This is a genomic window from Streptococcus sp. 1032 (assembly GCF_013277015.1).
Classification (GTDB): domain Bacteria; phylum Bacillota; class Bacilli; order Lactobacillales; family Streptococcaceae; genus Streptococcus.
The window spans coordinates 1-57,671 of record NZ_VMMD01000004.1; the positions used below are offsets into that span (position 1 = coordinate 1).

Genomic DNA, 57,671 nt, shown 5'->3' on the forward strand with positions numbered 1-57,671 from the left:
TTACTTTGAGAAGTTACACCTCTTATTTTTTTGTCATTTTAGAGTGTGATTTCTTGAATTTTTAGGAAAAAAATGGTAAAATAGAACCAAAAAGTACCAAAGGTGGTCGATATTTTGTGGTCGATATTTTATGGATAAGAAAAAATTTCTAACTGCTAGCTTGGCTAGTGTTGCTGTTTTAGGATCAGCATTTGTTGTATCTCAACCGTCGGTTGTAAAAGCGGAAGGTCAACCTGTAGCTAGTAGTCAACCAGCTGAAAATAAAGAATCAGCACAAAAAGAATTTTTAGCTAATTTTGATAAAGCTGTAGAAGCTACAGTTAAAGAATTAAAAGAATATTTAGACAATGCAAAAGAAGATCCAGAATTACAAAAACAAATTCAAGGGTTTATTGATGAATTTGAAAAACGAACTAAAGACCAGAAGGCTGACTATGAAAAACGCTTCAAAGCAGGTTTAACTGTAGAAGAAGCTGAAAAAGAAATAGAGAAAAAAGCTAAAGAAGAGGAAGCTGCAGAGGAAAAAGAAGCTAAGGAAGAAGCAGACGCACAAGCAGCATTTTTAGCTAATTTTGACAAGGCATTAAAGGATACGATTGCAAAATTAGAAGAATCTGCAAAAAATAATCCTGAAATAAAAGAACAAATTCAAGATACGATTGCAAAATTAAAAGCAGAAGCAGAGAAAACAAGAGCTAAAATCGAAGAAGGTTTCAAACAAGGCTTAACTGCAGAAGAAGCTGAAAAAGCAATCGATGATGAAAATAAAAAGTTAGCAGAAGAAGCAAAAGCAAAAGCTGAAGAAAAAGCAGCACAAGATGAATTCTTAGAGAATTATGATAAAGCGTTAGAAAAAGCAGTTGCAGAATTAGAAAAAGCTAAAACTAATAGTCCAGAAGAAGCAAAAGCAAAAGCTGATACAATTACAGCATTAAAAGCAGCATCAGATGAAACAAGAAAACAAATTGTAGAAGGCTTCAAAAAAGGCTTAACTGCAAAACAAGCTGAAAAATTTATCGATGAATTAAATAAGAAAGCAGCAGAAGAAGATAAAGAGGCTGCAGAAAAAGAGAAAGCAGCTCAGGAAGAATTTTTAGCGAACTATGATGCAGCATTGAAAGCAGCAATCGCAGAATTAGAAAAAGCTGAAACTAATAGTCCAGAAGAAGCAAAAGCAAAAGCTGATACAATTGCAGCATTAAAAGCAGCATCAGATGAAACAAGAAAACAAATTGTAGAAGGCTTCAAAAAAGGCTTAACTGCAAAACAAGCTGAAAAATTTATCGATGAATTAAATAAGAAAGCTGCAGAAGAAGATAAAGCTAAAGAAAAACCGGCAGAAAAACCGGCAGAGAAACCAGCTGAAGAGCCATCTCAACCAGCGCCGGCTCCAGCTCCAAAACCAGAGCAACCAGCACAACCTTCTGTTCCTGCAAGACCAGCTAATCCTACATATGTCCCTTCATATGTTCCATCATACAGCTCATATTCTGTAGTAGAACCAGCTAAACCAGCTTCTCCAAAAACAGGCTGGAAACAAGAAAACGGTATGTGGTACTTCTACAATACTGATGGTTCAACGGCGACAGGATGGCTACAAGACAACGGTTCATGGTACTACCTAAACGCTAATGGTGCTATGGTAACAGGTTGGCTACAAAACAATGGCTCATGGTACTACCTCAACAGCAATGGCGCTATGGCGACAGGATGGCTCCAATACAATGGTTCATGGTACTACCTAAACGCTAACGGCGCTATGGCAACAGGTTGGGCTAAAGTCAATGGTTCATGGTACTACCTAAATGCTAACGGTTCAATGGCAACAGGTTGGCTTAAAGATGGAGGTACTTGGTACTATCTTGAAGCATCAGGTGCTATGAAAGCAAGCCAATGGTTCAAAGTATCAGACAAATGGTACTATGTCAATGGCTCAGGTGCCCTTGCAGTAAATACTACTGTAAATGGTTACACTGTAAACGGAAACGGTGAATGGGTTTAATTTTAGATAGTTGAATCATGACAGGAGAGAAATCTCCTGTTTTTTTGTGGTATATAATCGCGTGAGGACTTTGTTGGATAGTATAGTGGATTGAACTTAGAATAGTACGCTACGGATTCTAAAACATTTCTAGAAATTAATTTGACTTTCCTAATCACTTTATTCATATCTTATTTCAATCTACTATAGAAAATAAAAAGTAAATAGGACCATATTTCATTCCCATTTACTTTTATGTTATTAGTGATTGTATAATCTTATAACAGTGCCTCAAACTCAGAGACTGTCATGCCCAACTGCTGGCTGGCAACCTCGGAAGTTAAGACATGTTGGCGAACCATGTCTAAGAAGGCAAGCAGTTTTCCATGCTCTAAACCTAGTTGGATATTATTACGGTCTGAAAGGGTAAGGTGTTTATGTTTTGTCATAGTAGACCTCATTTCTAACTCAAACGTCTCATACTTAATTCCACCATAAAAATCCGTTTTAGACTAATTTCCACTTCGGCAAGTCAAGTGGAAGTTACTTTGAGAAGTTACCGTTACCTATCATATCCCAACTTCAACAATGAACGAACTTGACTTTACCTGTCAAATAGATTACAATAAAGGTACGAAGTTTAGTGTAGTTTGATAGTCAATCCTCTGGTTGTCAGACGCATTTTTTTATTCAATTTTCAATGATCTCAGACAAGGTCTTGAAAAAGGTTATTATTTCCAAAACAATACAACCATTGATTGTGCTTGTCAAGAGATTATTTGAAACAATTTAAATTATTTTTGAGGAAAAAAGGAATGGGATTCTTGGAATGTTTAAAGGAATCACGTAAACAAGCTAGATTAATATAAATTGATGTCGCTGAAAAACTAGGAATTTTGCAACAAGTCTATGATTCTTGGGAATGTAGCATTAAAAAAACCAACTCAGGAAAATCTTGTCAAAATCGCTTAGATTTTAAATGTAACAGTTGATTATTTAGTTGGTAATTCTGATGAAGAAATTCTGAATAATAAGTTAGAGGATATTGAAATTCTTTTCCGTAAAAATTCAGAAGGCTTAACTGATGCAGAAAAGTCTGTTTTTAGACAGGAGTTAATCGCATTTATAGAGGAACGGAAAAAACAGTTTGGGAAGTTGTAGATATATGGATACTAGTACTAATTTTGTAATATGTTTTGATACAAATATATATGATAATACAAAATATAATTTTGATGGTCAGTTTTATAAGACATTTAAGGAGTTAAAAAAGGAAAAATTTCCAAATTTAGAAATTTATATCAACTCAATTATTTACAGAGAGGTTATGGCTCATCTGGAAGAGAAGGGGCAAGAAAATAACGAGGTGATTGAAAGGTTTAAAAAAGATGTTTGGAATTTAGAGATTTTTGATGAATTACAAAGAGTATTAAATGATATAGACTTTTTAAGGGAAGCTAGTATTAAAGAAGCTAAAGATAAATTCAATAATTTTCTTTCTCTCTTTTCTGTGGATATTAATAGTCTGAAAGGTAAACTGATTCATGCTGATAATCAAAATTTTGATTTAGGTGAGGTTCTAGATGATTATTTTAATCATAGACCTCCGTTTGAAAATAAAAATAATAAAAAGAACGAATTTCCGGATGCGTTAATTATCCAAAATATCAGTCAACGATTTAAAAATCATGATAATTTTATTGTGGTTAGCTCTGATAACGGATTTCGTAAAGCTGTGGAGCAAAAAATTCCTAAAGCAACTATGTTTGCAAATTATAGTGAGTGTGCTAACTATCTTAACAAGCATCATGAAAACTATGACAAGGTCTGTATGACTATTGAAAAATTGGAATCAGTTATTGAAAAGGAAATTAATCAATTTCTTTCTGATTTAACCTATGATTTCGTCCCAACTTATCATGCTGAGAATTTTGGGATAAAAGTTGATGTTACTAACTATGATCGAAAGGGTCATAGTGAGTTATCCGAATTGGATGAAATGATGATTCAAAAATTCGAACTGAATGATTCTCCTTTAGTTCGTATTTTGAATATAGAGGATAACGGTAATACTACTGCTGAAATAGCTTATGAAGCAATATTTTCAATTTTAGGAAGTGAAGATTCTTCTTATGATTTGATTAATGAGACTCACAAGGTAAAGTATATTGTGGATATTATTGTTAACATTGATACGGATGAGATTTTAGATGTTAGTCCTCAAGAGATCTTTTTAAACAAAGACAGTTTAATAGGTAGAATTATAACAAGGGATTATTTTGAACTTGAGTACGACTAATATAGTCCTATTCTTTATCCCAAGAGTGAAAGTTATGAAGTGATTCATGTTCCTGTGAGAACGTGTTTCCTTTTCCAAAAATGTATGATTTTTCAAGTTGTACCTTGGAAAAAGGTTTAGATGGGATACATATTATGAGCTAGAAAAGTATGAAGTCTGTGATATATGTGTTTGAAATTTCCATATAGATATAAAAATTAACGTACACATGGATTCTACAATTGAGGAGGCAAATATTTATTGTTCTGGAGGTAAAATGGATTTAATATTTGACTTTGTCTGAAAGAATACCATTGCCAAATAAAATTATTGGAAGAGTATCAATATGATGGGAGAAAGATAGGCTGGATAATGTTTGTTTTAAGTATGTTGTGAAAATAGCAGAGATTTCGGTATTAAGATGGAATCTCTAATTAGTGAGAAGTAGGATATATATTAAAATGAACCAAAAATAGTACATAATGTAGTATAGTCTTCTTATGGCATATTCAATAGATTTTCGTAAAAAAGTTCTCTCTTATTGTGAGCGAACAGGTAGTATAACAGAAGCATCACACGTTTTCCAAATCTCACGTAATACCATTTATGGCTGGTTAAAGCTAAAAGAGAAAACAGGAGAGCTAAACCATTAAGTAAAAGGAACAAAACCAAGAAAAGTTGATAGAGATAGACTCAAAAACTATCTTATTGACAATCCAGACGCTTATTTGACTGAAATAGCTTCTGAATTTGGCTGTCATCCAACTACTATCCACTATGCTCTCAAAGCTATGGGCTACACTCGAAAAAAAAGAACCACACCTACTATGAACAAGATCCAGAAAAAGTAGCTTTATTTCTTAAGAATTTTAATAGTTTAAAGCACCTAGCACCTGTTTATATTGATGAAACAGGATTCGATACTTATTTTTATCGAGAGTATGGTCGCTCATTAAAAGGTCAGTTAATAAGAGATAAAGTATCTGGAAGAAGATATCAGAGGATTTCTTTGGTTGCAGGGCTAACAAATGGTGAGTTAATCGCTCCAATGACTTACCAAGAAACAATGACGAGCGACTTTTTTGAAGCTTGGTTTCAGAAGTTTCTCTTACCAACATTAAATACACCATCAGTTATTATTATGGATAATGCAAGATTCCATAGAATGGGGAAGCTAGAGATTTTATGTGAAGAGTTTGGGCATAAACTTTTACCTCTTCCTCCCTACTCACCTGAGTACAATACTATTGAGAAAACATGGGCTCATATCAAAAAGCACCTCAAAAAGGTATTACCAACTTGCAGTACTTTTTACGAGGTGCTTTTGTCTTGTTTTTACTTCAATTGACTATATAGTAGTAATAGAGGATGTTATGAATAAAGTGAAAAAATTGTTAAAATTTGTTACAAAAGGGCAAAATTTTTCTGGGGCAAGTGTGGCTATTATCTTGTATACATTGATAGTTGCTATGTTTTTTAAGGGAAACATAATACTTATATTATTTGCGTTACTTTTATGGCTGGTTTTGGCTGCTTGGATTATCGTATTTATTATATATAGCATATGCTCATTGTATAAGAAAGAACGATTTGTACTATATCTTCAAATGTTACTCACATTTTTGATTGTCTCCCCTTTGTTGTTAATCGTTTTTTTAAGGGAGACCCCATCAATAGATTCAGTGAAAACATTTTATGCTATAGGTGTTAGCATTGGAGCTAACTATGTAATTGATAGTGCTTTTAAGCGGGCAGAAATAGGACTTACATCTCTTCAGAAAGACTCACTAACAAAAAAAGCTACTCTTACTAAAATATTGTTTAATACTGTATACATTTCAGAGTATTCATCATTTATTTTAGTAAATTTCTTTGAAGATAAAAAGAACGACATTAAACCAGAATTACTAAATACTATTTTAAAGCCCTTTTCTGAGTGGGATAGTTGGGTGAAGGTACTTATTTTAACAATAATAATATTCATTATACTTATATCAGTAACATTTGACATAGAAAGAGCAGTTAAAGAAGAAGTTTTACAAGAAACTCCTAATGAATTGACTAAAGTCAAACAGAAATTATCAGAGGAAATAGAACAAATAAATCAATTACAAGGTTCACTGAAAAAGGATGGCCTCACAGAAAGAGTAAAGGAAATTCAAGATAGTTTGGAGAATGAAAAAAGGGAAGTAGATAGACTATTTGATCTATTGAATAAGGATAATATTCTAGCAGAGTTGGAAAAAATTAAGTATCAAAAGCAAGATGAACGTAAAAAATTGGACAAAGATGTAGAGTAAGAATAAATTTCCAGTCTTGGTCTGATAAAAATCCTAAAAACCAGTGGAATTCCGTGTCAGGGTAAGTTCCACTGGTTTTACTAATGCTTGATTTCAGCGCTTTTGTAGCCAAAATGAATCGAAAAAAAGAGCGCACAAAATTCCCTCATCTTAATAATTTTATATCACATTTATTTTGACTTAATCATAACACTATGTTACAATTAATTATATAGAGGAAGTTCTTCTATTTAAAAAGTGTTACCTAGAGTATACTTAGGCATTTACGTAAAAAAATACCCGAAAATTTTTTTACTAGTCTTATTATAGGGTTTTTGGTGAAGACCTCGCCGGGGAAAACCATAAATACGTAAGAGGAGAAATTTTCTCCTCTTTTTTGAAAGGATTAAATATATTTATGCCTCAGAAACTATTAGATGCCATAAATGAATATAAAAAATTAAGATTTACAGGTTATTTTTTTGCTTTAATCTACTCCAAAAAAGGAAAAATAATTTATGATACAAATTTTTTAATACGATTTGAAAAGGAAAATTTTCGGCATCTTATTTTAGGGACTAAACATCTTCAAAATGATCACCTTATTGAAGCAAACTCAAAAAAATTATTTGATGATTTTTCTAAATTAACAAAAAGCAATTATACAAAAAATAAAAATTTCAACTTAATAGTCAACGACCCAAATTATAACTCTATTATAGATAGATTAGAAAACATAAAAAATCTTGATTTATTACTCAAAAATAAGGATATACAAGTTTTTCAAAAATCACAAAGTCCTAATGTTTTACCAACAAGTATCACATTTGATTTTCTTTTGAAATTAAATCGATATAATGATACCATAGATACTCCTTTTCTGTTTATAGAAAGAACAAGCGATAACAGTGTTATCTGTAATCCTGTTAGTACCTTTAGATCAGACAAACGATATGAACAAAATCATAAATTGAAACAAGTACTAACTTTAGATACTACAAAACAAATATATAAAAACTAAGTCATCTAGTAAAAATATGACTTAGTTTTTATATGTTTTTTAAAAGCTTCCAGTTAATTGAATTTATGACTATATAGGTCACAAATATAGAATTTCATTAGACTTCCTGCGAAACAAAACCGGATTGCTAAAAATCTTCTTAGCAACCAAATCATTGGTCGGGCTAATGCCCGGATGACGTAAGGTCATATTTCTTCTCCTTTCATTATAGCACATTTTTTAATCTAGGTTTGCTAGATTCTATGCTTCTATCTATTTATTCGGAAAAAGTATGAAAAATATTGGGTATGGCTCTTTCCAATGGTATTTTTTGGTGCTTTCCTTTATAATGGGTGTATGGATAAGAAAAAATTATTATTGATTGATGGGTCTTCTGTTGCTTTTCGGGCGTTTTTTGCGCTCTATCAGCAGTTGGACCGTTTTAAGAATGCGGCTGGCTTGCATACCAATGCGATTTATGGCTTTCAGTTGATGTTGAGCCATTTATTGGAGCGGGTTGAGCCTAGTCATATTTTGGTGGCTTTTGATGCGGGGAAGACGACCTTCCGGACAGAGATGTATGCGGACTATAAGGGTGGTCGGGCTAAGACTCCGGATGAGTTTCGTGAGCAATTTCCCTTTATTCGTGAGTTGCTGGATCATATGGGGATTCGTCACTATGAGTTGGCTCAGTATGAGGCGGATGACATCATTGGGACACTGGATAAACTAGCAGAGCAGGATGGTTTTGATATTACCATTGTCAGTGGGGACAAGGACTTGATTCAGCTGACGGATGAGCATACGGTGGTTGAGATTTCCAAGAAAGGTGTGGCTGAGTTTGAGGCCTTTACGCCAGATTATCTCATGGAAAAGATGGGCATTACACCGACGCAGTTTATCGATCTCAAGGCGCTTATGGGAGATAAGTCGGATAATATCCCTGGGGTGACCAAAATCGGTGAAAAGACGGGTATCAAGCTCTTGCTGGAGCATGGTTCGCTTGAGGGAATTTATGAAAATATTGATGGGATGAAGGCTTCTAAGATGAAGGACAATCTCATCAATGATAAGGAACAGGCTTTTTTGTCTAAAACACTAGCGACCATTGATACCAAGGCACCGATTGAGATTGATTTGGAGGATTTGGTCTATAGTGGTCCAGATGTGGAAAATCTTGGGAAATTCTACGATGAAATGGGTTTCAAACAGCTCAAGCAGGCTTTAAATGTGTCGTCAGCTAATGTGGCTGAGAGTTTGGACTTTACTATCGTTGACCAAGTCAGTCAAGATATGCTGAGTGAAGAGTCTATCTTCCATTTTGAACTCTTTGGTGAGAATTACCATACGGATGATTTGGTTGGTTTTGCCTGGTCTTGTGGGGATAAGCTCTATGCCACAGACAAACTTGAACTTTTGCAAGAGCCGATTTTCAAGAACTTTTTAGAAAAAACACCTCTGAGAGTTTATGACTTTAAGAAGGCTAAAGTTCTTTTGCATCGTTTGGGTGTGGATTTGCAGGCACCTGCTTTTGACAGTCGCTTGGCTAAATACCTCCTTTCGACTGTGGAGGACAATGAAATTGCGACTATTGCTAGTCTTTATGGTCAGACTTATTTGGTTGATGATGAGACTTTCTATGGTAAGGGAGCCAAGAAGGCCATTCCTGAACGTGAGAAATTCTTGGAACACTTGGCACGTAAACTTGCCGTTTTGGTCGAAACAGAGCCTGTTTTACTTGAAAAACTCAGCGAAAATGGGCAATTAGAGCTTCTTTATGATATAGAGCAGCCTCTGGCTTTTGTCCTTGCTAAGATGGAAATTGCTGGGATTACGGTCAAGAAAGAGACCTTACTTGAGATGCAGGCTGAAAATGAGCTTGTCATTGAAAAACTGACTCAGGAGATTTATGAACTGGCTGGTGAGGAGTTTAATATCAACTCGCCTAAGCAATTGGGTGTACTTCTCTTTGAAAAATTGGGACTTCCTCTAGAGTACACTAAGAAAACTAAGACTGGATACTCGACAGCGGTGGATGTCTTGGAGCGCCTGGCTCCTATTGCTCCGATTGTTAAGAAAATCCTAGACTACCGTCAGATTGCCAAGATTCAGTCTACTTATGTAATTGGCTTGCAGGACTGGATTTTGGCTGATGGCAAGATTCATACTCGTTATGTGCAGGATTTGACCCAGACTGGGCGTCTGTCTAGTGTGGATCCAAACTTGCAAAATATCCCTGTGCGTTTGGAGCAGGGCCGTCTCATTCGCAAGGCTTTTGTGCCAGAGTGGGATGATAGTGTTCTTCTGAGTTCTGATTATTCACAGATTGAATTGCGTGTTTTGGCGCATATTTCTAAGGATGAGCACTTGATTAAGGCCTTCCAAGAAGGAGCGGACATCCATACTTCGACAGCCATGAGGGTCTTTGGCATTGAACGTCCTGAGGATGTGACTGCAAACGATCGTCGCAATGCCAAGGCTGTCAACTTTGGAGTGGTTTATGGAATTTCAGACTTTGGTTTGTCTAATAATCTGGGCATCAGCCGTAAGGAAGCCAAAGCCTACATTGATACCTACTTTGAACGCTTCCCAGGCATCAAAAACTACATGGATGAAGTGGTGCGTGAGGCGCGTGATAAGGGCTATGTGGAGACCCTCTTCAAGCGTCGTCGTGAGTTGCCAGATATCAATTCGCGTAACTTTAACATTCGTGGTTTCGCAGAGAGGACGGCTATCAACTCACCTATCCAGGGTTCGGCAGCAGATATTCTCAAGATTGCTATGATTCAGCTGGATAAAGCCTTGGTTGCAGGTGGTTATCAAACTAAAATGCTTCTGCAAGTGCACGATGAAATCGTCCTTGAAGTGCCTAAATCTGAATTGGCAGAGATGAAAAAATTGGTCAAACAAACCATGGAAGAAGCCATTCAACTCAGTGTTCCCCTTATCGCAGATGAAAATGAGGGGGCAACCTGGTACGAGGCTAAATAAAAAGGGGGCTAGTCCTCCTTTTTTGTAGCAGAATTCTGCAAGCCTTTTCAAAATGTGCTATACTGATGAAAAAGGAGGATTTTTATGAGTCAAGAATTTATCAATCCAAGTGATGGTGTGATTCGTCAGTATCTAGCAACGAGTAAAACCCTTGCTGTGGTGGGCTTGTCAGACCGTGAGGAAACAACTAGCAATCGAGTGACCAAGGAAATGCAGGCTCGGGGTTATAAAATCATCCCAGTCAATCCCAAGGCGGCAGGTGGCGAAATCTTGGGTGAGAAGGCTTATGCCAGCCTAGCTGAGATTCCTTTTCCTGTAGATATTGTCAATGTTTACCGTCGCAGTGAGTTTTTGCCAGATGTGGCGCGTGATTTTCTCAAGGCTGATGGTAAGATTTTTTGGGCACAGCTGGGACTTGAAAATCTAGAAGCGGAAGAAATCTTGCGTGCTGGTGGATGCGATGACATTGTGATGAATCGCTGCATTAAGAGAGAACATACTCGCTTGATTGAGGAAGCATAAAAAAAGGTAGCTGGTAGGCTACCTTTTGTGTTATACTCAATGAAAATCAAAGAGCAAACTAGGAAACTAGCCGCAGGCTGCTCAAAACACAGTCTTGAGGTTGTGGATAGAACTGACGAAGTCAGCTCAAAACACAGTTTTGAGGTTGTAGATAAGACTGACGAAGTCAGTAACCATACCTACAGCAAGGCGACGTTGACGTGGTTTGAAGAGCTTTTCGAAGAGTATTAGAAAATACCGATAAGGGTCTGCATACCAAGACTGGTGAGGATGATGGCGATCCAGCAGATGGCTCCGAGAACAATGGATTTTCCACTGGATTTGACCATAGCTACCAGATTGGTTTTGAGACCGATAGCACTCATGGCCATGACAATAAGGAATTTAGAGAGTTCTTTGAGAGGGGTAAAGAAACTACTGGATACACCTAGAGAGGTGAGTAGTGTAGTGAGGAGAGAGGCAAGGATAAAGTAAAGGATAAAAAGTGGGAAGACTTTTTTCAGTTGTAGGCTTTGCTTGTTTTCTTGTTGGCGACTTTGCCAGTAGGATAGAAAGAGCGTGATGGGGATGATAGCTAGGGTGCGCGTGAGTTTAACAATGGTTGCAGACTCGAGGGTATTGCTTTGGTAAAGGCTGTCCCAAGCGCTGGCGGCAGCCGTTACAGAGGAAGTGTCGTTGACCGCAGTCCCTGCAAAGAGGGCGAAGCCTTCATTGGATAGATGAAGCCAGGTGCCGAGGGTTGGAAAGATGAGCGCAGCCAAGACATTGAAGAAAAAGATAACGGAAATGGATTGGGCTACTTCCTTTTCCTTGGCATGGATAACGGGCGCTGTCGCAGCAATGGCAGAGCCCCCACAGATAGAAGAACCTACTCCAATCAAGGTGGCCAGTTTTGTGTCCAGTGCAAAGAAGCGCTGGAAGAGATAGGCAACAATCAAGGCTATTGAGATGGTGGACAGAATGACAGGGAGTGAAGATTGCCCAACTGCGAAGACTTGCGAGATATTGAGACCAAAACCAAGCAAGATAACAGCATACTGGAGCAATTTCTTGGAACTAAAGGTCAATCCAGCATCCAGTTGTTTATATGACGAGAGAAAGGGATGTAGGAGCATGCCCATAAAAATCGCAAAAACGGGTGCACCAATAACAGGAAAGAATCCTCCTAAGTACCAAGATACGATTGAAATGAGAAGGCAGGCCAAGATGCCTGCTCCATTTTTTGATAGAAATGACATAAAAACCTCCAAATAAAATCTTTTACCATTGTAGACATAAAAACAGGAAAAGTCAAATAGAAAGTGGAGCTAACAATTATTTGACAAGTAGTGCTAATTATGTAATAATAATCCTACAAGAACTGTAACGAAGTCTTGGCAAAAACAAAAATACCAGAGCTCCACCTCTGGTATTTCTTTTTGTCCAGTTACATTAAAACTAAACTCAGGTTATATTTTTTTGTCGCGCTTATCTAACCACTTTCTGACTATCCACTCAGAAATGACATTACCGGTAATAGTAATCAGTAATGGTGCTAGAATAACTGTAACGAAGATTAGCAAAAACTCAATACTCGTCGAAAATCTCATGATACGTTGTCATCTTCGGCTTACCTAACTTTAGTTATGCTTTCACCTTGATTCCTAGTCTCATGAGATTTTCATTGAGTATTCTAAAAACATAGTGTTGTGATGAATTTAAATTAACATACTTCAATTTGTTATGCTAGCGTTATTCTATAATGTATTTTTGCGGTCAGGGGGCTTTTGTAGTATAATAGAGATACGTTTTGACAGTAGGAGGTATCTATGGACTTAACTAAGCGCTTTAATAAACAGTTAGATAAGATTCAAGTTTCGTTGATTCGTCAGTTTGACCAGGCTATTTCGGAGATTCCTGGGGTCTTGCGTTTGACCTTGGGAGAACCTGATTTTACAACGCCAGATCATGTCAAGGAGGCGGCCAAGCGAGCGATTGACCAGAACCAATCCTACTATACAGGGATGAGTGGCTTGCTGACTCTACGTCAGGCGGCCAGTGATTTTGTTAAGGAAAAGTATCAACTGGACTATGCTCCTGAGAATGAAATCTTGGTTACAATTGGGGCGACAGAGGCTTTATCTGCTACTTTGACGGCTATTTTGGAAGAGGGAGACAAGGTGCTCTTGCCAGCTCCCGCTTATCCAGGCTATGAACCGATTGTCAATCTAGTTGGGGCAGAGGTTGTCGAGATTGATACGACTGAAAATAATTTTGTCTTGACTCCTGAAATGTTGGAGAAGGCCATTTTGGAGCAGGGTGATAAGCTCAAAGCGGTTATTCTCAACTATCCAGCCAACCCGACAGGAATTACCTATAGTCGGGAGCAGTTGGAGGCCTTGGCAGATGTTTTACGCAAGTATGAGATTTTCGTTGTCTGTGATGAGGTCTATTCAGAATTGACCTATACGGGCGAAGCTCATGTGTCTCTAGGAACCATGCTGAGAGATCAAGCTATTATTATCAATGGTTTGTCTAAATCGCATGCTATGACAGGTTGGCGTTTGGGTCTGATTTTCGCTCCTGCGGCCTTCACAGCCCAGTTAATCAAGAGTCACCAGTACTTGGTCACTGCTGCAAATACCATGGCTCAACATGCTGCGGTAGAAGCCTTGACGGCTGGTAAAAACGATGCGGAACCTATGAAGAAGGAATACATCCAGCGTCGGGACTATATTATCGAGAAAATGACTGCTCTTGGTTTTGAGATTATCAAACCAGACGGTGCCTTCTATATCTTTGCTAAGATTCCAGAGGGTTACAATCAAGACTCCTTTGCTTTTCTGAAGGATTTTGCTCAGAAGAAGGCTGTTGCCTTTATCCCTGGTGCAGCCTTTGGGCGTTACGGGGAAGGTTATGTGCGCCTGTCTTATGCGGCTAGCATGGAGACTATCAAAGAAGCCATGAAACGACTTGAGGAGTACATGAGAGAAGAATGATTCAGTCTATCACGAGTCAAGGCTTGGTGCTCTACAATCGCAACTTTCGTGAGGATGATAAGCTAGTCAAAATCTTTACAGAGCAGGCTGGCAAACGCATGTTTTTTGTCAAACACGCTGGTCAGTCCAAACTGGCTCCTGTTATTCAGCCCTTAGTGCTGGCACGATTTCTCTTACGAATCAATGATGATGGGCTTAGCTACATTGAGGACTATCATGAGGTGATGACTTTTCCCAAGATTAATAGCGATCTCTTTGTCATGGCTTATGCGACCTACGTAGCAGCTCTTGCAGATGCGAGTTTGCAGGACAATCAGCAGGATGCTCCCTTGTTTGCTTTTTTGCAAAAGACTTTGGAGTTGATGGAAGCTGGCTTAGATTATCAGGTTTTGACCAATATTTTTGAAATCCAAATCTTGACTCGATTTGGGATTAGCCTCAATTTTAATGAGTGTGTCTTCTGCCATCGGGTTGGTCAGGCTTTTGACTTTTCTTTCAAATATGGAGCCTGCCTCTGCCCAGAGCATTATCATGAGGATGAGAGACGTTGCCATCTCAATCCCAATATCCCTTATCTGCTCAATCAATTTCAAGCCATTGATTTTGAGACTTTGGAGACCATTTCGCTCAAGCCTGAAATCAAGCAAGAGCTACGCCAATTTATGGATCAACTCTATGAAGAGTACGTTGGGATTCACCTAAAATCAAAGAAATTTATTGATTCCCTAGCAGACTGGGGACAATTACTAAAAGAGGAAAAGAAATGAAAAAAATCGCAGTAGATGCCATGGGGGGCGATTACGCACCTCAAGCCATCGTTGAGGGTGTCAATCAAGCTCTAGCTGACTTTTCAGATATCGAGGTTCAACTCTATGGAGATGAAGCTAAAATCAAGCAATATCTGACAGCGACAGAGCGCGTCAGCATAATCCATACGGATGAAAAGATTGATTCAGACGATGAACCTACGAGAGCTATTCGGAAGAAGAAAAATGCCAGTATGGTATTGGCGGCCAAGGCTGTCAAAGAAGGTGAAGCAGACGCTGTTCTCTCGGCTGGGAATACAGGTGCTTTACTAGCAGCAGGATTTTTCATCGTGGGTCGTATCAAGAATATCGATCGTCCTGGACTTATGTCGACCTTGCCGACTGTAGATGGGAAGGGTTTTGACATGCTGGACCTCGGTGCTAATGCAGAAAATACAGCCCAGCACCTCCATCAATATGCAGTTCTAGGTTCTTTCTATGCTAAAAATGTTCGTGGCATTGCGCAACCACGTGTTGGCTTGCTCAATAACGGAACAGAGAGTAGTAAGGGCGACCCGCTTCGTAAGGAAACTTATGAATTACTGGCGGCTGATGAAAGTTTGAACTTTATCGGAAACGTGGAAGCGCGTGATTTGATGAATGGCGTTGCAGATGTTGTTGTGGCAGATGGTTTCACGGGAAACGCTGTGCTCAAATCCATCGAAGGGACAGCTATGGGAATCATGGGCTTGCTCAAGACCGCTATTACAGGTGGTGGTCTTCGAGCGAAACTAGGTGCCCTCCTTCTCAAGGACAGCCTCAGAGGTTTGAAAAAACAGCTCAACTACTCAGATGTTGGTGGAGCGGTCTTGTTTGGTGTCAAGGCACCTGTTGTCAAGACTCATGGCTCAAGCGATGCCAAGGCTGTTTATAGTACAATTCGCCAGATTCGTACCATGCTAGAGACAGACGTAGTTGCCCAGACTGCGCGTGAATTTTCAGGAGAATAAAAGAGATGACAGAAAAAGAAATTTTTGACCGTATTGTGACTATTATCCAAGAGCGACAGGGAGAGGACTTTGTCGTGACAGAATCCTTGAGTCTGAAAGACGATTTGGATGCTGACTCAGTTGACTTGATGGAGTTTATCTTGACACTGGAAGATGAATTTAATATCGAAATCAGTGACGAGGAAATTGATCAACTGCAGAGCGTAGGAGATGTGGTTAAGATTATTCAAGGAAAATAAAGATAAGAAGTTCCAAGGCATTTGCTTTGGAATTTTTCTTTGGTTCAAGTGACCGTTTAGGAACAGATTTAGTCTTTCTAGGGACAGTAGAAATCTGAGGACAAATAAGGGATATAATGAAATCAGAAAAATCAATCTCCAAAAAGGAGAAAAAGAAAGGATTTTCACGATGAAAAAATATCTTTATTCTAGTTTGTTGGTTCTTGCAGGAGGCGTTCTCCTAGCAAATACTACGGTAGCCTATGCTGATTCTCCATCAGCAAGTGAGAAAGAAGCGATTGCTCAATTAGTTAATCAAGGCAAGATAAAAGCTGAAGAAGCTGATCAAGTAAAATTGATTGGTTTTGAAGATAAAGAAACTCAAGCAGAGGGCAATCAAGAGAAGAAAGCTTTCAATCAATATCGTGATCCGAAAGGAACATGGATGCAAACCAATGGTAAATGGTGGTTTAAATACGGTTCAGGTGGGTATGCTAAAAATTGGGAACAATTAGATGGCAAGTGGTACTATTTTGATGACCAAGGATGGATGAAAGAAAATACTTGGATTCAACCTGATGGTAATTATTACTACTTATCTGCTAGTGGTGCTATGGTCACTGGTTATCAACGTGTGAATGGTACACCATATTTCTTTAGAGAAAGTGGTGTATGGGTAGAAAATCGTGGGCAAGCTCTTGGTGAATACGCAAAGACATTTGTAGGAAAAATCCCATATGTTTGGGGTGGGGCAGATTTGAATAGTGGCGTAGATTGCTCAGGATTTACGATGGCTATTCATGCTAAGTTTGATATTAGTATTCCTAGAGTAACCTATGGTCAAGCGACAGGAGGAAGCTATGTAAGTAATGGCTCATAACTTCCTGGAGATTTAATATTGTACAATGGCGACCAAGGTTCAAATCAACATGTGGGTATTTATGTTGGTGGTGGCAAGGTAGTTCATGCTCCAGATAGAGGTCAAGATGTTTCTTATATGAATCAATACGGTATTACTCAAAATACAATTCGTAGATATTGGTAATATTGTCTAATTTTTCACAATATTATTGACTTTGACAATGAAAAGTATTAGAATATAGCTAAATAAAGAGGGGAAGCCCTCTTATAGCTGTTCGATAAAGGAGGAAATAGCTATGAAAAAATCTAAATTACTTACTCTTGGTTTGCTTGCAGGTGCTGGTCTGCTTTTGTCTATTAACCAAGCACAGGCTGCAGATACTTGGGTTAAAAATGGGTCTGACTGGAATCTTTCTCAAGATGGTAGCCTCGCTAAGGATAAATGGGTGCAAAATGCTGGTTATTGGTATCACTTCGACAGCACTGGTAACATGCAGACAGGCTGGCTAAAAGACGGCAATACTTGGTATTCACTAGCAGATAGTGGTGCTATGCGCACTGGCTGGTACAAGGAAGGCAACACATGGTACTCACTAGCTAATAGTGGTGCCATGCGTACAGGTTGGTACAAAGAAGGGTCTACATGGTACTATCTTCATTTTAGTGGTTCTATGATGACAGGTTGGGTGTTCATAGATGGTAAATGGTCTTACTTTGAAAAATCAGGTGCTATGGTTGCAGATAGAGCTGTTCCAGCCAGTGATGGGGAAAGTTATGTCATTGGTAAGGATGGCTATCTAGCAAATAGAAAAGATGCTGGATACAGTATTCATGATATTGTCAAACTTGGAGATGGGCAAGAATATTTGCTAAATGCTAAAGGTGACGATGTTATTATTGAAAAAAATGCTTGGTATATCAGACCAGAGTTCAAGAAGTTTTCTAATAAATATGGAGATGAGGTTGCAAATACTACCTTAGCTTTAGTGGATAATAAAGAAGAAGGACAAGAAATTGATCCTAAGGCAGTTGTACAGAACTTCCAAAACTTACCAAATCGCTACTACTTTGATGAAAATGGACATCGTGTGGTTAATATCCCAGCAATGACAACCTATTCAGAGATTAAAAAAGTTGGCAATGATGTCTATTTAGAAAATCCAGGTGCACGACTTCGTCTTGGAGCTACCCACTTTACAATCAATAACAATAAACTATACTATTTAGAAAATGAGCAAGGTAAGCTCAAAACAGGTTACTTTGTATTGATTGATGATGGTATGGCTACAACCCACTATCACATCCTAGCCTATGCGGATCAATCTGGTGAAATTCTTAAGATGAAACGCTTGCCATCAGGAGTTTCAGATTATCTGGATAAAGAAATCGATGGTTTATATGGTGAAAAAATTAAGATTGAATCTCCACACTCAAACGAATATTATAAAGTGGTTGTGGTTAAATAAAAATAACATCTTCACAACTAATCGTTAACGCTCTAACCAATATACCATTTTCAGGAGGCTTTAGATTTCTTGTATTTTAAAAGGAAACTAAAGCCTTTTGTAGATGGAGCAGGGGATAGAGTTATCTATAAAATAATGAAAAGGAGTCTGTCATGGAAATGAAAAACACATTTGTAGAATTGGAACAATTTGAAGAGTTAACCCCAGAGGTTTTGGAGGAAGTGAATGGTGGAGGGATTTTTGAAGATACTGTAAAATGGTGCAATAAATTATTTGGTACGGGTAGACACGTTGCTTAAATTCACAGTATTAGTTAGAGATTAGATTTATTTATGCTTATTTTAGAATTCTTATTTTCTGTGATATATCTACTGTTGGTAGTCGTTTCAACCATAGTTCCTACTATTTATTTGGGCGCTCAAATTTCCCCAGAATTTTATAAAAAACGTTATTGGATACTTATATTTTTAATTAGTTTATCTGCTCGTCAAACATTTGGAGAATTATTTCATATAGGAGTTCTTATCTACTTTTACTGTATTTTTTTATTAGTATTGCACAAGGGAAAAGGGGAATCTCTTTTTCTTTCTCTGTATTTTTTTCTCTTCTTTCAAAGTATTCGTTATTTATTTTTGACAATTTGGATTCGTGTATTATCTGGTGAGCATTGTTGTTTCGTAGATTCGTTTTCTACTTTATATATATCTATATTTGATTTATTATCAATCTTTCTATGTTGTAAAATTATGAAGCGTTGGTCTTTGGATTTGGATTTATTCTTTTCAGATACTTTTAAAACCCACTATCGTAAGAGCTTTTTCATTATCCTACCTCTGACTGGATTTAGGATATTCTCTTCGTTCATGACCAATAGAAATAGTTCTTTTTACGTTCGCTTTGACACGACCATTTCTCTCCTGATTTTCATTCTCTTTTTCTCCTGGCTCTTTTATATCAGACACTTAGAGCAGGTTTATCGTGATGAGCAGACCATTCAGAGACAGGAAGAAGAAAATCGTTCCTTGCAAGGGATGGTGGATAAGTTGGGTCATCTCTATGATGAGGTTCGAGGTTTCCGTCATGATTTTGCAGGGATTGTCGCTAGCATGGAGCCTGCCATAGCGAATCAAGATATGGCTGAGGTGTCTACCATTTATCAAGATGTCTTTTTAAAGACAAATGAAAAGCTGAGGAAGGCAGATTACACGGCCTTTAATCTTCATAATATCCATGATATAGCCATTCGCAATACCTTGGCAAAAGCTATGATTGTGGCAGATAATCAGGGAATTCATTTTAGTTTGGAGACGGTGGGGGTTGTCGAAGAGCTGGATTTGCCGATGTTGGAGGCTATCCGTATCCTCTCTATCCTCACGACAAATGCCTTAGAGGCAGCCAGTGAGGCGGAAAATCCGCAGATTCGGGTTGCTTTATTGGCAGGTGATAGGAGTGTCCGTTTTATCATTGAAAACACTCGTAAGAAAGAAGAACTGAATCCCATCATTCTCAGTCAAAAGGGTTACTCTACCAAGGGAAACCACAGTGGACTGGGTTTAGCGACCTTGGAGGATATGGTTTTTCATTATGATTTAAACTTAGATACCCAGCTAGGAGAGACGACTTTTAGACAAGATTTAGAATTACCATTTAAGGATGAGAAACGAGGGGGAGAGGAATGAGAATTTTAGTTTTGGAAGACGATAGAGTTCAGCAGGGACGGATAGAGCAGACTTTGCTAGATATCGGTCGCTCTCGCAATTTGAGATTGGAAATTGATATTGCCAAAAACTATGGGGAAGTTGAAAAGTATTCTCAGTATTTTGACCATTACCAGCTCTATTTATTAGATTTAGAGATTGATGGAGAGCGTGAACGGGGCTTTCAGGTTGCTCAACAGGTTCGGGAGCGAGATCCCTTTACAAGCATTGTCTTTGTGTCCACGCACTCGGAGGCCTTGCCTCTAGCTTTTCGCTATCACTTGTCTGCCTTGGATTTTATTTCCAAGGATCAGCCTGAGGAGGATTACCGTCATCAGCTGGAGCGCTGTCTGGACTATGTACTGGCAGTAGATAAGAGGGAAAATATGCGTCTCTTCACCTATAGTTTTGAGGGAAGACGGGGCTTTACTCTGCCCTACCATGAGATTTTAGCCTTTGAAACCTCAGTGGAATCTCATCGTATCAAGGTCTATTATGCCAATCATTCTATCAAGACCATTTATGGCAGTCTCAAGGATATTGCTGCCAAGGCTGAAAAAGATTACTTTGTCTATGCCAATCGCAATACGTTAGTCAGTTTACAGGCCATTGAAGAGATGACTGCCACAGAAGTGACCTTGTTAGAAGGCTTGCACTTCCCCGTATCGCGAACAGCCAGAAGAACACTTAAAAAACATCTTAATGTCTAGTATCTGTTAGATTTGAATGAGTTTATCAATAAGAATATCGGAAAATTTTCTGATATTCTTATTTTTTGACTTCTTTTTCGAATAGATAAGTAAGAGGAAAAGGAAGGAGTTTGCTTTATGTATCTACCAATCTTGTATCCGTGGTTCATTAAATTATTTTTTAAATAAAATTTAATTTAGTTGTACATTTTCGACTTCTTTTTCGAATAGATAAGTAAGAGGAAAAAGAAAGGAGTTTGCTTCATGTATCTACCAATTTTCTATTCATGGTTTACTAAATTATTTTTCAAATAAAATTTGATTTAGTTGTACATTTTCGAAATTTTTTTCGAATAGATAAGTAAGAGGAAAAGGAAAGGAGCCTAGTTCATGTTTATATCAATGTTCTACCAATGGTTCACTGAGTTATTTTTTAAATAAATTTAATTTAGTTGTACATTTTCGAATTATTTTTCGAATAGATAAGTAAGAGGAAAAAGGAAGGAGTCTGGTTTATGTATCTACCAATTTTTTATCCGTGGTTTACTAAATTATTTTTCAAATAAAATTTGATTTAGTTGTACATTTTCGAAATTTTTTTCGAATAGATAAGTAAGAGGGAAAAGAAAGGAGCCTGGTTTATGTATCTACCAATTTTTTATCCGTGGTTTGCTAAATTATTTTTCAAATAAAATTTGATTTAGTTGTTTATTTTCGAATTGTTTTTCGAATAGATAAGTGAGAGAAAAAAGAAAGGAGTCTGGTTTATGTATCTACCGATTTTCTATTCATGGTACATTAAATTATTTTTTAAATAAAATTTAATTTAGTTGTACATTTTCGAATTGTTTTTCGAATAGATAAGTAAGAGGAAAAAGAAAGGAGTCTAATTCATGTATCTACCAATTTTTTATCCGTGGTTTACTAAATTATTTTTCAAGTAAATTTAATTTAGTTGTACATTTTCGAAATTTTTTTCGAATAGATAAGTAAGAAGAAAAAGAAAGGAATAAAATAATGAAAGAACATTATTACGGATTTGTTGAGCTAACTTCGGAAGAATTGACCGATATTCAAGGTGGAGAAAGTTGGGTGAAGACCCTTGCAGATTGGTACATTGGATTTCGTAGAGGTTTTGGTTTTTAGGAGGATAAGAGATGAATGAAATGAATGATAAGTATACTATTGAAGTATTAAAGGAGAGCGACTTAGCTTTGCTGGTGGGTGGTAGCAAGGAAAGTTATCAACGGGGTTTAATTACAGGTCTATTGTTACGCGGTATATTTATTGGAACCCCATTTTTTAGAAGATAAGATTTAGAAAAAATAGAACAAGAGGAGAAAAAGATGACAAATTTTGACAAAATGGAACAGAACTTTGTAGCTCTTACAGAAGAAGAGTTGATGAATGTAGATGGGGGAATTGCTTGGGAGGTAGTCTCTTTGGGTATTGCGATTGGCTGGGGGATTTACCAAGCTGGTGAAGCTGCTGGTAAAACATTCTACTATATTACTCATCCATAGTATTTGATAAATATGAGCAAGAAAACATTTTGGATTATACTACTCGTTATTACAATTGTGGTGACTGCCGTTGGTTTAGGATTGTCTGCATATAATTATTATGTTTTTGATAGACCTTTTTTCAATAGTACTACTAAAGGACTGTTATCTGCATTTGTTATGAGTGTATTGATGATTATTATTGGTGTATTAAAAGAAAACTAATTTTTATTATTAAAATGGAGGATAAATATGTCAAATTTACAAACTATTGAACAAAATTATACTACGTTAAGTGATATTGAATTGCAAGAAGTTGATGGTGGAGGAGTGTTACTTTTGGTTGGTGGTGGTATTTTGGCTGTCGGACTATTAGCTTGGGGTGCGTATAATGGTTATCAGTCGGCATCACGAGGTGGATAAAAGGATGGTAGATTGTTTTTTAGTAAATAGGAGTCTACCATGAAACAATTCTTATTAGGATTTGCTGAGGGTTATTTTACCGTATCGCTCATAATCTACATCGCAACGTATTTGATGTTGAGAAATCCAATCAATACCCTATTTTATCCAGAAATTTACCTCGTTTTATTTGGGCTCTTTTATCTAGGATATAAGGCCAATAAAAAGCGAGTAGAGTGAGCAGTTAAGAATGACTTGTTAATCTGCACTAAAATGACTAGGCTAGAATCTAAGAATGCATCACATTGGAGTTTAATATGAAATTTGTTAAATCAATACTGAAAGTTTGGCCTGAAATTATGGTATTACTTAGTTCAATGTCTTATATCATCATCAGATTAGTATCTGATATGAATAAAGTATCTTTACCTACTTGGCTTGATAGTTTCAATATACCAACGATTGCATTATTTGTGATGGTCTTCATTCTTTTATACAGAAGTAAAGAAAAAAAGAATGGATAAATTTGAGGTAGTAGACAATCTATGGGTAAATAGGAGTCTTATAGTAACGAATCAAAAAAAGGAGTAACTATGAATCGTAATTTAGAACGGTGTTATCTATTCTGACTATGAATAGATCATACCATAGGTGGCTTAGAAATAGCAGGGACATTAGTAATTGAAGTAATAAATAGGATGTCATAAATGTTACTATCAATGATTTATTTGTCCCAAGCTTGCCTAGGGTGTCAGAAAAAAATCATTTTCCTTTCAATAGCATATTTTTAGTAGGTAGGACATTTGTTCTGCCTATTTTTGCTAAAAAGTTCAGTTGAGGTGTTTATTTAGAGTTTTACATATATTTTTGATAAAATAGGTATAGAAATTAGGAAAGTTGAAGAAAAGAAATGAAGAAGGTTTTAAGATATTTTTTAGTATTTGTTTTTCTATTTTTGATGAATATTTTCATCTTTAAGATACTAACAACTCTGGGATTTCAGCTGACAATGAGTGAAAAGAGTTATATTGTACCACCGCTGTTTTCGATTATCGTTTTGTACATGATTGACAAAAGAATTAGGAAGAAAAAGAAATAAATATATATTTTGGGTAGGACGCTTGTTCTGCCTATTTTTTTATCCTAAAAGTACATTTGGGAGGGAGATAGGCACATTTGGGAAGGAAGTCCAGTTTTTGTTTGGGGATTGGGGTAAGATAGTTGTTATCAGATGAGTTTATACTCTTCGAAAATCAAATTCAAACCACGTCAACGTCGCTTTGCAGTATATATGTGACTGACTTCGTCAGTCTTATCTACAACATCAAAACAGTGTTTTGAGCAGCCTGCGGCTAGTTTGCTCTTTGATTTTCATTGAGTAATAGGAAAAAGGAGATGAATATGAAATTTGGGAAACGTCACTATCGTCCGCAGGTGGATCAGATGGACTGCGGTGTAGCTTCATTAGCCATGGTTTTTGGCTACTATGGTAGTTACTATTCTTTGGCTCACTTGCGAGAATTAGCCAAGACGACCATGGATGGGACGACGGCTTTGGGCTTGGTCAAGGTGGCAGAGGAGATTGGCTTTGAGACGCGAGCCATTAAGGCGGATATGACGCTTTTTAACTTGCCAGATTTGACTTTTCCTTTTGTTGCCCATGTGCTTAAGGAAGGGAAATTGCTCCACTACTATGTGGTGACTGGGCAGGATAAGGATAGCATTCATATTGCCGATCCAGATCCTGGGGTGAAATTGACCAAACTGCCACGTGAGCGTTTTGCGGAAGAATGGACAGGAGTGACTCTGTTTATGGCACCTAGTCCAGACTACAAGCCTCATAAGGATCAAAAGAATGGTTTGCTCTCTTTTATCCCTATATTAGTGAAGCAGCGTGGCTTGATTGCCAACATCGTCCTAGCGACACTTTTGGTGACCCTGATTAACATTGTGGGTTCTTATTATCTGCAGTCTATCATTGATACCTATGTGCCAGATCAGATGCGTTCGACGCTGGGGATTATTTCTATTGGATTGGTTATCGTTTATATTCTCCAGCAGATCTTGTCTTATGCTCAGGAGTATCTCTTACTTGTTTTGGGGCAACGTTTGTCGATTGATGTGATTTTGTCCTACATCAAGCATGTTTTTCACCTGCCTATGTCCTTTTTTGCGACACGTCGGACAGGGGAAATCGTGTCTCGTTTTACAGATGCTAACAGTATCATCGATGCGCTGGCTTCGACCATTCTTTCGATTTTCCTAGATGTGTCAACGGTTGTCATTATCTCCCTTGTTTTATTTTCACAAAATACCAATCTCTTTTTCATGACCTTATTGGCACTTCCTATCTATACAGTGATTATCTTTGCCTTTATGAAGCCGTTTGAAAAGATGAATCGGGATACCATGGAAGCCAATGCGGTTCTGTCTTCTTCTATCATTGAGGACATCAACGGTATTGAGACTATCAAGTCTTTGACCAGTGAAAGTCAGCGTTACCAAAAGATTGACAAGGAATTTGTGGATTATCTGAAAAAATCCTTTACCTATAGTCGGGCAGAGAGTCAGCAAAAGGCTCTGAAAAAAGTTGCCCATCTCTTACTCAATGTCGGCATTCTCTGGATGGGAGCTGTTCTGGTCATGGATGGCAAGATGAGTTTGGGGCAGTTGATTACCTATAATACCTTGCTGGTTTACTTTACAAATCCTTTGGAAAATATCATCAATCTGCAAACCAAACTTCAGACAGCGCAGGTCGCCAATAACCGTCTAAATGAGGTTTATCTAGTAGCTTCGGAGTTTGAGGAGAAGAAAACAGTTGAGGATTTGAGCTTGATGAAGGGAGAGATGACTTTCAAGCAGGTTTCCTACAAGTATGGCTATGGTCGAGATGTCTTGTCGGATATCAATTTGACCATTTCCCAAGGGTCTAAGGTGGCTTTTGTGGGAATTTCAGGGTCAGGTAAGACGACCTTAGCTAAGATGATGGTTAATTTTTATGATCCAAGTCAGGGAGAGATTAGTCTGGGTGGTGTCAATCTCAATCAGATTGATAAAAAGGCCTTGCGCCAGTATATCAACTATCTGCCTCAACAGCCCTATGTCTTTAACGGAACGATTTTGGAGAATCTTCTCCTTGGAGCCAAGGATGGGACGACTCAAGAGGATATCTTACGGGCGGTCGAGTTGGCAGAGATTCGGGAGGACATTGAGCGCATGCCATTGAATTATCAGACAGAATTGACTTCGGATGGGGCAGGAATCTCAGGTGGTCAACGTCAGAGAATCGCTCTGGCGCGTGCTCTCTTGACAGATGCGCCGGTCTTGATTTTGGATGAGGCGACTAGCAGTTTGGATATTTTGACAGAGAAGCGGATCGTAGATAATCTCATGGCTTTAGACAAGACCTTGATTTTCATTGCTCACCGCTTGACCATTGCAGAGCGGACAGAGAAGGTTGTTGTCTTGGATCAGGGCAAGATTGTCGAAGAAGGAAAGCATGCTGATTTGCTTGTACAGGGTGGCTTTTATGCCCATTTGGTGAATAGCTAGAAAGAGGAGAGGATGAAACCAGAATTTTTAGAAAGTGCGGAGTTTTATAATCGTCGTTACCATAATTTTTCCAGTCGAGTGATTGTACCTATGTTCCTTCTGCTCGTGTTTTTGCTTGGCTTTGCAACATTTGCAGAGAAGGAGATGAGTTTGTCAACTAGAGCTACTGTTGAGCCTAGTCGAATCCTTGCAAATATCCAGTCAACTAGCAACAATCGTATTCTTGTCAATCATTTGGAAGAAAATAAGTTGGTCAAGAAGGGGGAGCTTCTTGTTCAATATCAGGAAGGGTCAGAGGGTGTCCAAGCGGAGGCCTATGCTAGTCAGTTGGACATGCTTAAGGATCAAAAAAAGCAATTGGAGTATTTGCAAAAAAGTCTGCAAGAAGGGGAGAACCACTTTCCAGAGGAGGATAAGTTTGGCTACCAAGCCACCTTTCGCGACTACCTCAGCCAAGCGGCTAGTCTTAGGGCTAGTACATCGCAACAAAATGAGACCATCGCGTCCCAGAATGCAGCAGCTAGCCAAACCCAAGCTGAAATCGGCAACCTCATCAGCCAAACAGAGGCTAAAATTCGCGATTACCAGACAGCTAAGTCAGCTATTGAAACAGGCACTTCCTTGGCCAGTCAGAATCTAGCCTACTCTCTCTACCAGTCCTACAAGTCTCAGGGGGAGGAAAATCCGCAAGCTAAGGCACAAGCAGTTGCGCAGGTTGAAGCACAGCTTTCTCAGTTAGAATCTAGTCTTGCTACTTACCGTGTTCAGTATGCAGGTTCAGGTACCCAGCAAGCCTATGCTTCAGGCTTAAGCAGTCAATTGGAGTCCCTTAAATCCCAACACTTAGCAAAGGTTGGTCAGGAATTGATCCTTCTAGACCAGAAAATCTTGGAAGCAGAGTCAGGTAAGAAGGTACAGGGAAATCTTTTAGACAAGGGGAAAATTACGGCGAGTGAGGATGGGGTGCTTCATCTTAATCCTGAGACCAGTGATTCTACCATGGTAGCAGAGGGGACTCTACTAGCCCAACTCTATCCGTCCTTGGAAAAAGAAGGGAAAGCTAAACTAACAGCTTATCTTAGTTCAAAAGATGTAGCAAGAATCAAGGTCGGTGATTCTGTTCGCTATACGACGACTCATGATGCCAATAATCAACTTTTCCTAGATTCTACTATTACAAGTATTGATGCGACAGCTACCAAGACTGAAAAAGGGAATTTCTTTAAAATCGAGGCGGAGACAGATCTGACTGTTGAGCAGGCTGAAAGACTTCGATATGGGGTGGAAGGCCGCCTACAGATGATTACGGGCAAGAAAAGTTACCTACGTTATTATTTGGATCAATTTTTGAACAAAGAGTAATGTTCGTGTTTTTAGAGTTAAATGATTTTAAAACTGTGAGAAAGATACTTCTTGCAGTTTTTTCTTTACGATTTTTGAGATGATCATTCTATTTATTCGGTTAAATTCTTGTAATTTTAAGTTTTTTATGGTAGAATGTGCTCAAGTAATACGAAAGGCGAACTTTTAAATGTCAAAACAATTGATCTATTCGGGAAAAGCTAAAGATATCTATACAACTGAGGATGAAAATCTTATTATTTCAACTTACAAGGACCAGGCGACTGCTTTCAATGGTGTCAAGAAGGAGCAGATTGCAGGTAAGGGAGTGTTGAATAATCAGATTTCATCTTTTATTTTTGAGAAATTAAATGCGGCTGGTGTGGCGACTCACTTTGTGGAGAAGCTTTCAGACACGGAACAACTCAATAAAAAGGTTGAGATTATTCCTCTCGAGGTTGTGCTTCGCAACTACACGGCTGGTTCCTTTTCAAAACGTTTTGGCGTAGACGAAGGTATAGCATTTGAGACTCCGATTGTCGAATTTTACTATAAAAATGATGATTTGGATGATCCCTTTATCAATGATGAGCATGTGAAATTCCTACAGATTGCGGATGAGCAGCAGATTGCTTACTTGAAGGAAGAAACCCGTCGTATCAATGAACTCTTGAAAGGCTGGTTTGCTGAGATTGGGCTTAAGTTGATTGACTTTAAGCTAGAGTTCGGTTTTGACAAGGATGGCAAGATTATCTTAGCAGATGAATTTTCACCAGATAACTGCCGTTTGTGGGATGCGGATGGCAACCACATGGATAAGGATGTTTTCCGTAGGGGATTAGGAGAGCTAACAGACGTTTATGAAGTTGTCTGGGAGAAGTTGCAAGGTTTGAAATAATCTGTTTGCAACGGAAAACCTTCGTCTCTCAACTAAAAGGACTCAGGCTGAAAAGGTCCCCCAGACCTTTTCACTCCGTAGAGGATTGGGAGAACTAACAGACGTTTATGAGATTGTTTGGGAAAAGTTGCAGGAATTGAAATAACAACTTCAAGGCTGTTTGGGAACATTGCAAGAGCTGAAATAAAGGAATAAGGATTGATGGATAAACGTATTTTTGTTGAAAAAAAGGCTGATTTTCAGGTTAAGTCAGAGAGTTTGGTGAGAGAACTCCAGCATAACTTGGGACTGTCAACTTTGAAAAGTATTCGCATTGTGCAAGTTTATGATGTCTTTGATTTGGCAGAGGACTTGTTTGCACCTGCAGAGAAACACATCTTCTCTGAGCAGGTAACCGATCATGTTTTAGATGAAGTATCTGTGCAGGCGGATCTTGCCAACTATGCTTTCTTTGCGATTGAAAGCCTACCAGGGCAGTTTGACCAGCGTGCAGCATCTTCACAGGAAGCCTTGCTTTTACTAGGAAGTTCGAGTGATGTAACGGTTAATACAGCCCAACTTTACTTGGTGAATAAAGATATTGATGCGACTGAGTTGGAAGCGGTCAAGAACTATCTGCTCAACCCAGTTGATTCTCGTTTCAAGGACATCACGACAGGGATTGCCAAGCAGGAATTTTCTGAGTCGGACAAGACCATTCCTAAATTGACTTTCTTTGAAAACTATACAGCAGAAGACTTTGCTCGCTACAAGGCCGAGCAAGGGATGGCTATGGAAGTGGATGATTTGCTCTTTATCCAAGACTATTTCAAGTCAATCGGGCGCGTGCCAACTGAGACGGAACTCAAGGTTTTGGATACTTACTGGTCTGACCACTGCCGTCACACAACTTTCGAGACAGAGTTGAAACACATCGACTTTTCAGCTTCTAAATTCCAAAAGCAATTGCAGTCAACCTATGACAAGTATATTGCCATGCGTGAGGAGTTGGGGCGTTCTGAAAAACCTCAAACCTTGATGGATATGGCGACTATTTTTGGTCGTTATGAGCGTGCTAATGGACGTTTGGATGATATGGAAGTGTCAGATGAAATCAATGCTTGCTCTGTCGAAATTGAAGTGGATGTTGATGGTGTGAAAGAACCATGGCTCCTCATGTTTAAAAATGAAACTCACAACCACCCAACGGAAATTGAGCCATTTGGTGGGGCGGCTACTTGTATCGGTGGGGCCATTCGTGATCCATTGTCAGGTCGTTCCTACGTTTATCAAGCCATGCGTATTTCAGGTGCGGGTGATATTACAGCACCGATTTCGGAAACGCGTGCTGGGAAGTTGCCACAACAAGTCATTTCTAAAACAGCTGCCCATGGCTATTCTTCATATGGTAACCAGATTGGGCTTGCGACGACCTACGTTCGTGAGTATTTCCACCCAGGTTTCGTTGCTAAGCGTATGGAGCTAGGTGCTGTTGTCGGTGCAGCTCCCAAGGGCAATGTTGTCCGTGAAAAACCGGAAGCGGGAGATGTGATTATTCTCCTTGGAGGTAAGACTGGACGTGATGGTGTCGGTGGTGCGACAGGTTCTTCTAAGGTTCAAACAGTTGAGTCCGTGGAGACTGCTGGAGCTGAGGTTCAAAAAGGGAATGCCATCGAAGAACGTAAGATTCAGCGCCTCTTCCGTAATGGTGATGTCACTCGTCTCATCAAGAAATCCAACGACTTTGGTGCAGGTGGAGTCTGTGTAGCCATCGGTGAATTGGCAGACGGTCTTGAAATCGACCTCAACAAGGTGCCTCTTAAATACCAAGGCTTGAATGGTACCGAAATTGCCATCTCTGAATCACAAGAACGTATGGCGGTCGTGGTTCGTCCTAAGGATGTAGATGCCTTCGTTGCAGAATGTAATAAAGAAAATATTGACGCTATTGTTGTTGCGACAGTGACAGAAAAACCAAATCTAGTTATGCACTGGAATGGTGAAACCATTGTAGACTTGGAACGTCGTTTCCTTGATACAAACGGTGTGCGCGTAGTCGTTGATGCCAAGGTTGTAGACAAGGATGCTAAACTCCCAGAAGAACGCACAACAAGCGCTGACACACTTGAAGCAGATACCCTTACGGTTCTATCTGATTTGAATCATGCGAGTCAAAAAGGATTACAGACTATCTTTGACTGCTCTGTTGGACGCTCTACGGTTAATCACCCACTTGGTGGTCGCTACCAACTTACACCAACTGAGGCTTCTGTGCAGAAGTTGCCAGTTCAACACGGTGTGACTCATACTGCGTCAGTCATGGCCCAAGGATTCAACCCTTATCTAGCAGAATGGTCTCCATACCACGGTGCTGCTTATGCGGTTATTGAAGCGACTGCTCGTTTGGTTGCTGCTGGTGCAAACTGGTCTAAGGCTCGCTTCTCTTACCAAGAGTACTTCGAGCGCATGGACAAACAAGCAGAGCGTTTTGGTCAGCCAGTAGCAGCTCTTCTAGGTTCAATCGAAGCACAAATCCAACTTGGTTTGCCATCTATCGGTGGTAAGGACTCCATGTCTGGTACCTTTGAAGAATTGACCGTGCCACCAACCTTGGTCGCTTTTGGGGTGACAACGGCAGATAGCCGTAAGGTGCTTTCGCCTGAATTCAAGACTGCTGGTGAAAACATCTACTATATCCCAGGTCAAGCTCTTGCTGCAGAGATTGATTTTGACTTGATTAAGTCTAATTTTGCTCAATTTGAAGCCATCCAAGCTGAACACAAAGTAATATCTGCATCAGCTGTCAAATATGGTGGTGTGGTTGAAAGTTTGGCTCTTGCTACTTTTGGAAATCATATTGGTGCAGAGGTGACCTTGCCTGAACTTGAAAGTTCTTTGACAGCACAATTGGGCGGATTTGTCTTCACATCACCTGAAGAAATTGCTGGAGTAGAGAAGATTGGACAAACAAGTGCAGACTTTACACTCCTTGTCAACGGTGTGAAGCTAGATGGACAGAAACTTGACAGTGCCTTTCAAGGCAAATTGGAAGAAGTTTACCCAACAGAATTTGCACAAGCGAAAGAATTGGCTGAAGTACCAGCTGTGGCATCAGATGTTGTGATTAAAGCCAAAGAAAAGGTTGAAAAACCGGTGGTTTATATCCCAGTCTTCCCAGGCACCAACTCAGAATATGACTCAGCCAAGGCATTCGAAAAAGAAGGTGCAGAGGTTAACTTGGTGCCATTTGTGACCTTGAATGAAGAGGCTATTGTCAAGTCAGTTGAAACCATGGTTGACAACATCGGCAAGGCTAACATTCTCTTCTTTGCAGGTGGATTCTCAGCTGCGGACGAGCCAGATGGTTCAGCCAAGTTTATCGTCAACATCCTGCTCAATGAAAAAGTGCGTGCGGCTATTGATGGCTTTATCGCCCGTGGTGGCTTGATTATCGGTATCTGTAATGGATTCCAGGCCTTGGTCAAATCAGGTCTTCTTCCATACGGAAACTTCGAGGATGCCAGCAGTACTAGCCCAACTCTCTTCTACAATGATGCCAACCAACACGTGGCCAAGATGGTGGAAACTCGCATTGCCAATACTAACTCACCATGGCTTGCTGGAGTGGAAGTTGGTGAGATTCATGCTATTCCTGTTTCGCACGGTGAAGGGAAATTTGTCGTGACGGCTGAGGAATTTGCGGAGCTCCGTGACAATGGTCAAATCTTTAGCCAATATGTTGACTTTAACGGCAAACCAAGTATGGACTCTAAGTACAATCCGAATGGTTCTGTCCATGCCATCGAAGGAATTACCAGCAAGAACGGCCAAATCATTGGTAAGATGGGCCACTCAGAACGTTATGAGGAAGGTCTTTTCCAAAATATCCCAGGAAATAAAGACCAGCACCTGTTCGCGTCAGCGGTTAAATATTTCACTAGAAAATAAGACTTGCAGATTTTCTAATAGATAGTATCAGTAATGTAAAAGTCATGTAGATTTAGCTCTTGGTGCTACACAAATAAAAATTAGGTATATAAAATGACATACGAAGTAAAATCTCTTAATGAAGAATGTGGTGTTTTCGGTATCTGGGGACATCCAGATGCTGCTAAATTGACCTATTTTGGTCTCCACAGTCTTCAACACCGTGGTCAGGAGGGGGCAGGAATCCTCTCCAATGATCAGGGGCAATTGAAGCGCCATCGTGACATGGGGCTTTTATCAGAAGTCTTCAGAAATCCTGCTAATTTGGATAAATTGACGGGGACTGGTGCGATTGGGCATGTGCGTTATGCGACTGCTGGCGAAGCTTCTGTAGATAACATCCAGCCCTTCCTCTTCCGGTTTCACGATATGCAGTTTGGCTTGGCTCATAATGGGAATCTGACCAATGCGGCCTCTCTCAAGAAAGAATTGGAAGATAGAGGAGCGATTTTCAGTGCGACTTCGGACTCGGAAATCTTAGCTCACCTCATTCGTCGCAGCCACAATCCTAGTCTGATGGGCAAAATCAAGGAGGCGCTCAGTCTAGTTAAAGGTGGTTTTGCCTATATCTTGCTGTTTGAAGACAAGTTGATTGCGGCTCTTGATCCCAATGGTTTCCGTCCGCTTTCTATCGGGAAAATGGCCAACGGAGCGGTGGTTGTTTCCTCTGAAACTTGTGCTTTTGAGGTCATTGGTGCTGAATGGATTCGTGATTTGAAGCCAGGTGAGATTGTGATTATTGATGACAAGGGTATCCAGTATGACAACTATACAGATGATACTCAGTTGGCGATTTGTTCTATGGAGTATATCTATTTTGCCCGCCCTGATTCTAATATCCACGGTGTCAATGTCCATACGGCTCGCAAACGTATGGGTGCTCAATTGGCGCGTGAATTCAAGCATGAGGCGGATATCGTGGTCGGTGTGCCCAATTCTTCCCTCAGCGCGGCTATGGGATTTGCGGAAGAGTCCGGGCTACCAAATGAAATGGGCCTCATCAAGAACCAATACACCCAACGTACCTTTATCCAACCGACTCAAGAATTGCGGGAGCAAGGAGTGCGGATGAAACTCTCTGCTGTTTCTGGTGTTGTAAAAGGCAAGCGTGTGGTTATGATTGATGACTCTATTGTACGTGGAACAACCTCTCGTCGTATCGTTCAGCTTTTGAAAGAAGCGGGTGCAACTGAGGTTCACGTTGCTATTGGTAGTCCAGCGCTAGCTTATCCATGCTTCTACGGGATTGATATCCAGACCCGTCAGGAGCTAATTGCGGCCAATCATACGGTCGAAGAAACGCGCCAAATCATTGGTGCGGACAGTCTGACTTATCTTTCTGTTGAGGGATTGATTGATTCGATTGGTATTGAAACAGATGCTCCAAATGGTGGTCTCTGTGTCGCTTACTTTGACGGTGACTACCCAACACCTCTCTACGATTATGAGGAAGACTATCGTCGAAGTTTGGAAGAAAAGACTAGTTTTTACAAGTGAGTTACTGAAGATTCTCCATTAAAGAAAAGGAAAAATAAAATGGCAAATAAAAATGCATACGCTCAATCTGGTGTGGATGTTGAAGCGGGTTATGAAGTTGTTGAACGGATTAAAAAGCACGTGGCTCGTACGGAGCGTGCAGGTGTCATGGGAGCTCTTGGTGGCTTTGGTGGTATGTTTGACCTTTCAAAAACAGGTGTTAAAGAACCTGTCTTGATTTCAGGGACTGACGGTGTCGGAACCAAGCTCATGCTGGCTATCAAGTACGACAAGCACGATACCATCGGTCAGGACTGTGTAGCCATGTGTGTCAATGATATCATCGCTGCGGGTGCGGAACCCCTCTATTTCCTTGACTACGTCGCAACTGGCAAGAATGAACCAGCTAAGCTAGAACAAGTGGTTGCTGGTGTGGCAGAAGGTTGTGTGCAGGCAGGCGCTGCCCTCATCGGTGGGGAAACGGCTGAAATGCCTGGCATGTACGGCGAAGATGACTATGATTTGGCTGGTTTTGCGGTCGGTGTGGCTGAAAAATCTCAAATCATTGACGGTTCAAAGGTGGCAGAAGGAGATGTTCTTCTTGGACTTGCTTCAAGTGGGATTCATTCCAATGGTTACTCTCTCGTCCGTCGTGTCTTTGCGGATTACACAGGTGAGGAAGTCCTGCCAGAATTGGAAGGCAAAAAACTCAAGGAAGTTCTTCTTGAGCCGACTCGTATCTATGTCAAGGCTGTTTTACCACTTATCAAGGAAGGCTTGGTAAATGGCATTGCCCACATCACTGGTGGTGGCTTTATCGAAAATGTCCCTCGTATGTTTGCAGCTGACTTGGCTGCTGAGATTGAGGAAGACAAGGTTCCAGTTTTACCGATTTTCAAAGCCCTTGAAAAATACGGTCAGATTAAACACGAAGAAATGTTTGAAATCTTCAATATGGGTGTGGGACTTATGCTAGCAGTTAGCCCTGAAAATGTAATTCGTGTCAAGGAATTGTTGGATGAACCAGTCTATGAAATTGGTCGCATCGTCAAGAAAGAAAACGAAAGTGTCATCATCAAATGAAAAAAATAGCGGTTTTTGCCTCTGGTAATGGCTCAAATTTTCAGGTGATTGCCGAAGAATTTCCGGTTGAGTTTGTCTTTTCAGACCATCGTGACGCCTATGTGCTCGAGCGTGCAGACAAGCTCGGCGTTCTGTCCTATGCTTTTGAACTCAAGGAGTTTGAGAGCAAGGCAGACTACGAAGCAGCCCTTGTCGAACTCTTGGAAGAGCACCAGATTGACTTGGTTTGTCTAGCAGGCTACATGAAAATCGTTGGGCCTACTTTACTGGCAGCTTATGAAGGTCGGATTATCAACATTCATCCAGCTTACCTGCCAGAATTCCCAGGAGCTCATGGGATTGAGGATGCTTGGAATGCTGGCGTTGCTGAGAGCGGCGTGACCATTCACTGGGTGGATTCAGGTGTGGATACAGGAAAGGTCATCAAACAAGTACGTGTACCAAGGCTAGCTGATGATACCATAGCCAGCTTTGAAGAACGTATTCATGAAGCAGAGTATAAGTTGTATCCGGAGGTTCTGGATAGTTTGGGAGTGGAAAGGATAAATAAGAGAATTTTATGAATAAAGTAGTTGATGATTTGTTGAAAAATATAAAAGAATTTGAAGCATCCTTTAATGAATATGAAAAACAATTTTATCCTGAAATACGGAAAGAGAGACAAAGGTTGATGATATACTTTATCTTATGGATACTGTTTATCATAGGAGCTGCAATTGTATTCCAATTTTTCCCTAAATTTGTTTGTTTGAGGAATATTCTTATTTTTCTTACCATAATTTTTACAGTATTAGTTTTATTTTATACTATAAAATTTGATGAAGTTTCAGTTGGGGTGCCTAGTAAATTTACTAAATTATGTGATAAAGTCAAGTATAGATTGAAATATCTTTACGGAGATAATGCTAAAGAAGTCGCTGATATGTTGGTTAATGATTTAAGCGAGAAAAGAAATAGTCAGCTACAAAAATATGAAAATATAGTTAAAGCTATAGGTACTATTGGGAAAGTTTTGGTAACAGCAACTATTACTCTGGCTTTAAATAGATTATTCGTTGAAGATAAAACAAACATTTCTGGCGAAACGTTTGGAAATATAATTATTATTGTAGCTATAATGGTAATTTTAATCAAACTTATAGATAGTGGGATTAAAAAAATTATTAAATATCCTGTATTTGGAAAGGCTTCAAAAGAAGTGTATTTAACAGATATTTTATACGAAGTGAAGTATATGATATTAGAAAAGGAAGATAACTAACATGATTAAACGCGCCTTAATCAGCGTCTCAGACAAAGCGGGCATTGTTGAATTTGCCCAAGAACTTAAAAAACTTGGTTGGGAGATTATCTCGACAGGTGGGACAAAAGTTGCCCTTGACAATGCTGGGGTGGAGACCATTGCGATCGATGATGTGACTGGTTTTCCAGAAATGATGGATGGACGTGTTAAGACCCTTCATCCAAATATCCACGGGGGTCTTCTTGCTCGTCGTGACTTGGATAGTCACCTAGAAGCGGCTAAGGACAATCAAATCGAGCTCATCAACCTTGTTGTGGTCAACCTTTACCCATTCAAGGAAACCATTCTCAAACCAGACGTGACTTACGCTGATGCTGTGGAGAATATCGATATTGGGGGTCCATCTATGCTTCGCTCAGCAGCTAAAAACCATGCTAGTGTAATAGTTGTGGTAGACCCTGCTGACTATACAGTGGTTTTGGACGAATTGGCAGCAAACGGCGAAACCTCTTACGAAACGCGTCAACGTCTGGCAGCCAAGGTTTTCCGTCACACAGCGGCTTATGACGCCTTGATTGCAGAGTATTTCACAGCTCAAGTGGGCGAAAGCAAACCTGAAAAGCTTACTTTGACCTATGACCTCAAACAAGCTATGCGATATGGGGAAAATCCTCAACAGGATGCAGATTTCTACCAAAAAGCCTTGCCGACTGACTACTCGATTGCATCTGCTAAACAGCTTAACGGTAAGGAATTGTCATTCAACAATATCCGTGATGCGGATGCTGCCATTCGTATCATCCGTGACTTCAAAGATCGTCCAACCGTTGTGGCTCTCAAACACATGAATCCATGCGGTATCGGTCAGGCTGATGACATCGAGACTGCTTGGGATTACGCTTATGAGTCTGACCCAGTGTCTATCTTTGGTGGAATTGTTGTTCTCAATCGTGAGGTGGATGCTGCGACAGCTGAGAAGATGCACGGCGTTTTCCTTGAAATCATCATCGCACCAAGCTATACGGATGAGGCGCTAGCTATTTTGACCAATAAAAAGAAAAACCTGCGCATCCTTGCCTTACCATTTGATGCTCAAGATGCCAGCGAAGTGGAAGCAGAATACACAGGTGTAGTTGGTGGTCTCCTTGTGCAAAATCAAGACGTAGTGAAAGAAAGCCCAGCTGATTGGCAAGTGGTGACCAAACGTCAGCCAACTGAGACAGAAGCGACAGCTCTTGAGTTTGCTTGGAAGGCTATCAAGTATGTCAAATCAAACGGAATCATTGTAACCAATGACCACATGACACTGGGTGTTGGTCCAGGTCAAACTAATCGTGTGGCCTCTGTTCGTATTGCCGTTGACCAAGCCAAAGACCGCCTTGACGGCGCTGTGCTTGCTTCGGATGCCTTCTTCCCATTTGCGGATAATGTGGAAGAAATCGCCAAAGCAGGGATCAAGGCCATCATCCAGCCCGGTGGCTCAGTCCGTGACCAAGAGTCTATCGAAGCTGCGGATAAATATGGCTTGACCATGGTCTTCACAGGAGTGAGACATTTTAGACATTAAGAAAACGAAAGGGAAGAAAACAGTTTCTTTCCTTTTTTGCGTAAAAATGCGGAGTGAAATAAGATTAAAACGAACGTTTATGGTATAATGTTATTAAATAATTCGCAAAAGAGGTTGTGAGATGAAGCTGTTAGTTGTAGGTTCAGGTGGTCGTGAACATGCGATTGCTAAGAAGTTACTTGAGTCAAAAGACGTTGAAAAAGTATTTGTAGCTCCTGGGAATGATGGGATGACTCTGGATGGTTTGGAGTTGGTAAATATCTCCATTTCCGAACATTCTAAATTGATTGAGTTTGCAAAAACCAACTATATTGCTTGGACCTTTATCGGGCCAGATGACGCCCTTGCGGCTGGTATCGTGGATGATTTCCATGCAGCGGGTCTCAAAGCCTTTGGTCCGACAAGATTGGCAGCGGAGCTGGAGTGGTCCAAGGATTTTGCCAAGGAAATCATGGTCAAATATGGCGTTCCGACAGCAGCCTATGGCACATTCTCGGATTTTGAGGAAGCCAAGGTCTATATCGAAAAACAGGGTGCGCCTATCGTGGTCAAGGCGGATGGCTTGGCGCTTGGGAAAGGTGTCGTCGTTGCGGAGACAGTCGAGCAAGCGGTCGAAGCAGCTCACGAGATGCTTTTGGACAATAAATTTGGTGACTCAGGTGCGCGTGTAGTTATTGAGGAATTCCTTGAAGGAGAGGAATTTTCACTCTTTGTCTTTGTCAATGGCGACAAGTTCTATATCATGCCGACAGCGCAAGACCACAAACGTGCCTATGATGGTGACAAAGGGCCTAACACGGGTGGTATGGGTGCCTATGCGCCAGTTCCACACTTGCCACAGAGTGTAGTTGACACAGCGGTTGAGACTATTGTCAAGCCAGTTCTTGAAGGGATGATCAAAGAAGGCCGTCCGTATCTTGGCATCCTCTACGCAGGGCTTATCCTGACAGCAGAAGGTCCTAAAGTCATCGAGTTCAATGCTCGCTTTGGAGATCCTGAAACACAGATTATCTTGCCTCGTTTGACATCTGACTTTGCACAAAATATTACAGATATTCTGGATAGCAAGGAGCCAAACATCACCTGGACGGATAAGGGTGTGACTCTGGGTGTGGTTGTCGCATCCAAGGGTTACCCGCTAGAATATGAAAAGGGTGTTGCATTGCCAGCAAAAACCAATGGCGGCATTATCACCTACTATGCAGGTGCTAAGTTTGCGGCAAATAGCAGAGCACTGCTATCAAACGGTGGACGTGTCTATATGCTCGTTAACACAGCAGATACCGTCAAAGAGGCTCAAGATACCATCTACCAAGAACTCGCCCAACAAAACACAGAAGGCCTCTTTTACCGAACAGATATCGGAAGCAAGGCAATTAGATAAAGGTATAAGAAAAAAGCGACGCAGTCGCCAAACACGATAATGGTCGCCGTGGTGAAAAGATCAGAACAATTTCTGTTCTGGTCGGGGGAAACTTTGAGACTTTAGGCTCAAAGTTTAGGAATGAAACCGAAGGTTTGCTTCCGTCCCCACCACCTAAGACCATTATCAAAAAAGAAGAAAAAAGGAAAAATTATGACTAAACCAGTAATTTCCATCATCATGGGCTCAAAATCCGACTGGGCAACCATGCAAAAAACTGCCGAAGTCCTAGACCGCTTTGGTTTAGCCTACGAAAAGAAAGTTGTCTCTGCCCACCGTACACCAGACCTCATGTTCCAACATGCCGAAGAAGCTCGTAGTCGTGGCATCAAGGTTATCATCGCAGGTGCTGGAGGTGCAGCCCATTTGCCAGGTATGGTCGCTGCTAAAACAACCCTTCCAGTCATTGGTGTGCCAGTCAAATCTCGTGCTCTTAGTGGAGTGGATTCACTCTATTCTATCGTTCAGATGCCGGGTGGGGTGCCTGTTGCGACAATGGCTATCGGTGAAGCTGGTGCGACAAATGCGGCTCTCTTCGCCCTCCGTCTTCTTTCAGTAGAGGATCAAGCTATCGCGACAGCTTTGGCAGATTTTGCAGAAGAACAAGGAAAAATCGCAGAGGAGTCTACCAATGAGCTCATCTAAAACAATCGGAATTATCGGTGGCGGTCAGCTGGGTCAGATGATGGCGATCTCAACTATCTATATGGGGCACAAGGTCATTGCGCTGGATCCTGCTGCGGATTGCCCAGCCTCTCGTGTGGCGGAAATCATTGTGGCGCCTTATAACGATGTGGATGCCCTTCGTCAGCTAGCTGAGCGTTGCGATGTCCTGACTTATGAATTTGAGAATGTAGATGCTGACGGTCTTGATGCTGTTATCAAGGATGGGCAACTCCCTCAAGGGACCGACCTGCTTCGCATCTCCCAAAACCGGATCTTTGAGAAAGACTTCCTCTCAAACAAGGCTCAAGTCACTGTAGCACCTTACAAGGTTGTGACTTCTAGCCAAGACTTGGCAGATATCGACCTGTCGAAAAACTATGTCCTCAAGACGGCAACAGGTGGTTATGATGGCCATGGACAAAAGGTCATTCGCTCGGCAGAAGACTTGGAAGAAGCCAATGCACTAGCCGATTCAGCAGACTGTGTTTTGGAAGAATTTGTCAATTTTGACCTTGAAATTTCTGTCATTGTATCAGGAAATGGCAAGGACGTGACGGTTTTCCCAGTTCAGGAAAATATCCACCGAAACAATATCCTTTCAAAAACCATTGTGCCTGCTCGCATTTCAGAAAGTCTAGCTGAAAAAGCCAAAGCCATGGCTCTACGAATCGCTGAACAACTTAACTTGTCTGGAACTCTTTGCGTGGAAATGTTTGCGACAGCTGATGACATTATCGTTAACGAAATTGCTCCACGCCCACATAACTCAGGGCACTACTCTATAGAAGCCTGCGACTTTTCTCAGTTTGATACCCATATCTTAGGCGTTCTCGGAGCGCCATTGCCAGACATCAAACTACATGCACCAGCAGTCATGCTAAATGTTCTCGGTCAACACGTAGAGGTTGCTGAAAAATATGTCACAGAAAATCCAAGCGCCCACCTCCACATGTATGGTAAAATAGAAGCGAAGCACAACCGTAAGATGGGACATGTCACTTTGTTTAGTGATGTGCCGGATAGTGTGGATGAGTTCTAGTCATAGCATCAAAACTGAATGTTAGTAATGAATAGGAGATAATATGAGAGGTACTATAAGCAAGATATCTTCGTACTATGGAATTATAACTTTTGATGAGAATCGAAAAAATGAGAATGAAGCTTATACTGTCAATAGGAGTGTGCCGTTCTTTTCAAGCGATATATCTCAATATGGTGTTGGTGATGAGGTTGATTTTTTAATTGATTATCCATCAAGTAGTGACAGCGAAAATACTCTGTTGGTACGAGGTCAGCCAGTACAGTTTGCTACCAATATAACTATAATTAATCATGGCAAAGCAGAACCGATTGACAACTCGTTAGATTTTTATCAGTTATTAAATTTGAAAATTACTCCATGTCCTGAGTTGCACGATGAAATTTCAGTGTTAGATTATTTGAAAAGAAATAATCTGAGGTATTCTACATTTAATGAAATATTGGTATTGTGTAATCTTATTGAGGAACAAATCACAATTACTAATCTTCAGGATATAATTAATTATGATAAAAAATTTAAAGAGTTTATTATGAAATGGGTGCTATTTGTTGAAGATAATATAAAGGCTAGAATTGAAAATAGAATTGCGGAACTGTGTATCTCAGAAGTTGATTTATTTGATAAGGCTATTTCCAGTGATAATAAAACTTTAAAAAAATTGCTTAAGAATTCTCTTAAAAGCTTGCGGAAAAATTACTTGTTGAGAGATAGTGGAGATATACGTCTTCCATATGAAGCGACAACTGATGAAATTCCAAAGCTAGAGTTTGCTCCTATAGATATGCTATTGGATCAATTTACAGTTGGAGATTTATTGGTATTTATTAAATTTATTAATGATGAATATAGTGCTTTTAAAGATGATGTCAATACTGATTGGGAAAAAACTAGTGATTTTCTTTCTGAATTAAAATTAGTTCGTAATATTTCTGCACATGGGAACTCTTTTTTATCAGCTATACTTGATGAAAAGAATAATCCGAATTATTTGTTAGAAGAAAACTCACATATTTTTGGAGTAGATCCTTTTTATATAGATTCTAGTAAAGAAACGAGTATCTTTCATTTAGTTCGTTCTCCGATTAAATTGATGTTAAAAAGTCACGTGAGTAATCCTCAACATATTGCGGTTTTTTGGACTCAGAAAATATTGAATAACCAAACTCTTCGTTCTTTTGTTTATTTTTATTTTATGGTCTGTTATTTAACCCAAGATAGCAGTTCAAAAGAAGAGTTTAAAAATGAATTGAGGGAAGTGTTTGGCGAGTATGATAAAAAAGTTAATTTTGATAATGTTATAATTGATGTGCACTTTCACCCAGATTTAGATGAAAAAAATAGAAAGAATTTATTGACTTCCTTAATTCCTCAAGCAATTAATATGTTTGATTATGTGAAAGAACATGATTATGAGTATAAGGGTTCAAGCGGGAATAGCATTTATGAAATTACTTATTTTAAGAAGAGTGTTCGAATTAATTTAAGTGATAATGCAAGCTGGCATTTACAAATGCTAGAAGATATTGCGAACAAACATCCAAATAATGATACAATGAAGTCCTCGATTTGGCCAGAGTGTAAAGAAATATGGGAAAACTTTGGAATTTTCTTTAAGGAAAATTCTAATGCAAAAGAAACTTTAATAAACATGTTGGATTCTAATTTAGAAGTTGAATTTGATGAAGGGATTGAGCAGTTATTTAAAATAGAAGATTTTAATAAGTTGAAGTTTCTATTTTTAGATATACTGAACACGTTTTCATAGGTATAGCAGTTTTTAATTTCAGAAAGGTAATAATATATTGAATTCGTTAAAAAGTTTTATATTTAGTATATTTAATTGGTTCTATCCGTTTGTTGCGTTTGCCTTAACAAATTGTGTTTTAGATTGTCTTTCATCGTATTATACAGGTTATAAGAATGCTTTAGGCGCTATATTATTGAGTATCTTATTGATAATTCCATATATTGTTTTTAGATTGTGCAAATACGTTGGAGTGAAGACTTATAAGAAATATTTTATTTTTGAAAATCTATGGTTGATTTTTTTCACACTTTTTAGTTTAATTTCCTCTTCATTTGAATATATAACTACTGTGTGGGGGATTGCTTTCATTGGAATTTCAATAGTTGACAAAATAATTGAAATCGAGACTGAATAGAATATTTTCGATTAATCAAATGAGATGCAAAAGTTCATACTTTTACAAAAGTTAATAATGTAGTTTTAAAAAATAACTTTAACAGTTAGAAAGGAACAAGGGTTCTCGTATTCACCAAAACTAAATACGGGCTCCGTACTTCCTAATTGTAAACAAACAAAGAAAGGAAAGGACACCAGATTTCAGCGTAACTGAACCCGGACGGAAAGCTCGGAATTTAGATACCCCTCCTAGGATGCTTGCATCCTAGGAGGGACCCTAAAATTCAGTCGCTTTCTGGTCGTCCTTGGTATCTTAAATCATGATCAACCGTTACTCTCGCCCTGAGATGGCGAACATTTGGAGTGAAGAAAATAAATACCGTGCTTGGCTTGAGGTGGAAATCTTGGCTGATGAGGCGTGGGCTGAGTTAGGGGAAATCCCTAAGGAAGATGTGGCTTTGATTCGCGAGAAGGCGGACTTTGACATCGACCGTATTTTGGAAATTGAGCAGGAGACTCGCCACGATGTGGTTGCCTTCACACGTGCGGTTTCTGAGACTCTTGGCGAAGAGCGCAAGTGGGTCCACTACGGCTTGACTTCTACTGATGTGGTGGATACTGCCTACGGTTACCTCTACAAGCAGGCCAACGACATCATTCGTCGTGATCTTGAAAACTTCACCAACATCATCGCTGACAAGGCCAAGGAGCACAAGTTCACCATCATGATGGGTCGTACCCACGGTGTGCACGCTGAGCCTACAACCTTTGGGCTTAAATTGGCGACTTGGTACAGCGAAATGAAGCGCAATATCGAGCGTTTCGAGCATGCGGCTGCTGGTGTGGAAGCTGGTAAGATTTCTGGTGCGGTTGGTAACTTTGCCAACATCCCACCATTCGTAGAGCAATACGTCTGCGACAAATTGGGTATCCGTGCCCAAGAAATCTCTACACAGGTCCTTCCTCGTGACCTTCACGCTGAGTACTTTGCGGTTCTTGCCAGCATCGCAACTTCTATCGAACGTATGGCGACTGAGATTCGTGGTCTACAAAAATCTGAGCAACGCGAAGTGGAAGAATTCTTTGCCAAAGGTCAAAAAGGATCTTCAGCAATGCCTCACAAACGCAACCCAATCGGTTCTGAGAACATGACTGGGCTTGCGCGTGTTATCCGTGGCCACATGATTACAGCTTATGAAAACGTGGCTCTCTGGCACGAACGTGACATTTCACACTCATCAGCTGAGCGCATTATCACACCAGATACAACCATTTTGATTGACTACATGCTCAACCGCTTTGGAAATATTGTCAAAAACTTGACAGTCTTCCCAGAAAACATGATTCGCAACATGAATTCTACGTTTGGTCTTATCTTTAGCCAACGGGCTATGTTGACTTTGATTGAAAAAGGCATGACCCGCGAGCAAGCCTATGACTTGGTACAACCAAAAACAGCCTATTCTTGGGACAATCAAGTAGACTTCAAACCACTGCTAGAAGCAGATCCAGAGGTGACATCACGCCTCACACAAGAAGAAATCGATGAGATCTTTAACCCAGTTTATTACACTAAACGAGTGGATGATATTTTTGAACGTCTAGGATTAGGATAATTAGAATAAAAATCGAATTTCTATCACTCCATTTATAGGAGTAGCAGAACTTCGATTTTTCTTTTTTATTAAAGTGCTTTTGAAAAAAATAACCAATATTTTATAATATGTTGAATGTAGAATAGTATACTGTGACTTCTAAAATATTACTAGAAATTGATTTGAATTTCCTAATCGATTTGTCCATATTCTATTTCAATCTGCTATATCATATAATAATCATAGAAAAAGCCCGAGCGATTAGGCTCAGGCTTTCTTCTTAGTGATCACGGTCACATGAGATGAATTTAATCTTGTAGTAATCAGATCGTTTGTAAGTTTCACTGTATTCTAAAACTTGGCCAGTTGATTCGAGTTTGGTGATTTTAGTTTGTAGGACAGTAGGGAATTGTTCATCGACTCCGAGGACTGAAGCCGCATGTTCTGGAGTTGGAAAGACTATTTCGTTGATTTCTTCAAAGTGTTCATCATTCATGTGAATGTGGTAGTCTAACTTGAAACGGTTATAGATAGAACTATAGTATTCAAGGTTTGGATAATTTGCGTTGATATATTGTTCTGGGATGTAGGATGTATGGTAGATATAAACGACACCGTTTGATTCGCGGATACGTTCAATCTTGTAGTAGAATTGATCGCCGCGTAGACCCAATTTTTCCAAGTAAGCGAGCTTGTTTCCGCGTTCAATTGAAAGAACAGTTACCTTATCATCTTTAGCATTAAAGAGTTCAATATCTGAAAACTCTACGAGCTTGTGTTTGCGTGCACGTGAAACGAAGGTTCCTTTTCCTTGTTGGCGGACAATATAGCCATCTTTGGCAAGGTCGTTTAAGGCGCGAACAACTGTGATAGAGCTGACATCGTACATTGAAATGAGTTCTGCTTCAGTGTAAAATTTATCTCCACTGCTAAACTGCCCAGAGATGATTTTATTTTTTAATTCGTCTTTTATGTATTGATATTTGGGAATTGCCATATTTTTACCTCTATTTTCCTTCTCCATAGAAAATTTTACCATAAAAGCGAAAAAAATAGTAGTTTTTTGAATAAAAAATTAGAATAATAGTTTGAAAAATTAAGCTATATAGGGATTGCTCGTATTTTATAAATGTATTTTATACAAAATTATTTTAGGTTCTATATTCTGAATGTAAAGAGCGTTTGAAATGGGTCTGAAAATGTTTGAAACTAATTGAACGTGTGTATAATAGTAAAATTCTAGCAAATATTCCGACAATTTCTATTGACAATTCAAACAGATTGGTTTATAATTGCTATAACAACAAATGAAAGCGTAAACTTTCGCGGTCAGAAGGTAGTTTTATGACACGATTTGAGATACGAGATGATTTCTATCTCGATGGAAAATCATTTAAGATTTTATCTGGCGCCATTCATTATTTTAGGGTTCCTCCAGAAGATTGGTATCATTCGCTCTATAACTTGAAGGCTCTTGGCTTTAATACGGTAGAGACTTATGTTGCTTGGAATTTACACGAGCCTCGTGAGGGCGAGTTTAACTTTGAAGGGGCTCTGGATTTGGAGAGGTTTCTTCAGACAGCACAAGATTTGGGTCTCTACGCTATCGTTCGTCCGTCACCCTTCATCTGTGCGGAGTGGGAATTCGGTGGTTTGCCGGCTTGGCTCTTAACCAAAGACATGAGGATTCGTTCTTCAGATCCTGCCTATATTGAGGCTGTCGGTCGCTATTATGATCAGCTCTTACCACGATTGGTTCCACATCTGTTGGACAATGGTGGCAATATCCTCATGATGCAGGTTGAAAATGAGTATGGTTCTTACGGAGAAGATAAGGCTTACCTGAGAGCCATTCGACAGCTGATGGAAGAGCGTGGCGTAACCTGTCCTCTCTTTACATCAGATGGTCCTTGGAGAGCTACTCTAAAAGCGGGAACCTTAATTGAAGATGATCTCTTTGTAACAGGCAACTTTGGTTCTAAGGCACCTTACAACTTTTCACAGATGCAGGAATTCTTTGATGAACATGGCAAGAAATGGCCGCTCATGTGTATGGAGTTCTGGGATGGCTGGTTCAATCGTTGGAAAGAACCGATTATCACACGGGATCCTAAGGAATTGGCAGATGCAGTTCGAGAGGTTTTGGAACAAGGCTCCATCAATCTTTACATGTTCCACGGTGGTACAAACTTTGGCTTCATGAATGGTTGCTCAGCTCGAGGGACTTTGGACCTGCCACAAGTTACATCTTATGATTACGATGCTCTTCTGGATGAAGAAGGAAATCCAACTGCCAAATACTTGGCAGTCAAGAAGATGATGGCAACACATTTCCCAGAGTATCCGCAGTTAGAACCACTCTACAAAGAGAGTATGGAGTTGGATGCTATTCCACTAGTTGAAAAAGTTTCCTTGTTTGAAACTCTGGATAGCTTGTCAAGTCCAGTAGAAAGCCTCTATCCTAAAAAGATGGAGGAGTTGGGACAAAGCTATGGCTATCTACTCTATCGAACCGAAACAAACTGGGATGCAGAAGAAGAAAGACTTCGTATCATTGACGGTCGAGATAGGGCTCAGCTTTATGTCGATGGTCAGTGGGTTAAAACCCAATATCAGACAGAGATTGGGGAAGATATTTTCTATCAAGGCGAAAAGAAAGCGTTATCTAGGATTGACATATTGATAGAAAATATGGGGCGTGTCAACTATGGGCATAAGTTCTTAGCGGATACGCAACGTAAGGGAATTCGGACAGGGGTTTGTAAGGATTTGCACTTCTTACTAAACTGGAAACACTATCCACTCCCACTAGATAATCCTGAGAAAATTGATTTTTCAAAAGGATGGACAGAAGGACAACCAGCCTTTTACGCTTATGACTTTACAGTCCAAGAGCCCAAAGATACTTACCTAGACTTGTCTGAGTTTGGTAAGGGAGTTGCCTTTGTCAATGGGCAGAATCTAGGACGTTTTTGGAACGTCGGCCCAACACTCTCGCTTTATATTCCTCATAGCTATCTCAAGGAAGGTGCCAACCGCATCATCATCTTTGAAACAGAGGGCCAATATAAAGAAGAGATTCATTTAACTCGTAAACCTACACTAAAACACATAAAGGGGGAAAACTTATGACAATTGTAGGATGCCGTATCGATGGACGTTTGATCCACGGACAAGTAGCCAATCTTTGGGCTGGAAAACTAAATGTTTCACGCATTATGGTTGTAGACGACGAAGTTGTCTACAACGATGTTGAAAAGAGTGGTTTGAAACTTGCGACACCACCAGGTGTAAAATTGAGTATTTTGCCAATTGAAAAAGCGGCAGCCAATATTCTTGCTGGAAAATACGATAGCCAACGTCTCTTTATCGTGGCTCGTAAACCAGACCGCTTCCTTGGTTTGGTTGAAGCAGGTGTACCACTTGAAACCCTTAATGTTGGGAATATGTCTCAAACACCAGAAACTCGCTCCATCACACGTTCTATCAACGTAGTAGACAAGGATGTGGAAGATTTCCACAAACTGGCAGAAAAAGGTGTTAAACTTACTGCTCAAATGGTTCCAAATGATCCAATTTCAGACTTTTTGAGCTTATTAAAATAGGAAAAAATTTTTTAGGAGGTCATTGTTATGATACAATGGTGGCAAATTTTACTTCTCACTTTGTACTCAGCTTATCAAATCTGTGATGAGTTGACGATCGTTTCATCTGCAGGTTCCCCTGTATTTGCTGGTTTCATTACTGGTTTAATCATGGGAGATGTTACTACTGGTCTACTTATCGGTGGTAACTTGCAACTATTCGTTCTTGGGGTTGGTACCTTCGGTGGTGCTTCTCGTATCGACGCAACTTCTGGTGCGGTTCTTGCGACAGCCTTCTCTGTTTCACAAGGAATTGATACAGCACTTGCGATTACAACAATCGCTGTGCCAGTAGCAGCTCTCTTGACATACTTCGACGTTCTTGGACGTATGACAACTACTTTCTTTGCTCACCGTGTGGATGCTGCAATCGAACGCTTTGACTATAAAGGTATTGAACGCAACTACCTACTTGGTGCGATTCCTTGGGCTTTGTCTCGTGCCCTTCCAGTCTTCTTTGCGCTTGCTTTTGGTGGTGAATTTGTACAACACGTAGTAGATTTCGTTACAAAATACCAATGGGTTGCAGATGGTTTGACACTCGCAGGACGTATGCTTCCAGGTCTTGGATTTGCAATCTTGCTTCGTTACCTTCCAGTTAAACGTAACCTTCACTACCTTGCTATGGGATTTGGTTTGACAGCTATGTTGACTGTTCTTTACTCATATGTAACAGGTCTTGGTGGCGCTGTTGCTGGTATCGTAGGCACTCTACCGAAAGATGTTGCTGAAAAAATTGGTTTCGTGAACAACTTCAAAGGATTGTCTATGATTGGTATTTCTATCGTAGGTATCTTCCTTGCAGTGCTTCACTTCAAAAATAGCCAAAAAGTAGCTGTGGCAGCACCTTCTACACCATCAGAAAGTGGGGAAATCGAAGATGACGAATTCTAATTACAAACTTACAAAAGAAGATTTTAATCAAATCAACAAACGTAGCTTGTTTACTTTCCAATTAGGTTGGAACTACGAACGTATGCAAGCTTCTGGTTACCTGTACATGATCTTGCCACAATTGCGTAAAATGTATGGTGATGGAACCCCTGAATTGAAAGAAATGATGAAAGTTCATACTCAATTCTTCAATACTTCACCATTCTTCCACACCATTATCGCTGGTTTTGACCTTGCCATGGAAGAAAAAGATGGTGTAGGTTCAAAAGATGCCGTTAACGGTATCAAGACAGGTTTGATGGGACCATTTGCTCCTCTTGGAGATACAATCTTTGGTTCGCTTGTACCTGCTATCATGGGGTCAGTCGCAGCAACTATGGCTATCGCTGGCCAACCTTGGGGTATCTTCCTTTGGATCGCAGTTGCAGTTGCCTATGACATCTTCCGTTGGAAACAGTTGGAATTTGCTTACAAAGAAGGGGTTAACCTTATCAATAACATGCAAAGTACCTTGACAGCTTTGATTGACGCTGCATCTGTACTTGGTGTCTTCATGATGGGTGCTCTTGTAGCAACAATGATCAACTTTGAAATTTCTTACAAGTTGCCAATCGGTGAAAAGATGATTGATTTCCAAGACATCTTGAACCAAATCTTCCCACGTTTGCTTCCAGCAATCTTTACTGCCTTTATCTTCTGGTTGCTTGGTAAGAAAGGTATGACTTCTACTAAAGCTATCGGTATCATTATCGCTCTTGCAGTAGGTCTTTCTGCCCTTGGTCACTTTGCATTTGGAATGGGACCTAAATAAGTTTTATGGTAAAATCATTAATTTTGGTCAGCCATGGTCGCTTCTGTGAGGAGCTTAAAGGCAGTACAGAAATGATTATGGGCCCACAAGATAACATTCATGCAGTGGCTCTTCTTCCAGAAGATGGCCCAGAAGAATTTACTGCAAAATTTGAAGCTGCTATTGAAGGTTTGGATGATTTCCTAGTCTTTGCGGATCTTCTCGGTGGAACACCATGTAACGTGGTCAGCCGTTTGATTATGGAAGGTCGTGACATCGAACTTTACGCAGGGATGAATCTTCCAATGGTGATTGAATTTATCAATGCGAGCCTTACAGGCGCAGATGCGGACTATAAGAACCGTGCTGCAGAAAGCATCGTTAAAGTTAATGACCTGTTAGCTGGCTTCGATGATGACGAAGATGAATAAGATGTGACAACGTGAAAATCGTTAGAGCATCTTATATAGAATATACATGGGAATGGGGCTTACTCCCATTCCCATATTTGATAGAAAAAGAGGAACTCAATGCTACATTATACAAAAGAAGACTTACTCGAATTGGGTGCAGAAATCACTACACGTGAAATTTACCAACAGCCTGATGTATGGAAAGAAGCTTTTGAATCTTATCAAGCACAAGGTGAAGAAATTGCAGCCTTTCTACAAGGGATTGCGGATAAACATGACTATATCAAGGTTATCTTGACAGGTGCTGGGACTTCTGCTTATGTGGGAGATACCTTGGTGCCTTACTTTAAGGAAGTCTATGACGAACGCAAATGGAACTTCAATGCTATTGCGACAACAGATATCGTTGCCAATCCAGAAACTTATTTGAAAAAAGATGTGGTAACTGTCCTTGTATCTTTCGCTCGTAGTGGAAATTCACCTGAAAGTGTGGCAACTGTTGATTTGGCCAAATCCTTGGTGGATGAGCTTTACCAAGTGACGATTACTTGTGCAGCAGATGGTAAATTGGCTCTTCAAGCTCATGGAGATGATCGCAATCTCTTGCTCTTGCAACCAGCTGCCTCTAATGACGCTGGATTTGCTATGACCTCTAGCTTTACGTCTATGATGTTGACAGCTCTCTTGGTTTTTGATCCTACAGAATTTGCTGTGAAAGCTGAACGTTTTGAAGTTGTATCTAGTCTTGCCCGTAAAATTCTAGAAAATGCAGAAGATGTTAAAGAACTTGTTGACCTAGACTTTAACCGTGTCATCTATCTAGGCGCTGGTCCTTTCTTTGGCCTTGCTCATGAAGCTCAGCTCAAGATTTTGGAACTGACTGCTGGTCAAGTTGCGACTATGTATGAAAGCCCAGTCGGCTTCCGTCACGGTCCAAAATCTCTTATCAACGAAGATACAGTTGTTTTGGTCTTTGGTACAACGACAGACTACACTCGTAAGTACGACTTGGACTTGGTTCGTGAAGTTGCTGGTGACCAGATTGCTCGTCGTGTTGTGCTTTTGAGTGATCAAGCTTTTGGTCTTGAAAATGTCAAAGAAGTGGCCCTTGGTTGTGGCGGTGTCTTGAATGATATTTACCGTGTCTTCCCTTACATTGTTTATGCCCAACTCTTTGCCCTATTGACTTCACTCAAGGTAGAAAATAAACCTGATACACCGTCTCCTACAGGTACCGTAAACCGTGTGGTACAAGGTGTTATCATCCACGAATATTAAAAGTAATACTGCGTTTATAGATTCTTGATAAAGGGGTTTGTAAATCATACAAGTAAACCATAGATTGTCAGTAGGCTTTCTATGGTTTGTTTGCTTGAGAGAAATAGTAAAAGGAGAAGAGAATGAAAGCATACACAGAGCGTGTATTTGGAAATGTTGAGGGCAAGGATGTCTTGGCCTATCGTTTTGAGACGGACGGTGGCTACCAGCTTGAAGTCATGACTTATGGTGCGACCATCTTGCGCTATGTCACACCTGATAAGGCTGGAAATTTTGCCAACGTTATTTTGGGATTTGATAACTTTGATAGCTATGTAGGCAATAGTCCTAAGCATGGAGCTAGCGTAGGTCCTGTGGCAGGCCGTATTGCAGGTGCGACCTTTGAGCTCAATGGTAAGATCTATGACCTTGAAGTCAACAATGCTAGCAACTGTAACCACAGTGGTTCAACTGGTTGGGATTCGAGCTTGTTTGAACTAGTTGAAGTAAGCGACCATGGCTTGACCCTCTACACAGAGCGTACAGATGGGACAGGAGGATTTCCTGGAAATCTCAAGATTTGGATCAGTTATCACTTGGAAGAAACTGGTGCCTACGAAATCAGCTACAAGGTGACGACAGATCAGGATACGCTGGTCAATCCAACCAACCACAGCTACTTCAACTTGTCTGGTGATTTCACGCAGACGATTGACCGTCATGTCTTCCAACTAAACACAGAGGGCATTTACCCAATTGCTCCCGACGGTGTTCCTGCAAAAACTCCAGATGCTAGTCGTGATGTGGTCAAACACATCTACAATGGTGCCTTGTTGAAAGATATCTTTTCAGAAGAAGATGAGCAAATCCAGTTGGTATCTGGTTTGGATCATCCATTTGCTCTTCCTGCAGGTCATGACAATGCTGGTTTTCTTTATGACCAAAACTCAGGTCGCTTCCTGCTTTTCAAGACAGAGGCCCCTTGCTTTGTAGTCTACACAGCAAACTTTGTGGATGAGAGTGTCATCATAGGAGGTCAGCCAATGGTACAGCACAATGGGATTGCCCTTGAAGCGCAGGCTTTACCAGATGCCATTCACAGTGACTTCAAAGACCAAGTCATCCTTAAAGCTGGTCAAACCTTCACTAGTAAGACACGTTATGAACTTGTTGTGAAATAAAGAATCATTGCGCCTACTTTTGGAATTTAGGAATAGGTAAGCAAAGACAAATAGTAGGAAAATATGATATAATTAAACGTTGAAAGGTATCTGTTAAGATAATATTCAAACTACAATAAGGAGTAAGAAAGAAATGAAGAAAATTGTATTTGCTAGTGCCTTGGCTTTGACCTTGGCAGGAGCAGTTTTGACAAATGATGTTTTTGCGAACGACAGACTGGTTGCAACGCAATCTGCTGATGGTAATGTATTGACCTCAGAGGTGCTAAAACCTTCTAGTGGCAATGTTTTGGTTGGAATCAAGGGAGAATTTTTGCCTCCTCATCAACAATCTATTTTAGATGCTATCAATAAAATTCGTAAAGAAGCAGCCGACGAAGGTTTGGTAGATAAGTATGTTCCTGTCAAATGGTCAGTTGACCATGAGAAAACGGCTTTTGTACGCGCTGCTGAGGTATCTGTTGCGCTGAAGGCTGAACGTCTTTCCAGTAAAAACAACTGGACTGCCTTTCCATCTGGTAATAGCCTAAGTGGAGAAGCTTTAGATTTGAATCCTGATGGATTTCTAAAAGCAATTGAAAACTGGCATGCTGAAAAGGCGCAATATGTGGCGAAAAAGAAAGATAAAACATCAAAAGAATTTTCATCTTATTATGAGAACTTGATTAACCCTAAATTTACCCATGTGGGTCTTGCTGCTTTTAAAAATGCAGCTAGTCCTCAGAAGGCAGCAACGGTTGCTCTGGCTCTAGGAACTACGACTTCTTCAGAGGAATTGGCTGGTGGATATGGTTCTGCTGTTCAGTACACAGAAGTGACTGCCTCAAACCTTTCAACAGTTAAAAGTAAAGCTATAGTTGTAGAAACACCGCTGAAAGATTTCAGAAAATCCACATCTGATCAGTCTGGCTGGGTGCAGTCTAATGGCAAGTGGTATTTTTATGAGTCTGGTGATGTGAAGACAGGCTGGTTGAAAACAGGTGGTCAATGGTACTACTTGAATGATCTAGGTGTCATGCAGACTGGATTTGTAGAAGTTGATGGATCGGTGTATTATCTAAGTAACTCAGGTGCTATGTTTACAGGCTGGGGAACAGATGGTAGCAGATGGTTCTACTTTGATGGCTCAGGAGCTATGAAAACAGGCTGGTACAAGGAAAATGGTACCTGGTATTACCTTGATGAAGAAGGGATCATGAAGACGGGCTGGTTTAAAGTAGGTCAACACTGGTACTATGCAAATGGTTCAGGCGCTTTGGCCGTTAGCACAACAACACCAGATGGTTACCGTGTCAATGCTAATGGTGAATGGGTAAGCTAGGCTGAAAATAGCAAGTCATAGGTAAATTATTCATCTTACTAGCAAAAAGAATGAACGATAAGAAAGAGGTTGATGGCAAACATTGACCTCTTTTTTGGAGTGTCTCGAGTCAGTTGCTACTAGCTGAAAACAAGGGCGAGTCACCATCTATCGCAAATATACCACAGTTATCACTAGACTATTCCTAATTCAAAAATCAACCTTTTGATATATGGGAATGTGAGTTTTATCTGCAATCGAAAAGCAAATACACACCTTGTCTTTGAAGTCAAGTGAGTATAAAAGAGAAACTCTAAGGGAGAGAATGTAAAGAAATACAAAAGTTTTCAAAACGATTTTCATAAAAACTTTGATAAAACAAATAAAATTTCGAACGAAAATGTAACACAATTGTAATATAAAACACTTGACAAGTATTTACGGGGGGGGTATACTTAATATAGTATAGTCTGAAAATGATTATCAGAAAAGAGGTAAATTTAGATGAATAAGAAAAAAATGATTTTAACAAGTCTAGCCAGTGTCGCTATCTTAGGGGCTGGTTTTACTACGGTTCAACCGTTATTAGTTGTAAACGCTGACGAAAATGCTACTCAACCAGCTGTACCAAAAGTTATTCAAGATGCTCAATCGGATGCTGATAAAGCGGATGCTAAAGTTAAAGAACTTGAGAAAAAAGTAGCTGATAAAACAACAGAAGCTACAACAGCAAACACTAAATTAGAAACAGAGAAAAAAGAAGCTGCTGATGCTAATCAAGCAAAAGCTGATGCTGAAACAGCAAAAACTGATGCAGAAAAAGCTAAATCTACTGCAGACGAAGAATTAGCTACTGCTAAAGATAAAGCCGCGGAAGCTGATACTAAAGCCAAAGAAGAAGCTGATAAAGAAGCTGCTAAGAAAAAAGAGGAAGCTGATACTAAAAAACAAATCTCAGACGCTTTAGATAAATTATTAGCAGATGGTGAAAAAGCTATCAATGAAAACGCAAAAATCATTGATAAAGAAAAAGCTATTAAAGAATTCAAAGAAAAAATTGGGAAAGAAGACCTATTAGCTGCAATCGAAGCAGGTGAAATCTCAATTGATGATGTTGCTGCTGAGTTAAACGACGATGCTGCAAAAGCTGAGGCGAACGAAGTTGCTGATAAAAAAATGCGCGATAAAGAGCAAGCCGCTGGATCAACAACTATGGAAGCTGGTGCTACAGCTGTACAACCAAAAGAGAAAAAAGCTATCACTTCTGACTCTGATCTAAAATCAAAACTTGATGAAGCTGAAAAAGCAGACGCTGCTCGTCCACAATCAGAAAAACTTCAAGACAAAGCTGATCAATTAGAAGATGGACTTGATCGTTTAGAGAAACAATATGACGAAGCTAAAAAAGTAACTGATGAAAAGGCTGCTGTTTTAGCAAAACAAGAAAAAGCTCTTAAAGAAGCTAAAGAGGCAGCTGATATCGTTGAAAAATACAAATTTGAAGATGGTATCGTTAGCCCATTAAAAAATGTGGTAATAGAAATCGAAAAAACTCACAAAGAAGCTTTAGCTGAATTTGAAGAAGCTTATACAGCTACTGCATACTACGCAGAACAAGGTAAAGAGCTAGAAGCAGAGTACAATAAAACAGTTGCTGCTGTGAAAGTTGCTAAAGAAGAAGAAGCTAAAAATCCTAAGTCAGCAGAAAAACCTGTAGAAAAACCAAAAGTAAAAACAGAAGCTGAAAAAGCTGCTGAAGCTAAAGCTGAAGCTGATAAAAAAGTAACGGAGGCAGAGGCTAAAGTTAAAGAAGCTGAAGCAAAAGTTAAGGAAACAACTAAAGCTCTTGAAGAAGCTACATCTAAGGCTGCTAACGAAAACGCTGATGTCCAACCTGCTGAAACAGCAAAAACTGAAGCTGAAACAGCAAAAGCTAATGCAGAAGCTGAATTAGCTAAAGCTAAAGAAGCAGCTGAAAAAGCAAAACAAAAAGTTGAAGAACTTAAAAAAGAAGAGGCAGATAACTTAAACGATCTTAAAGCATCTTTAGATGAACTTGAAAAAGAAGCTGAAGCTAAAATCAATGCAAATGATAAAATCACTGACAAAGCTAAAGCTCTTGAAGAAGCTAAAGCTGCTATCGGTAAAGAAGATTTATTAAAAGCTGTTAACGAAGGTATTCTTTCAGCAACTGAAGCTGTTAAAGAAATCAAAGATGATTTCGCTAAAGCTGAAGCTGCCAAAGATCAAGATCCTCAAGCTGATAACATTGGAGCCGCAACTCCAACTATCCAAGATGGAGATAAAGTTTCTGAAGCAGATAAAAAAGTATTTGCTGACGCAGACAAGAAAACAGCAGATGAAGAAGCTGCTCGTCCTGAATCAGAAAAACTTCAAGAAAAAGCTGATCAATTACTTAAAGAAATTAATTATTTAACTGGGATTGCTGATAAAGATAAAGCAGATGCCGATGTTAAATTTGAAAAACTGAAAAAAGCTAGAGAAACTCTATTAGAAGCTAGACAAGCTCTTAGAGCAGCAGAAGAAGCTAATTCTAAACCTGAAGTTATTAAAGCATTGAAGAAAGTTGTTTATAACCTAAGATTAGATCGCGACACTGCAAAACAAGATTTAGATAAATCTACAAAACCGTTAGAAGCTTACACAGTTGCAATCAACAAACTTACTGACGAGTACAATCAAACTCTTAAAGATTTAGAAGCAGCTAAGAACAAAGAAGCTGAAAAACCTACTGAGCCAACTCAACCAGAAAAGCCAGCTGAAGAAGCTCCAGCCCCAGAGCAACCAACTGAGCCAACTCAACCAGCTCCAGCTCCTCAACCAGAGAAAACAGATGATCAAAGAGCTGAAGAAGACTACGCTCGTAAATCAGAAGAAGCATATAACCGCTTGACTCAACAGCAACCTCCAAAAACTGAAAAACCAGCTGAAATTCCAGCAAAACCAGAGAAACCAGCTGAACCAGCTGAACCAGCTCCAGCTCCATCCTCAGATCAACCAGCACAACCTTCTGTTCCTGCAAGACCATCTAATCCGACATATGTCCCTTCATACTCTTCATATGTTCCATCATACAGCTCATATTCTGTAGTGGCACCAGCTAAACCAGCCGCTCCAAAAACAGGTTGGAAACAAGAAAACGGTATGTGGTACTTCTACAATACTGATGGTTCAATGGCGACAGGATGGCTACAAGACAATGGCTCATGGTACTACCTCAACAGCAATGGCGCTATGGCGACAGGATGGCTCCAATACAATGGCTCATGGTACTACCTCAACAGCAATGGCGCTATGGCGACAGGATGGCTCCAATACAATGGCTCATGGTACTACCTCAACAGCAATGGCGCTATGGCGACAGGATGGCTCCAATACAATGGCTCATGGTACTACCTCAACGCTAACGGCGCTATGGCAACAGGTTGGCTTAAAGATGGAGGTACTTGGTACTATCTTGAAGCGTCAGGTGCTATGAAAGCAAGCCAATGGTTCAAAGTATCAGATAAATGGTACTATGTCAATGGCTCAGGTGCCCTTGCAGTCAACACAA

General features: G+C 39.8%; 50 protein-coding genes and 3 pseudogenes (1 of these 53 running past the window's edge). 50 read left to right on the top strand and 3 right to left on the bottom strand.

Going from position 1 to position 57,671, the window contains the following annotated elements; all coding sequences use genetic code 11:
• Positions 1-130: 130 nt before the first annotated feature.
• Positions 131-2,002 carry a hypothetical protein gene (locus tag HT711_RS00875; RefSeq protein ID WP_173249683.1) on the top strand — a complete coding sequence of 624 codons (1,872 nt, stop codon included), beginning with the start codon at positions 131-133 and terminating at the stop codon, positions 2,000-2,002.
• A 257-nt stretch (positions 2,003-2,259) separates the two neighbouring features.
• Here the strand turns inward: HT711_RS00875 and HT711_RS00880 are convergent, their stop codons facing one another.
• Positions 2,260-2,430, bottom strand: coding sequence for a helix-turn-helix domain-containing protein (locus HT711_RS00880; RefSeq protein ID WP_173249681.1), 171 nt, complete (start codon positions 2,428-2,430; stop codon positions 2,260-2,262).
• A 420-nt stretch (positions 2,431-2,850) separates the two neighbouring features.
• On the opposite strand from HT711_RS00880, the pseudogene HT711_RS11160 reads away from it, so the two are divergent.
• From HT711_RS11160 to HT711_RS11165, 8 genes and pseudogenes are all read left to right on the top strand, one after another.
• A pseudogene (locus HT711_RS11160) lies at positions 2,851-3,142 on the top strand (helix-turn-helix transcriptional regulator).
• Positions 3,143-3,146: 4 nt separating this feature from the next.
• Entirely contained in the window at positions 3,147-4,280 is a 1,134-nt protein-coding gene (locus HT711_RS00885; protein ID WP_173234144.1) for a PIN domain-containing protein, read from the top strand.
• Between the two features lie 479 nt (positions 4,281-4,759).
• Positions 4,760-5,607: pseudogene (locus tag HT711_RS00890) on the top strand (IS630 family transposase).
• 25 nt (positions 5,608-5,632) lie between these two features.
• A complete protein-coding gene (locus HT711_RS00895; protein WP_173234146.1) occupies positions 5,633-6,559 on the top strand; it encodes a hypothetical protein in 927 nt (308 codons plus the stop codon).
• Positions 6,560-6,956: 397 nt separating this feature from the next.
• Positions 6,957-7,559 (top strand): hypothetical protein, encoded by a 603-nt coding sequence (locus HT711_RS00900; protein ID WP_173234148.1) that lies wholly within the window; start codon positions 6,957-6,959, stop codon positions 7,557-7,559.
• A gap of 336 nt (positions 7,560-7,895) precedes the next feature.
• On the top strand, positions 7,896-10,529 hold the full coding sequence (gene polA / locus HT711_RS00905; protein WP_173234149.1) for a DNA polymerase I: 2,634 nt from the start codon (positions 7,896-7,898) through the stop codon (positions 10,527-10,529).
• Positions 10,530-10,613: 84 nt separating this feature from the next.
• Positions 10,614-11,051: a CoA-binding protein gene (locus HT711_RS00910; protein ID WP_173234151.1), complete on the top strand. Its 438-nt coding sequence runs from the start codon at positions 10,614-10,616 to the stop codon at positions 11,049-11,051.
• 39 nt (positions 11,052-11,090) lie between these two features.
• On the top strand, positions 11,091-11,282 hold the full coding sequence (locus HT711_RS11165; RefSeq protein ID WP_049512819.1) for a hypothetical protein: 192 nt from the start codon (positions 11,091-11,093) through the stop codon (positions 11,280-11,282).
• Here HT711_RS11165 and HT711_RS00920 read toward each other — a convergent pair.
• The gene (locus HT711_RS00920) at positions 11,279-12,289 is read right to left on the bottom strand and encodes a YeiH family protein (RefSeq protein ID WP_173234154.1); all 1,011 of its coding nucleotides are present in this window, start codon (positions 12,287-12,289) and stop codon (positions 11,279-11,281) included. The genes HT711_RS11165 and HT711_RS00920 overlap by 4 nt on opposite strands.
• Positions 12,290-12,859: 570 nt before the next feature.
• On the opposite strand from HT711_RS00920, the gene HT711_RS00925 reads away from it, so the two are divergent.
• The 32 genes and pseudogenes from HT711_RS00925 (at position 12,860) to purB (ending at position 44,639) form a co-directional block, all read left to right on the top strand.
• On the top strand, positions 12,860-14,029 hold the full coding sequence (locus HT711_RS00925) for a pyridoxal phosphate-dependent aminotransferase (RefSeq protein ID WP_173234156.1): 1,170 nt from the start codon (positions 12,860-12,862) through the stop codon (positions 14,027-14,029).
• Positions 14,026-14,796 (top strand): DNA repair protein RecO, encoded by a 771-nt coding sequence (recO, locus tag HT711_RS00930; protein WP_000616135.1) that lies wholly within the window; start codon positions 14,026-14,028, stop codon positions 14,794-14,796. Before HT711_RS00925 ends, recO begins: the two co-directional genes overlap by 4 nt.
• Positions 14,793-15,785: a phosphate acyltransferase PlsX gene (gene plsX / locus HT711_RS00935; protein ID WP_023932889.1), complete on the top strand. Its 993-nt coding sequence runs from the start codon at positions 14,793-14,795 to the stop codon at positions 15,783-15,785. Before recO ends, plsX begins: the two co-directional genes overlap by 4 nt.
• A gap of 5 nt (positions 15,786-15,790) precedes the next feature.
• Positions 15,791-16,024: an acyl carrier protein gene (locus HT711_RS00940; RefSeq protein WP_000136446.1), complete on the top strand. Its 234-nt coding sequence runs from the start codon at positions 15,791-15,793 to the stop codon at positions 16,022-16,024.
• A 424-nt stretch (positions 16,025-16,448) separates the two neighbouring features.
• A pseudogene (locus HT711_RS00945) lies at positions 16,449-17,048 on the top strand (NlpC/P60 family protein).
• A 112-nt stretch (positions 17,049-17,160) separates the two neighbouring features.
• Positions 17,161-18,330, top strand: coding sequence for an N-acetylmuramoyl-L-alanine amidase family protein (locus HT711_RS00950; protein WP_173234160.1), 1,170 nt, complete (start codon positions 17,161-17,163; stop codon positions 18,328-18,330).
• A 152-nt stretch (positions 18,331-18,482) separates the two neighbouring features.
• On the top strand, positions 18,483-18,629 hold the full coding sequence (locus HT711_RS00955) for a smi_0057.1 family bacteriocin-like peptide (RefSeq protein ID WP_000425304.1): 147 nt from the start codon (positions 18,483-18,485) through the stop codon (positions 18,627-18,629).
• A gap of 564 nt (positions 18,630-19,193) precedes the next feature.
• Positions 19,194-20,009 (top strand): GHKL domain-containing protein, encoded by an 816-nt coding sequence (locus HT711_RS11170; protein ID WP_226946482.1) that lies wholly within the window; start codon positions 19,194-19,196, stop codon positions 20,007-20,009.
• Positions 20,006-20,737 (top strand): response regulator transcription factor, encoded by a 732-nt coding sequence (locus tag HT711_RS00965; RefSeq protein ID WP_020900480.1) that lies wholly within the window; start codon positions 20,006-20,008, stop codon positions 20,735-20,737. The genes HT711_RS11170 and HT711_RS00965 overlap by 4 nt, the downstream gene beginning before the upstream one ends.
• A gap of 996 nt (positions 20,738-21,733) precedes the next feature.
• On the top strand, positions 21,734-21,862 hold the full coding sequence (locus HT711_RS00970) for a smi_0059.1 family bacteriocin-like peptide (RefSeq protein WP_000658224.1): 129 nt from the start codon (positions 21,734-21,736) through the stop codon (positions 21,860-21,862).
• An 11-nt stretch (positions 21,863-21,873) separates the two neighbouring features.
• Positions 21,874-22,029 (top strand): hypothetical protein, encoded by a 156-nt coding sequence (locus tag HT711_RS00975; protein ID WP_001004584.1) that lies wholly within the window; start codon positions 21,874-21,876, stop codon positions 22,027-22,029.
• A gap of 33 nt (positions 22,030-22,062) precedes the next feature.
• Positions 22,063-22,239 (top strand): class IIb bacteriocin, lactobin A/cerein 7B family, encoded by a 177-nt coding sequence (locus HT711_RS00980; RefSeq protein ID WP_112444937.1) that lies wholly within the window; start codon positions 22,063-22,065, stop codon positions 22,237-22,239.
• A gap of 12 nt (positions 22,240-22,251) precedes the next feature.
• Entirely contained in the window at positions 22,252-22,443 is a 192-nt protein-coding gene (locus HT711_RS11070) for a hypothetical protein (protein ID WP_004236903.1), read from the top strand.
• Between the two features lie 27 nt (positions 22,444-22,470).
• A complete protein-coding gene (locus HT711_RS00985) occupies positions 22,471-22,641 on the top strand; it encodes a H354_08695 family bacteriocin-like peptide (RefSeq protein WP_000067699.1) in 171 nt (56 codons plus the stop codon).
• A gap of 39 nt (positions 22,642-22,680) precedes the next feature.
• Positions 22,681-22,860 (top strand): hypothetical protein, encoded by a 180-nt coding sequence (locus HT711_RS00990; RefSeq protein WP_173234162.1) that lies wholly within the window; start codon positions 22,681-22,683, stop codon positions 22,858-22,860.
• A gap of 77 nt (positions 22,861-22,937) precedes the next feature.
• A complete protein-coding gene (locus tag HT711_RS00995; protein ID WP_173234164.1) occupies positions 22,938-23,144 on the top strand; it encodes a bacteriocin immunity protein in 207 nt (68 codons plus the stop codon).
• Positions 23,145-23,530: 386 nt separating this feature from the next.
• Positions 23,531-23,719, top strand: a complete 189-nt coding sequence (locus HT711_RS11175) for a hypothetical protein (RefSeq protein WP_049511906.1) — start codon at positions 23,531-23,533, stop codon at positions 23,717-23,719.
• 302 nt (positions 23,720-24,021) lie between these two features.
• On the top strand, positions 24,022-26,175 hold the full coding sequence (gene comA / locus HT711_RS01000; protein ID WP_173249685.1) for a peptide cleavage/export ABC transporter ComA: 2,154 nt from the start codon (positions 24,022-24,024) through the stop codon (positions 26,173-26,175).
• A gap of 12 nt (positions 26,176-26,187) precedes the next feature.
• Positions 26,188-27,537, top strand: coding sequence for a competence pheromone export protein ComB (gene comB, locus HT711_RS01005; RefSeq protein WP_173234168.1), 1,350 nt, complete (start codon positions 26,188-26,190; stop codon positions 27,535-27,537).
• Positions 27,538-27,706: 169 nt separating this feature from the next.
• Positions 27,707-28,414, top strand: coding sequence for a phosphoribosylaminoimidazolesuccinocarboxamide synthase (purC, locus tag HT711_RS01010; RefSeq protein ID WP_173249686.1), 708 nt, complete (start codon positions 27,707-27,709; stop codon positions 28,412-28,414).
• A gap of 1 nt (position 28,415) precedes the next feature.
• Positions 28,416-28,559: a phosphoribosylaminoimidazolesuccinocarboxamide synthase gene (locus HT711_RS11475; protein WP_079211609.1), complete on the top strand. Its 144-nt coding sequence runs from the start codon at positions 28,416-28,418 to the stop codon at positions 28,557-28,559.
• Between the two features lie 56 nt (positions 28,560-28,615).
• Complete coding sequence (locus HT711_RS01020) at positions 28,616-32,341, top strand: phosphoribosylformylglycinamidine synthase (protein ID WP_173234170.1); 3,726 nt, start codon at positions 28,616-28,618, stop codon at positions 32,339-32,341.
• A 93-nt stretch (positions 32,342-32,434) separates the two neighbouring features.
• On the top strand, positions 32,435-33,877 hold the full coding sequence (gene purF / locus HT711_RS01025) for an amidophosphoribosyltransferase (protein ID WP_057488099.1): 1,443 nt from the start codon (positions 32,435-32,437) through the stop codon (positions 33,875-33,877).
• Between the two features lie 39 nt (positions 33,878-33,916).
• Complete coding sequence (gene purM, locus HT711_RS01030) at positions 33,917-34,939, top strand: phosphoribosylformylglycinamidine cyclo-ligase (protein ID WP_173234172.1); 1,023 nt, start codon at positions 33,917-33,919, stop codon at positions 34,937-34,939.
• Positions 34,936-35,502 carry a phosphoribosylglycinamide formyltransferase gene (gene purN / locus HT711_RS01035; RefSeq protein ID WP_173234173.1) on the top strand — a complete coding sequence of 189 codons (567 nt, stop codon included), beginning with the start codon at positions 34,936-34,938 and terminating at the stop codon, positions 35,500-35,502. The genes purM and purN overlap by 4 nt, the downstream gene beginning before the upstream one ends.
• Positions 35,499-36,200: a hypothetical protein gene (locus HT711_RS01040; RefSeq protein WP_001045459.1), complete on the top strand. Its 702-nt coding sequence runs from the start codon at positions 35,499-35,501 to the stop codon at positions 36,198-36,200. The genes purN and HT711_RS01040 overlap by 4 nt, the downstream gene beginning before the upstream one ends.
• Position 36,201: 1 nt before the next feature.
• Entirely contained in the window at positions 36,202-37,749 is a 1,548-nt protein-coding gene (gene purH / locus HT711_RS01045) for a bifunctional phosphoribosylaminoimidazolecarboxamide formyltransferase/IMP cyclohydrolase (protein WP_173234174.1), read from the top strand.
• 121 nt (positions 37,750-37,870) lie between these two features.
• Positions 37,871-39,133 (top strand): phosphoribosylamine--glycine ligase, encoded by a 1,263-nt coding sequence (purD, locus tag HT711_RS01050; RefSeq protein ID WP_173234175.1) that lies wholly within the window; start codon positions 37,871-37,873, stop codon positions 39,131-39,133.
• 192 nt (positions 39,134-39,325) lie between these two features.
• On the top strand, positions 39,326-39,817 hold the full coding sequence (gene purE / locus HT711_RS01055; RefSeq protein ID WP_173234176.1) for a 5-(carboxyamino)imidazole ribonucleotide mutase: 492 nt from the start codon (positions 39,326-39,328) through the stop codon (positions 39,815-39,817).
• Positions 39,804-40,877 (top strand): 5-(carboxyamino)imidazole ribonucleotide synthase, encoded by a 1,074-nt coding sequence (gene purK / locus HT711_RS01060; RefSeq protein WP_173234177.1) that lies wholly within the window; start codon positions 39,804-39,806, stop codon positions 40,875-40,877. Before purE ends, purK begins: the two co-directional genes overlap by 14 nt.
• Positions 40,878-40,920: 43 nt before the next feature.
• Complete coding sequence (locus tag HT711_RS01065; protein WP_173234178.1) at positions 40,921-42,645, top strand: Abi family protein; 1,725 nt, start codon at positions 40,921-40,923, stop codon at positions 42,643-42,645.
• A gap of 698 nt (positions 42,646-43,343) precedes the next feature.
• Positions 43,344-44,639, top strand: coding sequence for an adenylosuccinate lyase (gene purB, locus HT711_RS01070; RefSeq protein WP_000610726.1), 1,296 nt, complete (start codon positions 43,344-43,346; stop codon positions 44,637-44,639).
• 259 nt (positions 44,640-44,898) lie between these two features.
• Here purB and HT711_RS01075 read toward each other — a convergent pair whose 3' ends face one another.
• Positions 44,899-45,615, bottom strand: coding sequence for a GntR family transcriptional regulator (locus HT711_RS01075; protein WP_173249687.1), 717 nt, complete (start codon positions 45,613-45,615; stop codon positions 44,899-44,901).
• 347 nt (positions 45,616-45,962) lie between these two features.
• On the opposite strand from HT711_RS01075, the gene HT711_RS01080 reads away from it, so the two are divergent.
• The 9 genes from HT711_RS01080 to HT711_RS11395 form a co-directional block, all read left to right on the top strand.
• A complete protein-coding gene (locus HT711_RS01080; RefSeq protein WP_173249688.1) occupies positions 45,963-47,750 on the top strand; it encodes a beta-galactosidase in 1,788 nt (595 codons plus the stop codon).
• Positions 47,747-48,223 carry a PTS system mannose/fructose/N-acetylgalactosamine-transporter subunit IIB gene (locus HT711_RS01085; RefSeq protein ID WP_173249689.1) on the top strand — a complete coding sequence of 159 codons (477 nt, stop codon included), beginning with the start codon at positions 47,747-47,749 and terminating at the stop codon, positions 48,221-48,223. The genes HT711_RS01080 and HT711_RS01085 overlap by 4 nt, the downstream gene beginning before the upstream one ends.
• 27 nt (positions 48,224-48,250) lie before the next feature.
• Positions 48,251-49,156, top strand: a complete 906-nt coding sequence (locus tag HT711_RS01090; protein WP_000617016.1) for a PTS mannose/fructose/sorbose/N-acetylgalactosamine transporter subunit IIC — start codon at positions 48,251-48,253, stop codon at positions 49,154-49,156.
• A complete protein-coding gene (locus HT711_RS01095; RefSeq protein ID WP_173249690.1) occupies positions 49,143-49,967 on the top strand; it encodes a PTS system mannose/fructose/sorbose family transporter subunit IID in 825 nt (274 codons plus the stop codon). The genes HT711_RS01090 and HT711_RS01095 overlap by 14 nt, the downstream gene beginning before the upstream one ends.
• A 5-nt stretch (positions 49,968-49,972) precedes the next feature.
• A complete protein-coding gene (locus HT711_RS01100; RefSeq protein WP_000240985.1) occupies positions 49,973-50,377 on the top strand; it encodes a PTS sugar transporter subunit IIA in 405 nt (134 codons plus the stop codon).
• Between the two features lie 99 nt (positions 50,378-50,476).
• Positions 50,477-51,637: an SIS domain-containing protein gene (locus HT711_RS01105; protein ID WP_173249691.1), complete on the top strand. Its 1,161-nt coding sequence runs from the start codon at positions 50,477-50,479 to the stop codon at positions 51,635-51,637.
• Between the two features lie 122 nt (positions 51,638-51,759).
• Positions 51,760-52,797, top strand: a complete 1,038-nt coding sequence (locus tag HT711_RS01110) for an aldose epimerase family protein (protein ID WP_173249692.1) — start codon at positions 51,760-51,762, stop codon at positions 52,795-52,797.
• Between the two features lie 133 nt (positions 52,798-52,930).
• Complete coding sequence (locus tag HT711_RS01115; protein WP_173249693.1) at positions 52,931-54,118, top strand: CAP domain-containing protein; 1,188 nt, start codon at positions 52,931-52,933, stop codon at positions 54,116-54,118.
• A gap of 483 nt (positions 54,119-54,601) precedes the next feature.
• Positions 54,602-57,671 carry the 5' portion of a maebl gene (locus HT711_RS11395; RefSeq protein ID WP_275690472.1) on the top strand. Its footprint extends 47 nt past the window's final position, so only the first 3,070 of its 3,117 coding nucleotides appear in the window; it begins with the start codon at positions 54,602-54,604; its stop codon lies off the right edge, out of view.

What these genes read in the sequence shown, in the direction of transcription:
- HT711_RS00875 (WP_173249683.1), top strand. Translation starts at nt 131, where the DNA reads ATGGATAAGAAAAAATTTCTAACTGCTAGCTTGGCTAGTGTTGCTGTT.
- HT711_RS00880 (WP_173249681.1), bottom strand. Translation starts at nt 2,430, where the DNA reads ATGACAAAACATAAACACCTTACCCTTTCAGACCGTAATAATATCCAA.
- HT711_RS00885 (WP_173234144.1), top strand. Translation starts at nt 3,147, where the DNA reads ATGGATACTAGTACTAATTTTGTAATATGTTTTGATACAAATATATAT.
- HT711_RS00895 (WP_173234146.1), top strand. Translation starts at nt 5,633, where the DNA reads ATGAATAAAGTGAAAAAATTGTTAAAATTTGTTACAAAAGGGCAAAAT.
- HT711_RS00900 (WP_173234148.1), top strand. Translation starts at nt 6,957, where the DNA reads ATGCCTCAGAAACTATTAGATGCCATAAATGAATATAAAAAATTAAGA.
- polA (WP_173234149.1), top strand. Translation starts at nt 7,896, where the DNA reads ATGGATAAGAAAAAATTATTATTGATTGATGGGTCTTCTGTTGCTTTT.
- HT711_RS00910 (WP_173234151.1), top strand. Translation starts at nt 10,614, where the DNA reads ATGAGTCAAGAATTTATCAATCCAAGTGATGGTGTGATTCGTCAGTAT.
- HT711_RS11165 (WP_049512819.1), top strand. Translation starts at nt 11,091, where the DNA reads ATGAAAATCAAAGAGCAAACTAGGAAACTAGCCGCAGGCTGCTCAAAA.
- HT711_RS00920 (WP_173234154.1), bottom strand. Translation starts at nt 12,289, where the DNA reads ATGTCATTTCTATCAAAAAATGGAGCAGGCATCTTGGCCTGCCTTCTC.
- HT711_RS00925 (WP_173234156.1), top strand. Translation starts at nt 12,860, where the DNA reads ATGGACTTAACTAAGCGCTTTAATAAACAGTTAGATAAGATTCAAGTT.
- recO (WP_000616135.1), top strand. Translation starts at nt 14,026, where the DNA reads ATGATTCAGTCTATCACGAGTCAAGGCTTGGTGCTCTACAATCGCAAC.
- plsX (WP_023932889.1), top strand. Translation starts at nt 14,793, where the DNA reads ATGAAAAAAATCGCAGTAGATGCCATGGGGGGCGATTACGCACCTCAA.
- HT711_RS00940 (WP_000136446.1), top strand. Translation starts at nt 15,791, where the DNA reads ATGACAGAAAAAGAAATTTTTGACCGTATTGTGACTATTATCCAAGAG.
- HT711_RS00950 (WP_173234160.1), top strand. Translation starts at nt 17,161, where the DNA reads ATGAAAAAATCTAAATTACTTACTCTTGGTTTGCTTGCAGGTGCTGGT.
- HT711_RS00955 (WP_000425304.1), top strand. Translation starts at nt 18,483, where the DNA reads ATGGAAATGAAAAACACATTTGTAGAATTGGAACAATTTGAAGAGTTA.
- HT711_RS11170 (WP_226946482.1), top strand. Translation starts at nt 19,194, where the DNA reads ATGACCAATAGAAATAGTTCTTTTTACGTTCGCTTTGACACGACCATT.
- HT711_RS00965 (WP_020900480.1), top strand. Translation starts at nt 20,006, where the DNA reads ATGAGAATTTTAGTTTTGGAAGACGATAGAGTTCAGCAGGGACGGATA.
- HT711_RS00970 (WP_000658224.1), top strand. Translation starts at nt 21,734, where the DNA reads ATGAAAGAACATTATTACGGATTTGTTGAGCTAACTTCGGAAGAATTG.
- HT711_RS00975 (WP_001004584.1), top strand. Translation starts at nt 21,874, where the DNA reads ATGAATGAAATGAATGATAAGTATACTATTGAAGTATTAAAGGAGAGC.
- HT711_RS00980 (WP_112444937.1), top strand. Translation starts at nt 22,063, where the DNA reads ATGACAAATTTTGACAAAATGGAACAGAACTTTGTAGCTCTTACAGAA.
- HT711_RS11070 (WP_004236903.1), top strand. Translation starts at nt 22,252, where the DNA reads ATGAGCAAGAAAACATTTTGGATTATACTACTCGTTATTACAATTGTG.
- HT711_RS00985 (WP_000067699.1), top strand. Translation starts at nt 22,471, where the DNA reads ATGTCAAATTTACAAACTATTGAACAAAATTATACTACGTTAAGTGAT.
- HT711_RS00990 (WP_173234162.1), top strand. Translation starts at nt 22,681, where the DNA reads ATGAAACAATTCTTATTAGGATTTGCTGAGGGTTATTTTACCGTATCG.
- HT711_RS00995 (WP_173234164.1), top strand. Translation starts at nt 22,938, where the DNA reads ATGAAATTTGTTAAATCAATACTGAAAGTTTGGCCTGAAATTATGGTA.
- HT711_RS11175 (WP_049511906.1), top strand. Translation starts at nt 23,531, where the DNA reads ATGAAGAAGGTTTTAAGATATTTTTTAGTATTTGTTTTTCTATTTTTG.
- comA (WP_173249685.1), top strand. Translation starts at nt 24,022, where the DNA reads ATGAAATTTGGGAAACGTCACTATCGTCCGCAGGTGGATCAGATGGAC.
- comB (WP_173234168.1), top strand. Translation starts at nt 26,188, where the DNA reads ATGAAACCAGAATTTTTAGAAAGTGCGGAGTTTTATAATCGTCGTTAC.
- purC (WP_173249686.1), top strand. Translation starts at nt 27,707, where the DNA reads ATGTCAAAACAATTGATCTATTCGGGAAAAGCTAAAGATATCTATACA.
- HT711_RS01020 (WP_173234170.1), top strand. Translation starts at nt 28,616, where the DNA reads ATGGATAAACGTATTTTTGTTGAAAAAAAGGCTGATTTTCAGGTTAAG.
- purF (WP_057488099.1), top strand. Translation starts at nt 32,435, where the DNA reads ATGACATACGAAGTAAAATCTCTTAATGAAGAATGTGGTGTTTTCGGT.
- purM (WP_173234172.1), top strand. Translation starts at nt 33,917, where the DNA reads ATGGCAAATAAAAATGCATACGCTCAATCTGGTGTGGATGTTGAAGCG.
- purN (WP_173234173.1), top strand. Translation starts at nt 34,936, where the DNA reads ATGAAAAAAATAGCGGTTTTTGCCTCTGGTAATGGCTCAAATTTTCAG.
- HT711_RS01040 (WP_001045459.1), top strand. Translation starts at nt 35,499, where the DNA reads ATGAATAAAGTAGTTGATGATTTGTTGAAAAATATAAAAGAATTTGAA.
- purH (WP_173234174.1), top strand. Translation starts at nt 36,202, where the DNA reads ATGATTAAACGCGCCTTAATCAGCGTCTCAGACAAAGCGGGCATTGTT.
- purD (WP_173234175.1), top strand. Translation starts at nt 37,871, where the DNA reads ATGAAGCTGTTAGTTGTAGGTTCAGGTGGTCGTGAACATGCGATTGCT.
- purE (WP_173234176.1), top strand. Translation starts at nt 39,326, where the DNA reads ATGACTAAACCAGTAATTTCCATCATCATGGGCTCAAAATCCGACTGG.
- purK (WP_173234177.1), top strand. Translation starts at nt 39,804, where the DNA reads ATGAGCTCATCTAAAACAATCGGAATTATCGGTGGCGGTCAGCTGGGT.
- HT711_RS01065 (WP_173234178.1), top strand. Translation starts at nt 40,921, where the DNA reads ATGAGAGGTACTATAAGCAAGATATCTTCGTACTATGGAATTATAACT.
- purB (WP_000610726.1), top strand. Translation starts at nt 43,344, where the DNA reads ATGATCAACCGTTACTCTCGCCCTGAGATGGCGAACATTTGGAGTGAA.
- HT711_RS01075 (WP_173249687.1), bottom strand. Translation starts at nt 45,615, where the DNA reads ATGGCAATTCCCAAATATCAATACATAAAAGACGAATTAAAAAATAAA.
- HT711_RS01080 (WP_173249688.1), top strand. Translation starts at nt 45,963, where the DNA reads ATGACACGATTTGAGATACGAGATGATTTCTATCTCGATGGAAAATCA.
- HT711_RS01085 (WP_173249689.1), top strand. Translation starts at nt 47,747, where the DNA reads ATGACAATTGTAGGATGCCGTATCGATGGACGTTTGATCCACGGACAA.
- HT711_RS01090 (WP_000617016.1), top strand. Translation starts at nt 48,251, where the DNA reads ATGATACAATGGTGGCAAATTTTACTTCTCACTTTGTACTCAGCTTAT.
- HT711_RS01095 (WP_173249690.1), top strand. Translation starts at nt 49,143, where the DNA reads ATGACGAATTCTAATTACAAACTTACAAAAGAAGATTTTAATCAAATC.
- HT711_RS01100 (WP_000240985.1), top strand. Translation starts at nt 49,973, where the DNA reads ATGGTAAAATCATTAATTTTGGTCAGCCATGGTCGCTTCTGTGAGGAG.
- HT711_RS01105 (WP_173249691.1), top strand. Translation starts at nt 50,477, where the DNA reads ATGCTACATTATACAAAAGAAGACTTACTCGAATTGGGTGCAGAAATC.
- HT711_RS01110 (WP_173249692.1), top strand. Translation starts at nt 51,760, where the DNA reads ATGAAAGCATACACAGAGCGTGTATTTGGAAATGTTGAGGGCAAGGAT.
- HT711_RS01115 (WP_173249693.1), top strand. Translation starts at nt 52,931, where the DNA reads ATGAAGAAAATTGTATTTGCTAGTGCCTTGGCTTTGACCTTGGCAGGA.